The sequence below is a fragment of the Kocuria aegyptia genome (assembly GCF_039530085.1).
Classification (GTDB): Bacteria; Actinomycetota; Actinomycetes; order Actinomycetales; family Micrococcaceae; genus Kocuria; species Kocuria aegyptia.
Map to the genome: position 1 here is coordinate 446,418 of NZ_BAAAOA010000046.1, position 55,951 is coordinate 502,368.

Here is a 55,951-nt window from a genome sequence, read left to right on the forward strand (position 1 = left end):
GCCGGCGGCACCGCCGCCGGCCCGGGGGCCGCGCGAGAGAGGAAGTACTGACATGCCCCAGATCTTCAACCTGCCCGACGTCGGCGAGGGCCTGACCGAGGCCGAGATCCTCGCGTGGAAGGTCGCACCGGGGGAGACCATCACGGTCAACCAGGTGCTCGTCGAGATCGAGACCGCGAAGTCCGTGGTCGAGCTGCCGTCCCCGTACGCCGGCACGGTCCTGGACCTGCTGGCCGCCGAGGGCAGCACGGTCGAGGTCGGCACCCCCATCATCGCCGTGGGCTCCCCGGGCGAGTCGCCCGAACCCGCCCCGGTCTCCGGCGTCCCCGGGGTGCTGGGCGAGGGCGGGGAGCCCGGCGCGGGCCGCCCGCTCGTCGGCTCCGGGCCCAAGGCCGACCCCGTGCGCCGGCGCCGCCGGGCGGCCCCGCAGCCGGCGCCCGAGCAGCCGGGGCCGGCCCGTCCCGCGGGCTGGACGGAGAAGCTCTCCCGCGGCCCCCTGGGGACCGGGCTCGGCGGCGGGATCGGCACGGCGGCCCAGGGCATCGCCGGGCGCGCCGCCCGGCTCGCCGAGGACAGCGGCGTCTGGCGCCGTCCCGGTCGCGGCGACGGGCCCGCGGCCCCGGAGAGCGTCCCGCGCCGCCCGGCGCTGGCGAAGCCTCCCGTCCGGAAGGCCGCACGGGACCTGGGCGTCGACCTCGCGGACGTCCCCGCCACGGGCGCCGCCGGACAGATCACCAAGCAGGACCTGCTGGCCCACGTCGCCCGGCTCGGCGAGCCACGGGACCGGCTCCGCCCCGCCGCCCCGGAGGAGCGGATCGAGCGGATCCCCGTCAAGGGCGTGCGGAAGGCCACCGCGCAGAACATGGTGCGCAGCGCCTTCAGCGCCCCGCACGCCTCGGTCTTCGTGGAGGTCGACGCCACGCGCACCATGGAGTTCGTCCAGCGGCTCAAGGCCGCCCCCGACTACGAAGGGGTCAAGGTCACGCCCCTGCTGGTGCTCGCGAAGGCCGTCCTGTGGGCCGCGGCCCGCAACCCGATGGTCAACGCGACGTGGACGGACGAGGAGATCCTCGTCAAGCACTTCGTCAACCTGGGCATCGCTGCGGCCACACCACGCGGGCTCATGGTCCCGAACGTCAAGGACGCCCAGGAGCTCTCGCTGCGGGAGCTGGCCGTGGCCCTCGACGAACTCTCACGGACCGCCCGGGCGGGACGGACCCAGCCGGCGGACATGCAGGGCGGCACCCTGACGGTCACCAACATCGGGGCCCTCGGCCTCGACACCGGCACGCCGATCATCAATCCCGGGGAGGTGGCGATCGTCGCGTTCGGGAGCATCAAGCAGAAGCCGTGGGTCGTGGACGGCGCCGTGGTACCCCGCTGGGTGACCACGCTGGGCGGGTCCTTCGACCACCGCGTGGTCGACGGGGACCTCGCGGCCCGCTTCACCGCGGACGTCGCCCGGATCCTCGAGGAGCCGGCGCTGCTCCTGGACTGAGCCCGGGCCCGTGCGGCCCCCGGCACGGCAACGGCCCCGCACCGATCGGTGCGGGGCCGTGTGCTGCGTCGTCGACGCGCGCCGCCACGTCTCGCGCTCTCCCCGCCGGGCCGTGGCCCGGCGCCGCACCGACGTGGAACAGGGCGGTTGCTTCCCGTGCCCGGCGTCCCATCTCCTGCGGACCCGTGATTGAAATCCCCCCAGACACAATCACACATCTCATTCACGATGGATCACTCGTGCGACGCCGGCCGCGGTGGCAACCTGCCCGTCGGCCCCCGGCACTGCTGCCGGAGACCTGTCCCCCCACGCCTGGGGCCCCGCCTCAGCGGGAGCTCCTGACGTCCAGGACTGGGACCAGTATTGCGGAGGTCTGGACAAAAGTCTGTCCCCCGAAGTGCACATGGCCAGGCGGGCGGGGTGGGCCATGACGACGGTCGCGCGGGTGGCGGCGGCCGTAGGCTGGGCGCATGCCTGCGCACCTGCCGCCCCGTCCCTCGGCACGCTCGGCGGTGCCACCGTTCCGGGTGATGGAGATCCTCGCCGACGTCGAGCGCCTGCGGGCGGCCGGACGGGACGTCGTCTCCCTCTGCGCGGGAGAGCCCTCCGGGGGCGCCCCGGGCCCCGTGGCGCAGGCGGCCGCCCGGGTGCACGCCCGCAACGAGGGGCTGGGCTACACACCCGCCCTCGGGATCGAGCAGCTGCGCCGGGCGGTCGCCGGCCACTACGCCCGGTGGTACGGACTCGACGTCCGCCCCGAGGACGTCGCGATCACCACGGGGGCCTCCGGGGCGCTCGTGCTCACCTTCCTGGCGGCGTTCGACGCGGGGGACCGGGTGGCGGTGTGCCGCCCGGGCTATCCCGCCTACCGCAACACCCTGGCCGCCCTGGGCGCCGAGGTGGTGGAACTCGACTGCGGGGCGGCGACCCGCTTCCAGCCCACGCCCGGGATGCTCGACGCCGAGGTCGCCGCGCACGGGCCGCTGCAGGGCCTGGTGGTGGCGGGCCCGGCGAACCCGACCGGCACCGTGCTGGAACCCGCGGAGCTGGCGGCGCTGGCCCGGTGGTGCGCCGAGCACGGGACGCGCCTGATCAGCGACGAGATCTACCACGGGATCGTGCACACCGCCCCGGAGGGCGGCGCCGCCCGCGACGGCGAGCCGTACCGGGGCACCAGCGCGTGGGAGCTCGACCGCGACGCCGTGGTGATCTCCTCCTTCTCCAAGTACTGGGGGATGACCGGGTGGCGGCTGGGCTGGGCCCTGCTGCCCCGCGACCTGGCGGCAGCGGTCGACGCGCTGGCCGGCAACCTCAGCCTCTGCCCGCCCGCCGCGGCGCAACAGGCCGCCGTCGAGGCCTTCACCGCGGACGCCTACGCGGAGGCGGACCGGGCCGTCGAGCAGTTCGCGCGCTCCAGGAACCTGCTCCTGGACGCGCTCCCCGCGCTCCGGTGGGGAGAGGTCGCGCCGGCGGACGGGGCGTTCTACCTCTACGCCGATCTGGGGGAGCAGCTCGAGCGGCACGGCAGCTCCCTGGCGTGGTGCCGGCGGCTGCTGGAGGCGGAGGCCGTCGCGGTCGTGCCGGGTCTGGACTTCGACGCCGCGCGCGGTCACCGCGCGGTCCGGCTGTCCTTCGCCGCGGGACCCGACCGGGTGGCGGAGGCCGTCACCCGGATCCTCCGGTTCCAGGCCCGGCCCTGAAGCACCCGGCCAGGTGACCGGGGAGCACGCCGGTGCGGAGCAGGAACCGGTGCGCGGTGGTGCGCCCCACGAACACGAGTCCCCGGTCCCTGAGCCGGGCGGCCAGACGGTCCCCCTCGAGGGAGCGGCGGGACTCCTCCAGCACGGTCAGCGGCGGCTCGGCGGCGGTCGGCGAGAGCTCCTCGACGTGCTCCGCCCAGTCCCCGGGCCCGAACCCGCGGCAGGCGCGGGCGTTGTGCACCACGGCCCCGATCTTGACCCGGTTGCGGATGACCGCGGGATCCAGGAGCAGCGCGTCGACGTCGTCCTCCGTCATCCGGGCGATCTCCTCGGGGTCGAAGCCCCGCAGCGCCCGGCGCAGGCCCTCCCGGCGCTGGGCGATGCTCCAGCGGGCCAGGCCCGCCTGGAAGATCTCCAGGCTGAGGGCCTCGAACCAGACGGTGGGGTCGGCGGGCGGCGTGCCCCAGCGCAGGTCGTGCTCCTCGAGGGCGGCCGGGCCCGTGGGGGCCCAGGGGCAGCGGCGCAGGCCGTCCCCGCAGTGCACGGCGCGGAAGGCGTCGTCGGGGGCGTGGCGGGCGCCGGCCCGGTCGCCGGTGGGGGGAGCAGCGCCGGGGGCGTGGCGGGCGTCGGTGAGGCCGGCAGCGTCGAGGAGGCGGTCGTCGGTCTCGGGAGCGTGCCGGGTGCCGTCACGGACGGCCGTGCCGGAAGCGTGGCCGTCGGGCACGGCGGGGCGGTCGCCGGGAGAGCGGTCGTCGTCGGGGGAGGGGCGGTCGTCGGCGGGGTGCGGGCCGAGCCCGGCGGAAGTGGTGTCCATGGCGCCACGCTAGGAACGCCGGTGCGGCGGCCCGGTGGGCGCGCGGCCCGCTGTGGACGGTGCCGCCCGTGCCCGGGGCGCCGGCGCCCGGGTGCAGTGCGGGCGCCCGCACGGGGTGCGGCGGGGCCGGTCAGAACCGGGAGACCTCACCGGTGCCGTCGGCGATCTCGATGGCCACGGGCTCCTCGTCCCCGGCGTTGCCGTCGTGGACGATGAACACGGCGGCGGGTTCTCCCTCCGGGAAGGCGCGGATGGTCACCGATCCCGAGGTCGCAGCGTTGAGCACCTCCATGGCCTGGCGGGTGGCCGCGCGCAGCACGGCCGTGGGCAGGGGCTTGCCGCGTTCGTCCAGGATGTCGACCAGCACCCCCCGGGCCCGCGCCGCCCGCGTGACCTCGAGCAGGTAGGGAGTGGCGACCGAACGGCCCCGGATGGAGTCCCGCAGCTGCGCCTCGGTCAGCCGGAACTGCTCGATCTCGTACTCGGAGACCGGGGAGGGGTCGTGCGCGATCCGCTCGAGGAGCCCGCCCGCGAGGCGTCGCACCTCGTGCACGCGCTGCACGGAGGCGTTGACCGTGTCCTGCTCGGCCTCGTCGTGGGAGCGCGCCGAGATCACCATGTCCCGCGCCTCCGCGAACGCCGCGGAGGCGCGGTCGTACTCCCGGGCGATGAGCTGGCTCGCGAGCAGCAGGGCCGCCGAGGCCGCGTTCGTCAGCGCCGCGTCCCACAGGCCCAGAGCGGAGCGGGCGCCCCACGTCATGGACACGGCGACCGCGATGACGAGCGTGGCCCAGCCCCACCCGGCGCGGCGCCGGATGCCCAGGACCACGAGGAACCCGTCAAAGCCCAGGGTGAACCACTGACCGCCGAACAGCTCCGCCTGGGGGTCCAGCGCGTCGTAGGAGCGCTGGATCGACACCAGCATGAGGAGCACGCCCAGGGCCGCGGGCAGGTCGGGCAGGCTCCGCTGCCCGTACGGGTACACGACGACGGCCACCGCGATCACGTACGTCACGAGGGCGGCCTGCATGAGGTCCGGCTTGTCCATGCTGGACGTCTGCAGGATCCCGAGCACCACGGGGATCAGGAAGAACACCGCGGCGGCCACCAGGCTCAGGGGGTGGAAGAGCGTCCGGGGGATCACGGCTGCGCGTCCCGGGGCCAGAGGATCGTCACGCGGGTGCCCCGGCCCGGTGCGCTGTCGACGTCCACCGCGCCACCCACGTGGCGCACGTTGCCCAGGATGGACACGCGCACCCCGAGCCGCCTGGAGTCGATGCTGCGGACCTGGAAGCCGCGGCCGCGGTCCACCACCTGGAAACGCAGGAAGAATCCCTCGGGGTTGATGGGGGTGGGCGGGCACACGCCGCCGTCCATGGTCACGAAGGTGACCTCCGTGCCGGCGTGGCGGGCGCTGTTGGAGACCGCCTCGGTGACCGCCTGCACGAGCGCCTGCGCCGTCTCCACGGGAATGAGGGGGCGTGGTTCGCCGGGAGGCCTGATGTAGGGGGTGATGCTGTTGAAGCGCACCCGGTTGCGCCACGGGGACAGCGACTCGAGCAGGTCGTCCAGCAGGGTGTGCACCATGGTGGTGCCCTTGCCCTCGGCGCGGCGCTCCTCGAGGGCGAGGACCTCGAGGGCCCGCTGGGCCAGTTCCCGGGTGCGCCGCTGGACGGGCCCCGGGGCCCGTCCGGCGTCGAGCAGGGCGGCCATGACGTTGTCGTGGATCAGACGGTCCAGCCGTTCCTGCTCCTCCGCCTGGGAGCGGGAGCGGTTCAGCTGGAGCTCCTGCGCGATCGCGGCCGCGTAGACCTGGTCCGCGTTCTGCCCGCCCTTGTAGACCAGGCTGATCAGCACCACGAGGACCACGCCGAAGGCGATCCGGCTCGTGGCGTCGAACAGCACGCCCATCACGTCCGCCGACTCCGTGGTGCGGACCATGACCAGGACGTAGAAGACCGTGACGGACGCCAGGTACGCCACGGCCAGCTCGATGCTCCACGCGACCACGGTGGCCGCGGCCGCGAGCAGGATGAACGGCTCCACCCACGGGTCCTGCGGCGGCGGGGCGCCCGTCCAGGCGAGCGGGAGGGTCAGGACGGCGAGCGTCACGAGCACGGGGGCCGCGAGCACCGGCCACATCCGCACCTGCCGCCTGGCGCTCTGGAGGAGCATGGCGCCACCGTTGACCAGGAGCGCCAGCAGGAACACCAGGTGCCACCGTTCGAAGGCGCGCAGCTGCTCCTCGACGATGGTGAGGGACTCCAGGAACAGCGCGATGACGACCAGCCCGTGGCAGATGTTCGCGAGCAGGTGGATGCGGTAGGAGTTCATCCCCAGCTCCTGCGGCGAGGTCGGCACGAGCAGGCTGCCGCGGCGCCGCCGGGCGGGGACCTTCCGGTAGGCGAGCGGGGGCCGGGGCGTGGCGTCGCTCACTTCAGCGGTGGTCCTCACCGGGGGGAGGGACGGATCACAGATGCTTCTCCGCGGTGGTGATGTCCGCCGTGGGCTCCACGAGACCGTCCTCGATCGCCCGGATGCGCAGGTCGATCTTCGTGGGCGCCGGGCGCCCGACGCGCGCGTACTTCTCCCGGATCCGGTCGATGTTCGTCTTGACCGCGCTCTGCTTGATCCCCATCCGGCGGGCCACCTGGACCTGGGCGAAGCCCGAGGCGTAGAGCCGCAGGGTCTCCTGCTCCCGGGGGGAGAGGCTGGCCCGGGAGAACTCCACGTCCCCGTCGATCGCGGCGGCGAGCTCCTTCGTGATCACGGGCTTGCCCTCGGCGATGTTGCGGGCCTCCTCGATGGCGTGCTCGAGCGGGTCCGACTTGCGCACCAGGCCGAGCGCGCCGGCCCGCAGCGCCTCGCGGATCAGCGCGGCGTTCTCGCCGATGCTGAAGATGAGCACCTTCATGCCGGCGGCGCGCAGCAGCTCCACGTTGGTGGCGGGACGGGACATGTCGTCGAGGGACAGGTCCAGGAGCACGACCTCGCACTCGATCCGCTTGGCGCCCTGGGCGGTGAGGGCGGGGTTCTCGGGGTCCCGGCCCAGCTGGTCGAGGAGGGCGGGGACGCTGGAGGCCGATCCGACGAGCTTCACGTCCGCCTGCGAGGTCATGGAGACGAGGCGGACGCCCTCCCGGACGACCTCGTGGTCATCGACGACGGCGACAAGGGTGGACGGCATGGGTGTTTCCTCCGGGTGCTGCTCGGTGGGCCGGTCCGCAGATTTCCGCGTGGGGGTGACGGATCTCACCGAGGTGCTCCGATTGTCCCCCGTTTTGTGGTCGGATGCGAACCCGACACGGTGCCGACACGCAAAGTTACCGGTCCTGGTCCCCCCAGCCGTCCCCCCAGCGATCGACCCTGCGGTGGTAGCGGACGCCCCACAGCCCGCCGAGCACCGCCGCGAGCAGATCCAGGACGAGCACGGCCAGCAGCGCGAGCAGGCCGGGGACCAGCAGGTCGCCGATCAGCGCCTGGGCCGAGACGCCCACGGGCGCCAGGCCGACGGTGTCGGCCCACACCAGTCCCGCGACGGTGGCCACGGAGCGGCCGAACAGGGACCACAGCCACACGGACACGCCCTGCCGGGCCCCGGAGAAGCGCGCCATCCGGCCGGCCGCGTATCCACCGCCCAGGAACGCGAGGAACTCCACCAGGCCGAGGACGGCGGCGCCCGTCCAGGCCGTCGCGGACCCGGCGGCGAGCTCGTCGACCACGCCGCCCACCCCGTCCACGAGCCGCAGCCCCAGTGCGGCCGCGGCGAGACCCGCCAGCGCGAGCAGCACCCAGGTCAGGGCCATGGCGCTGAGCCAGCCGAAGAAGCCGGGGACCAGCTGGAGGCCTCCGAACTCCTCCCGCTGCCGGGCGAGACGGGTCGCGGCGTCGGCCGGGGCGCCGGCCGGGCCGACGGTCCCGGGCTCGCGGGGTGCTCCGGCGCCCGGCGCGGCGCCGTACCCGGCGGCGGGCGCGGCGCCGGGGACCCCGACCGCAGGGGCCGGGTCCGTGCGCGGCCCCGGGTCCTCCTGCACGGGGCGCTGGGCGGTCACCGCCGGCAGCGGCCGGGTGTGCTGGTCGTCCTCGTCGTCGTACCAGGACCAGTCCTCGGTCCCGTCGTTCCCGTCCGGGGTGTCGTGCGTCGAGCCGCCGCCCGGGGCGGTGAACCGGCTGACCGGGGGCAGCGGCCGGGTGGCGTCGGAGGAGTCGTGCGGACCGGTGTCCGACCAGGGCATCGGATCGTCGGGGGAGGGCGAGCCGGGTGTCGAGGAAGGCGTCATGGCACCGGAGTCTACGGCCGGTCCCCGGGCCGGGCCTGTGGAGCCGTCCCGGGCGGCGGGTGGTGCGCCCGGGCGGGGTGGCCGGCGCTGCCCCGGGCACGGTCGCCTGGCGAGAGCTGCTGGCCGCCGACCCGATCGCCGTGGAGCACCCGCGGCCCACGGCCCACGACCTCGCGCTGCTGCAGTACACCTCCGGCACCACCGGGCTGCCCAAGGGGGCGATGCTCACGCACCGCAACCTCGAGTCCAACGCTCTCATGGGCCGGTACTGGCTCGGCTCCGGCGAGCGCGAGGTGGTGCACGGCGTGCTGCCCCACTTCCACGCCTTCGGCCTGACCCTCGGCGTGACGTTCGCGATGTCCCTCGGGGCGAGGCTCGTGCTCTTCCCGAGCGTGCGCGCGGACCTGGTCCTCGGCGCGATGCAGCGCGCGCGGCCCACGGTGCTGCCCGCCGTGCCACCGGTGTACCAGAAGCTGCTCGACGCCGCGCCGGAGCAGGGCGTCGACCTGCGCGGCATCCCGGTGGCCGTCTCCGGGGCCATGAGCCAGCGGGTCCCGCTCGTGGAGCGGTGGGAACAGGCCACGGGCGGCGTCCTGATCGAGGGCTACGGACTCACCGAGTGCTCCCCGCTCGTGGCGTGCAACCCGCTCAACGACTCCCGCCGGGCCGGGTCCATCGGGATCCCGTTCCCGTCCACGGAGATCCGGCTGGTCGACCCGGAGACCCTCGAGGACGTCGCCCGGGACCGCCCCGGGGAGCTGTGGGTGCGGGGCCCGCAGGTCTTCCAGGGGTACTGGAAGCGCCCCGACGAGACCGCCAGGGCGCTGACGGCGGACGGGTGGCTGCACACCGGCGACGTCGTCACGGTGGACGGCGCAGGATTCCTGCGGGTGGTCGACCGGCTCAAGGAGGTCGTGATCACCGGTGGCTTCAACGTGGCCCCCAGCGAGGTCGAGGCCACGCTGCGCCGGCACGAGACCGTCGAGGACGCCGCGGTGGTGGGTCTCGCGGACCCCCGTGGCGACGAGGTGGTCGTCGCGGCGGTGACCCTGGTGCCGGGCGCCGATCTCGACGAGGCCGTCCTGCGCGAGCACTGCGGTGCGGGCCTCGCCCGCTACAAGGTCCCCCGGTGGATCGTGGCCGTCGATGATCTCCCGCGCACCATGCTCGGCAAGATCCAGCGCCGGGAGGTCCGGGAGCAGCTGCAGCGGACGGGAGTGCGGCTCTGAGCCCAGGAGCTCAGGGCAGGTCCGCCTCCGGGTCGACGTCCCGGTAGGGGGCCCGCCGGACGGAGCGGATCCGCCCGAGCTCACCCCACTCGTCGCGCCCGAGCCGCGCGATCGGCCGCAGCGACCCCACCACGGGGCCCAGCCGGTCCATGGCCTGCTCGTCCACCACCACGTGGGTCACGGCGCCGAGGACGAGGAAGCTGTCGCCCACGGGAATGGGGTCCGCGTGCAGCCGGCACTCGATGGCGGCGGGGGACTCGGCCACGCGGGGAGCGGCCACGGTGAGCGAGCGCTCACGGGTCAGCCCCACGGCGTCGAACTCGCTGAGCTCGGGAGGATAGTCGGTGCCGGTCGCGTTGATCTGCTCGAACAGCCCCGCGGGCGCGAAGTTGACCACGAACTCGCCGGTCTGCCGGATGTTGCGGAGGCTGTCCTTCTCCCCGACCGAGACGAACTGGACGATCGTGGGGCGCTCCGAGGCCACCGTGAAGAACGAGTGCGGGGCCAGGTTGTCGATCCCCGCGGCCGAGAGGGAGCTGACCCACGCGATGGGGCGGGGGACCACGAGGGACTTGACCACCCGGGCGAAGGAGCCGTGCCGGTCGGCGGTGATGTCGGTGCGCATGCGCCCATTGCACCACCGCGCCGCAGCACGGTCACAGGCCACGGCCGCCGGACGCCCGGAGACGATGCTCCATTACAGTGCTTGCATGTCCTAATGAGGCGCTTTTGGTGTACTCTATGGATCAATTCAGGAGGTAGTGGTCGACGACGACCCCTCCGACCGAGCGGAAGGACCAGAATCCACGATGGAGATCCGGCAGCTCAACTACTTCATCGCCGTGGCCGAGGAGCGCCACTTCGGCCGCGCCGCCAAGCGCCTGCACATGGCCCAGCCGCCGCTGTCCCAGCAGATCCGTCAGCTCGAGGAGCAGCTCGGCGTGCGGCTGCTGGACCGGACCACGCGGCGGGTGGACCTCACCGCCGCCGGCCAGGTGCTCCTGGACCGGGGGCGGCTGATCATCAACGAGGTCGAAGCCCTCAAGGCCGACGTCTACCAGGTGGGCCAGGGCGCCACGGGCGTGCTGCGCGTCGGCTTCTCCGGCTCCGCCACCTACGGGGTGATGCCCCGAGTGGTGCGGCGGGCGAAGGAGGCGATGCCGGGGCTGTCCCTGACCCTGCACGGCGAGATGCTGACCCCCGCCATGGAGGAGGGGCTGCGGGACCACACGCTCGACGCCGCCCTCCTGCGCCCGCCCGTGGTCTCCCCGGACGTCGAGTACCGGGTCGTCGCCCGGGAGCCCCTCGTGGTGGCGCTGCCCTCCTTCAGCGCCCTGGCCGTGGACCTGCCCGTGGCGGTGCACGAGCTGCAGGACCAGGAGTTCATCACCTACCCGCCCGACTCCGTGCTCTACCGCACCGCGGCAGACCTCTGCCGCCAGGCCGGCTTCCAGCCCCGGGTCGCCCAGGTGGCGGGGGAGACGTCCACGCTGCTGTCCTTCGTGGCGGCCGGCGGCGGGGTGGCCGTGGTGCCCGCCGGGGTGCGGGCCTTCCAGCTCGAGGGCGTCGTCTACCGCGACATCGAGCACTCGCCGCAGATCGAGCTCGCCGTCGCGTGGCGGCGCGAGGACCGATCCGCCCTGCTGCACAACTTCATCGACCTCGTCGTCGACGCCCAAGCCGCCCTCGGACCCTCCGGCGGCGCGCCCGTCCCGACCGCCCAGGAAAGGCCCGCCCGCCCATGAAGATCGCGACCATCGAGGCGATCCCCTACTCGATCCCCTACGTCCACCCGCTGCACTTCGCCTCGGGCGCCGTCCACGAGGCGGACCACGTGCTCGTGCGGATCACCACCGACGACGGGATCGTCGGCACCGCCGACACCCCGCCGCGGCCGTACACCTACGGCGAGACCCAGAGGTCCGTCGTGGCCGTCGTCGAGGACCTCTTCGCCCCGCAGCTGGTGGGCCTGGACGTCCTCGACCGCGAGAAGGTCCAGGCCGTGCTGGCCCGCACCGTCCACAACCAGACGGCCAAGGGCGCGGTGGACATCGCCCTGTGGGACGTCCTCGGCCAGGCCCTCGGGCAGCCGGTGACCAAGCTGCTGGGCGGCTGGACGGACTCGATGCGGGTCTCGCACATGCTCGGCTTCAAGCCCGCCGCCGAGCTGCTGGACCTGGCGCTGCAGTTCCGCGAGACCTACGGCATCACCACGTTCAAGCTCAAGACCGGCCGCCACCCCGTCGGCCTCGACGTCGAGGCGGCCAGGGTGCTGCGCGAGGGCCTCGGCGAGGACGCCGAGCTGTACCTGGACGCCAACCGCGGCTGGTCCGCCAACGAGGCGATGGAGGTGCTGCGCCGCACCGAGGACCTGGGCCTGCAGTTCCTCGAGGAGCCCGACGACGCCCGCGAGGTGCTCGGCCGGCGCCGGCTGGTGGAGCGGTCGACGATCCCCATCGCCGCCGACGAGTCCGCCCCGAACCTGGGGGAGGCCGCGAAGGAGATCCTCACCGGCGGGGCGAACCTGCTGGCCGTGAAGACCGCCCGCTCGGGGTTCACCGAGGCCGCGAAGATCGTCGGGATGGCCGAGGGCATGGGTGTGGACGTCTACGTGGGCAACCAGATCGACACCCAGGTCGGCACGATCGCCTCCGTGGTCTTCGGCGCGGCCCTGGCCCACACCTCGAAGCGGGCCGGGGAGCTGTCCAACTTCCTGGACATGGCCGACGACCTCCTCGCCGAGCCCGTGGTCATCGCCGGCGGCCGGATCCGCGTGCCGGACGTGCCCGGGGTGGGCACCGCCGTGGACGAGGACAAGCTCGCCCACTACCGCACCGACCGGTAGACCGCCCCCGGGCAGCTCCTGCGCACCGCGCTCCCCGCCCGAGGACCCGCATCCAGAACCCAGCCCGAGAACCCAGCCCGACGGAAGGACGCACCGTGAAGTACCTGGTCCACATGGACATCGACCTCCCCACCGACATGCCGGCCGAGGAGGCCGCGGAGATCAAGGCCACCGAGAAGGCCTACTCCCAGCAGCTGCAGCGGGCCGGGAAGTGGCCGGAGATCTGGCGCGTGGTGGGTGAGTATGCCAACTACTCGGTCTTCGACGTCGACTCCCACGACGAGCTGCACGACATCCTGCAGAACCTGCCGCTGTTCCCCTACATGGACATCACCGTGGTGCCGCTGGCCAAGCACCCCTCCGACGTGAAATAGCGGCGCGCTGCAGCCTCGTGGCGCAGGGCGGACCCGCCCGCGCGGGGTGGCGGCCGACGGCGATCCGGCCACCGGGTGCTGCCGCCACCCCGCGGTCCCGCGGGGGAACGGTCCCTCCGGGGGAGCGGTCCCGCGGGAGAGAGGCCCCTCCGGGGACCGGTCAGTCGGGGGAGCGGTAGCGGGCGGCGAGCTCGCTGCGGGAGCGGATCCCCAGCTTCCCGTAGATGCGCGTCAGGTGGTACTGGACGGTCTTCTCCGCGAGGAACAGGGCCCGCGCGGTCTCCTTGTTGGTGGCCCCGGCCGAGACGAGCTCGGCCACGGCCTGCTCCTGGGCGGTGAGCTGCACGGCGGTGCGGCCCACAGCGGCCAGCACCGGGTCGGAGGGGTCGGGCAGGTTCCCGACGTCGAGCCCGGTCGCCTTGAGCTCGCGGTCGCAGCGCTCCACGTAGGTGGCGGCGCCCAGCGAGTCGTAGAGGTCCCGCGCGGTCCGCAGCACGGTGGACGCCAGGCGGCGCTTGCCCGCGCGGCGCATGCTCTGCCCGAAGGCGAAGCTGATCCGGGCGCGCAGGTACGGGCGGTTGAGCCCGCCGAGGTGGCTCAGGGCCGCCTCGAAGTGCTCCCGCGCTGTGTCGGGATCTCCCTGCGCGGCGAGGATCCGGCCCCGGGCCCAGGACGTGCGGGCCTGGTCGGAGGGGATCCGCCGCTCGCGGCGGACGCGCTCGAACGCGGTGAGGAAGGCGTCCGCCTCCTCCAGCCGGTCGGTCATCACGAGGGCGTTGACGTAGGTGTCCTGCCACGGCCAGAAGGAGACCCGCTCGTCGGTCCACGGATCGAGGTCCGCGAGCGGCTGCAGCACCCCCAGCGCGCTCTCGTAGTCGGCGCGGGCCTCGTGGAAGCGGGCCCGCGCGAGGCTGGCCGGGACCTGCATGGCCCGGTAGGTGCCCGGCTGCACGGCGGCCTGGGAGACGTAGTGGCGGGCCCGGTCCCAGTCCCCGCGCATCGACCAGAGCTCTGCGGCGGTCCAGTACAGCAGCGGGCGGATCAGCGGCATCTGCGAGGTCTCGAGGTGCACCGAGGCGCGGGAGACCGTGGCCGCCGCGGCGTCCCAGTCGCCCAGCACCAGCTGGGTGCGGGCGAGCCAGGCCTCGGCCCACAGGGAGATCCGCAGCGACCCGCCCCGGTGCTCGGTGGGGGCGGCCGCCTGGAAGTTGACGAGGGCCGTCTCGACGTCGTCGGCGCGCAGGGCGAGCCACCCGGCGCCCATCTGGACGCGCTGCTTCTGGGCGTTCTCCGCCGCGTGCTCGAAGGCCCGGTCGTAGGACGCCTCGGCCTCCTGCAGCCGGCCCTGGGCGAAGAGGCCCAGGCCGTAGATCGCCTCGGATTCGATGTGGGCGGGGGTGCCGGGCGAGGTGAGGGACATGGCCCGCTCCGCCCAATGGGTGATGACGGACCCGTCCCAGGAGGCCAGGCCGTGCAGCACGAAGCGCTGGGCGATCTGCGCGGCGGCCGCGGGGTCCCGCTGCCGGTTGCTCGTGCGCCACGCCATCTCGAGTTGCGTCTGCGCGCTGCGGTTCTGCCCCGACACCGTGGAGAGGTAGCCGAGCACCGACGAGCGCAGGGGAGAGGACGGCATGGCGTCCACGGCGGCCGCCCACATGCCGGCCTGGGCGATGTTGCCCGAGCCGACGAGGGCGTCCACGGCCCGCAGCAGGCGGTCGTTGCGGTCGCGGGTGCCGGCGGAGAGCCGGGACGCCGACAACAGCGCGGTGGCGACGTCCTGCCAGGCCCCCACCATCGCCTGCCGCCCGGCGAAGGCCTCGAGCTCCACGGCCAGTGCCTCGTCGGGCCCCGGGGTGGCCGAGACGCGGTGGCCGAGCCGTTCGCCCTCCTCCTGCACGGCGGTCGCGGATCGCCGGTGCAGCTCGATCCGCCGGCTCGGCACGATCAGCCCGTAGACGGCGTCCGCGGCGCCCGGCTCGAGGAACTGCACGACCGAGCGGGCCTGGTCCACGGACAGGTCCAGCAGCCCGGCCCGGTGGCCCTCGTCCAGCGCGTCCATCAGGGCGTCCACCCCGCTGACGCGGGCCACCTCGGCCAGGCCGGCGCTGCGACCGAGCACGGAGACGGCCTCGGCCGTCCGGACGAGGCCGGGGGAGGCGCCGGTCAGGACGCTGTGCACGCGGGCGCGCACCCGGGAGCTCGCCGGCAGGTCCGCGAACCAGGAGTGCCAGGTGTCCTCGGGCAGCTCGCGCAGCAGCTCGAGCACCTGCTGGGGGAGCCCGCCGGTGTGCCGGACGAGCCGGTGCGCAGCGGTGGCGCCGAGGTCGAGGCCGAAATACCGGCGGGCCGCGGCCCGGACCTCCTCCGCACCGAGCGGCTCGAGAGGAACGCGCCGCACCTGGTGGCCGGTGAGGAAGTCGAGCACCCCGGCCGGGACGTGCCGCGCCTGCCCGGGGTCGAGGGTCAGCACGAACATGACGCGCTTGCCGTGCAACCGGCGCATCACGAACACCAGGATCCGCAGGGTCTGCTCGTCCAGCCGGTGGGCGTCGTCGACGGCGACCACCACGCTGCCGCGGACCTGCAGGCTCTCGAGGTGGGTGCTCAGGGTCGCGGCGTAGTTCACGGCCTGCGCGGGGCTCAGGTCCGCGACCGGCGCCGGTGGTGCGGGCTCGCGGTCGAAGCCCTTGGACGAGCGCAGCGGCGGGGCGAGCATCAGCTGGCTGTACCCGGCCAGGGCGAGCTGGGACTCCCACTCGTCGCCGGTGGCGCTGAGCACCCGGACGCCTCGCGCGGCGGAGCGGCAGTGGTCGAGGAACAGCTCGAGCAGGGCCGTCTTGCCCGAGCCCAGCGGGCCGTCGAGCACCACGGTGCGGACATGGCCCTTGCGCACGGTCCGCAGGACCTCGAGGAGCTCCTCCAGGGCGCCGGCCCGTCCGACCAGCGGGAGCTCGTCCCCAGGGTCTCCGTGGTGCAGGCCCGCCGTCATGGCCGCGAGTCTACCCGTGGACGGGGTGTGGCCACGGCGCCGGACGCCTGCCCGGACGCGGCTCAGCCGAGGTCCCCGCCGGCGACCGGCAGGACGCTGCCGGTGACGTAGGAGGCCTCGTCGGAGGCGAGGAACACGATGGGCGCGGCCTGCTCGTCGAGCGTGCCGTAGCGCTTCGCGAACGAGGACTCCACGGTCTGGTCCACGATCACCTGGTACCAGGCCTTTTCCACCGCGCTCTCGGCCTCGGGCCCGCGCGCGACCCTGCGGGGCGGGGCCTCCGTGCCGCCGGGGGCGGTGGCGACCACGCGGATCCCGCGGCCGGCGACCTCCATGGCCAGGGACCGGGTCAGGGCGTTGACCCCGCCCTTCGCCGCGGCGTAGGGCACGCGGTGCATGCCGCGGGTGGCCACCGAGGAGACGTTGACGATCGTGCCCGCGCCCTGCTTCAGCATGGCCGGCAGCGCGGCGCGGCAGGACCACAGGGTGGGGAAGAGCGAGCGGCGGATCTCCTGCTCGATCTTCTCCTCGTCGTACTCCTCGTAGGGCCGGGCCCAGATGGTGCCGCCCACGTTGTTCACGAGGACGTCCACGCGCCCGTGGGCCGTGAGCGCGGCCTCGACGGCCTGCTCGGCCCCGGCCCAGGTCTCGAGGTCGGCGGTCACCGCCGCGGCGGAACCTCCCGCGGCCTCGGCGGCGCGGGTGATGTCCCGCGCGACGTCGTGCACCAGCTCGGAGCGGTCCACGAGGACGACGGCGCCGCCCTCGGCGCCGATCCGCTCGGCCACCTTCTGTCCGATGCCCTGCGCGGAGCCGGTCACGACCGCGACCTTGCCGGCGAAGCGTCCCGGGGTGAGGAACTGGCCCGCGTACGGTGCGCCGGTCACCGGCCGGCCTCCATGGCGTCGATGGCCGCGGACATGGTCTCCTTGGCGTCGCGGGCGTGGGTCGTGATGACCTCGCGGGCGCGCTCCTTGTCGTTCGCCTCGAAGGCCGCGACGACGTCCAGGTGGTCCTGGGCGACCCGGGCGAAGATCTCCGTGCCCCGCTCGAAGGTTGCGGCCATCTGCTCGCGCACGTCGAGCCGGCGGTAGGACTCCAGCAGCGCGGGGTTGTCGCAGACCAGGAAGAGGTACTCGTGGTACTCCTCGTTGGTCCGCACGTACTCCTCGGGGTCCTGGACGGTGCCCGCGCCCACGGAGCGGGTGGTGGCCTCGGCGAGGCGGCGGAACTGCTGGAGCTGCTCGTCGGTCAGCCGGCCCATCATGAGCTCGGTGACGGCCAGCTCCAGGCCCATGCGGGCGTCGAGGTGGGCGAAGCTGTCCTCCTTGCGGAACTCCAGCCGGCCGGTCTCCAGGGAGGAGACGGCTTCGGCCCGGGTCATCCGGTCGCCCTCCTCCTGGACCTTCTCGGCCGGGGCGGGCGCGCCGGTCTCGGCGTCGCCGCCGGTGGACTCCTTCGGGGCGAAGCGCTCGAAGTAGAAGTTGGCGGGCTCGACGCCCTCCGTGTCCAGCCACTGCGAGACGGCGTTGACCATGGGTGGCGGGCCGCACAGGTAGATGTCGACGTCGCCGTCGTTGAGGTGGGACGGCTCGATGATCTGGGTGACGTAGCCGGTGTGGGGTGCGGAGGTGTCCGCCTCGGAGGCGATGTAGTCCCAGGTGAAGTCCGGCAGCTTCGCCTCGTAGGCCCGGATCAGCTCGAGGCCCACGATGTCGGCCTCACGGGTCACCCCGTAGATCAGGTGCACCGGGGTGCTGGGCGGGTTCTCGGAGAGCTTCTCCAGGATGGACAGCAGCGGGGCCAGGCCGGTGCCCCCGGCGAGCAGCAGCAGCGGGCGCTTGGGCTCGCGCAGGAAGAACGAGCCGTAGGGGCCGCTGAACTCGATGGTGTCGCCCACTTGGGCGCGGTCGCGCAGGTACTCGGACATCGCCCCCTGGGGAGTGATGCGCACCATGAAGGCTGCGCCCTCGACCTCGGGGCCGCTGCTGAAGGAGTAGGAGCGCTCGGCGTCGGTGCCGGGCACCTTGATGTTGACGTACTGGCCGGGCAGGAACGCCAGCTCCTCCCGCTTCTCGACGTCGAGAGTGAAGGAGATCGTGGTCTCGGACTGCTTGTCCAGCTCCTGGAGCGTGGAGGTGTAGGTGGCCGCGGAGGTCTTCGCGGACTCCGCGGTCGCGGGGATCTGGATGGCCATGTCGGACTCGGGCACGGCCTGGCAGGTGAGCAGGTAGCCCTTCTCGAGCTCCTCCTCGGTCATGGCGTCGTCGATGAAGTCCCCGGGGTCGAAGGAGCCGGAGTCGCAGAAGGCCTTGCAGGTGCCGCAGGCGCCGTCCCGGCAGTCCGCGGGAATGTTGATGCGCGCCTTGTAGGCGGCGTCGAGGACGGTCTCGTAGTCGCCGACCTTGACGACCTTCGTGACGCCGTCCTCGAAGCTGAGGGCTACCTGGTGGCCCATGATTTCCTCCTGGGTGGGGGGCCGCGTCCTCGCGGCCCGGACAAGTCTGTGGGGTGCTCGGAGAGCACAGGACGGCCCGGCGAGCACGGGGGGCTCGGTGAGCACGGGGGCCTGGCGGCCCGTCGTGGCCGACCCCGGCACGGGGCCGGCCACGACCGGCGTCAGATCATGTAGACGTCGACGACGTGGTGGATGTAGTCGTTCTTCAGGACGACCTTCTTCTTCAGGATCACCGGCTCCTCGCCCGAGAGGTCGAGCGTGTAGAAGCTGGTGCCGAAGTACGTGTCCGTCGTCTGGTAGCGGTAGTAGAGGGTGAACCAGTTGAAACGGACCTGCACCTGGTCGCCGTCGTGGGAGAGGATCTCCACGTCGGTGATGTTGTGCCCGGTGCGGGGATCCGGCAGGGACGTGGCGGAGGAGCGGTCCGTCTTGATGCGGAACACGCGGTCCTCGATGCCTCCGCGGTTGTCGTAGTAGATCAGGGAGATCTCGTTCTGGGGATCCTCGGTCAGCTGGTCGTCGTCGTCCCAGGCGGGCATCCAGAACTCGGAGTCCGGGTGGTAGCACTCGAGCCACTCGTCGAACCGGCGGTCGTCCAGCAGGCGTGCCTCCTTGTAGAGGAAGGAGCGCACGGTCTCGAGGGTCGCGATCTCCTCGGCGGTCTTCAGCGCCGTCACGGGGTTCAGCAGGTTGGCCATGGTGTTCTGCACTCTTTCTGTGGTTCGGGGGAGTCCGGGTCAGGCGGTCGCGGGAGCGGACTGTGCGGCCGCGCGCTCCTCCGCGGCCAGCCCCTTCTCCAAGACGTCCTTCCAGAAGCCGTGCTGGACGGGGTACAGGCCCTCGTCCTCGGTGCGCACGCCGGAGGCGATGACCCCGGTCATGCCGAGGGCCTGGGCCTGCTCGTCCGGGCCCTGGATCTCATGGGCGGAGCCGCGGGACATGTCGTTCCAGGGGGCGGAGGTGGCCCAGTAGGTCTTGTTGCAGGAGCGGAACTCCTCGAGGTCGTCCGGGGTGGCCATGCCGGTCGCGTTGAAGAAGTCCTCGTACTGGCGGATCCGCTTCGAGCGGTTCTCCTGCGACTCGCCCCGGGGAGCGATGCAGTAGATGGTGACCTCGGTCCGGTCCGCGGAGATCGGCCGGAAGTGGCGGATCTGCGAGGAGAACTGGTCCATGATGTAGACGTTCGGGTACAGGCACAGGTTGCGCGAGATGTTGATCATGAAGTTCGCCATCTCCTCGCCGTACTTCTCGACGAGCTCGTCCCGGCGGTCCCACAGCGGGCGGTCCTGCGGGTTGGTCCACTCCTGCCACAGCAGCAGGTGGCCGTGCTCGTAGGAGTAGAACCCGCCCTTGACCTTGCCCCACTTGCCGGCGTCCATGGCCTTGGTCGTGTTGGCGGAGTCGCCGGCGGTGCGGCGGGCGGTGGTCGCGGCGTAGTTCCAGTGCACCGAGGTCACGTGGTAGCCGTCGGCGCCGTTCTCCGCCTGGACCTTCCAGTTGCCGTCGTAGGTGTAGGTCGAGGCGCCGCGGAGCACCTCCAGGCCCTCGGGGGACTGGTCCACGATCGAGTCGATCACCGTGGTGGCGTCGCCCAGGTGCTCCTCGAGGGGCAGCACGTCCGGGTTGAGGGAGCCGAACAGGAAGCCGCGGTAGGACTCGAACCGGGCGACCCTGGTCAGGTCGTGGGAACCGTTCTTGTTGAAGTTCTCCGGGTAGCCGCCGTTGCGGCCGTCCTTGACCTTGAGCAGCTCGCCGGAGTTCTTGAACGTCCAGCCGTGGAAGGGGCAGGTGAAGGTGGTGCGGTTGTCCGTCTTGCGCCGGCACAGCATCGCGCCGCGGTGGGAGCACGCGTTGACGATGCAGTTGAGCTTCTCGTCCTTGTCGCGCGTGATCACGACCGGGGTCCGGCCGATGTAGGTGGTGAAGTAGTCGCCCACGTCGGGGATCTGCGACTCGTGGGCCAGGTACACCCAGTTGCCTTCGAAGATGTACTTCATCTCCAGCTCGAAGATCTCCTGGTCCGTGAAGATCTCCCGCTTGGCCCGCACGAGGCCGTTCTCGCGGTCGTCCACCACGGCGTCGGAGAGGACCTCGCGGACGTGGGTCAGGTTCTCGGTCATGACGTGCTCCTTCTGGTCAGGATGTCCGGGCGGGATGCCTCGTGGGCATGGCGGGGCGGACGTCCGGTCCGGACGTGCGGGACGGGGGCTGCCACCGGCTCCTGCCGGGCGGCACAGAGCCAGTCTGGCGTGCCGTGACTCGGCTCACATCAGGCAAACCCCTAGGAGTAACCCAGGGTGTATTTATGCCGTATTGGGTGCATAAAAAGGGCCTAATCGATATTTGTTGCGTCCTGATTGCCGCCCTAGGCTGAAGAAGGCGCCGACGTGTCGGGTGTCACAACCGGAGGCTCCGAGCTGGGGGCCGCGATCTGTGCCGGGAGCGGCGGGCACGACGGGCGTCCCCCAACATCGCTCAACGAGGAATGTGGAGAACACCATGACGGAGACCCAGGCGGCAATGCGCAAGGAGAACGAGGGCACCGCGGTCGAGGCCGGGTCCAGGGCGACCGAGCGGTTCACCGCCTCGGGCAAGCTCGCGACGCTGGACGTGCCGAAGGAGCGCGTGTCCCTCCTGGCCGGCGCGGCGATCAAGGCGATCAACGACATCGCGGTCGAGCACCAGGTCACCTACGAGGAGTACCATGCCCTGAAGGCGTGGCTGATCAAGGTCGGCACCGACGGGGAGTGGCCGCTGTTCCTGGACGTGTGGCTGGAGCACACCATCGAGGACGTCAACTCGGCCGAGCGCCCGGGTGCGGTGGGCACCATCGAGGGCCCCTACTACGTGCCGGAGGCCCCGGTGCTGCCCACCCCGGCCACGCTCCAGATGCGTGAGGACGAGCCGGGCACCCCGCTGCTGTTCAAGGGCCGGTTCACCGACACCGACGGCAAGGCCCTGCAGGGCGCCCAGGTGGAGATCTGGCACGCCGACGCCCACGGCTTCTACTCCCAGTACGCCCCGGAGCTGCCCGAGTGGCTGTTCCGCGGGACCGTGAAGGCCGACGAGAACGGCTGCTTCGAGATCAACACCAAGCGCCCGGCTCCGTACCAGATCCCCACCGACGGGGCCTGCGGGCAGCTGATCGCCGCGGCCGGCTGGCACGCGTGGCGCCCGGCGCACATCCACATCAAGGTTTCCGCTCCCGGGCACCAGCCGGTCACCCAGCAGCTGTACTTCCCCGGGGACCCGCACAACGAGGACGACATCGCCTCGGCGGTCAAGCCCGAGCTGATGCTCGACCCCAGGCCGCGCACCGACGGCGGCGAGGGCGAGGAGGTCGTCTACGACTACGTCCTCGCCCGGGAGGGGCAGACCAAGTAGCACTTCTTCCCGCGGGTGTGACGCCCGCGTGCGGGAACGCCCCCGCCGGTCGGATCCGGCGGGGGCGTTCCCGTGCGCCGGGCGGGGTCGATCGGGCACGGCGCCGAGCGCTCACCGGACCGTCCTCCGGGGCGCCGGAGCGACAGAGGACAAAAAACGCACCGGCGGCTTGATCATGCAGATCACTGGGTCTAAGGTAAATCTGTCGTCGGTGATGGCCCGGAGGTGATCCCCCATCTGCCTCCGGATGGTTCCTGCCGGCGTCCGGTGTCCCATTCCCCCGATCGGGATGCCCGACAGGCCCTGCCGATCCCCCCATGCGGCAGGGCCTGTCACCTGTCCGGGGGCAGGTGGGAACATGCGCGGCCCTGGGCCGGTGGGTGCTTCAGGGGTCCGGCGTCAGCACAGCCCCAGGTCCTCGAGTCGGGGGAGCGCCTTGGCCGAGACGGAGAGCAGCGCGTCCTTCTCCTCCTGGGTCAGGTGGTCGATGAGCGCCGCCCGCACCAGTTCGAGGTGGCCGGGGGCGGAGGCCTCGATGACCCGTCGCCCCTCCGGGGTGATCCGCACGTCCAGGCCGCGCGCGTCGCTGTCGCACGGCAGCCGCTCGAGCAGTCCGCGCCGTGCCATCCGGGAGAGCAGGTGGGAGAGGCGGCTGCGCTCCCAGCCGAGCTGGTGCAGGAGGTCCCGGGAGCGGATCAGGCCGGTGCTGCTCTCCGATAGCTGGACGAGGACCTCGTACTCGGAGCCGGACAGCGCGCTGTCCCGGGACAGCTGGCGGTCCATCGCGGTCTGCATGCCGCGGCTCAGGGCCAGGAAGCTGCGCCAGACACGCTGCTCCTCGTCCGACAGCCAGTTGACCTGGTCGGTCTCCGGGTGACTCATGCGGCGGTCCTCTCGTGGAGCGGGAAAACCCCCAGCATATATTGACGTGTCAACAAATGTCAACCGCCCGGCGCGTCCTCCGGCGGGATGCCCCGCGGGTCGGGGTGGTCCTCGGTGCCGCCGCCGTGCCGCGCCGGTCGGCGGTGGATCCACTGCGAGTCGTAGTGGTCCCCGGGTCCGCGCCCCGACCCCCGGAGCCGTTCGGCGTAGCCGGTGGGGCGCAGGGGGGAGTCGTCGTCGTCGACCGGCGTGAACGAGGCCATGGCCACGAGGCTGAAGCCCAGGGCGGCGGCGACCACCAGGGTCATCCCCGAGACGACCAGGACGCTGACGTACTCGTCGGCCAGGTGCGCGTCGGCGGTGCCGGCCAGCAGCGGCTGGATCGTGAACACCCCGGCGAGGGGCAGCATGCCCAGCAGCAGCAGGGCCGAGGGGATGAGCCACAGCTTCGAGCGGCTCCGCAGCGGGGGCGCCGAGGGGTCCCGGAGGGCCGGGTGCCGCTGGGACTGGACGACGACGAACCCGGCGAGGCCGGGCAGGACGAGCAGTGCTCCGGCCGCCCAGCCCCACGCGAGGCCCAGGGCCGTGAGCCCGCTGCCGAGCAGGAGGCCCAGCAGCACGAGGGTGAAGGAGAGCCCGCGCGCCATGCGCCGGGCGGCCCGCGGAGGGGCTGAAGGGCCGTGGTCGCCCCGGGGGGCGGTGCGGGGTGGGACGCGCTGCGGAGGGAGGCGCTGGCCGTACTCGGGCTCGTTGCCGTAGGTGCTCATGAGCGGGTGTTCCCTGGTGGGAGGGTGCTGGACGCCTCTACTGTAGACCTCGCCTCCGACGGTACGCCCTGGTGCCCCTGCTGTGATTGACATATCATCAAAACAAGGGGGCGGGAGGTGCGGCCGTCCCGCCGCCGACCGCCGTTCCGGCCGGCGGCGCCCCGTCCCGCCCTACCCCGAGGAGCCACCATGTCACAGCGCAGCACGCAACGGTCCGAGCACAGCACCGCCGGCGCCTACGTGCATCCCGGCGAGGAGTTCACCCGGGACACCGCCTACATCGAGGACAGGATCGTCCGCGACCCGGCGCGCGCCGACGTGCCCGAGGGGGCGCAGGCCTGGCCCGTCGAGGCCGGCCGCTACCGGCTCGTGGCCGCGCGCGCCTGCCCCTGGGCCAACCGCACGCTGATCGTGCGACGGCTCCTCGGGCTCGAGGACGCCCTGCCGGTGGGTCTGCCGGGCCCCGTCCACGACGCCCGCTCGTGGACCTTCGACCTCGACCCGGACGGCAGGGACCCGGTGCTGGGCATCGAGCGGCTCCAGGAGGCGTACTTCGCCCGCTACCCCGACTATCCCCGGGGCATCACCGTGCCGGCGGTCGTGGAGGTCGCGAGCGGCCAGGTCGTGACCAACGACTTCCCCCGGATCACGGAGGACCTCGCCAAGGAGTGGGTCGCCTTCCACCGAGAGGGTGCCCCCGACCTCTGGCCCGCAGAGCTCGAGGACGAGATGCGGGAGGTCATGCAGCGCGTCTACACCGAGGTCAACAACGGGGTCTACCGGTGCGGCTTCGCCGGCTCCCAGGAGGCCTACGAGAAGGCCTACGAGCGGCTGTGGGCCGCCATGGACTGGCTCGAGGACCGCCTCGCGACCCGCCGCTACCTCATGGGGGAGCACATCACCGAGGCCGACGTGCGGCTGTTCACCACCCTGGTGCGCTTCGACCCGGTCTACCACTCGCACTTCAAGTGCTCGCGGCACAAGCTCACCGAGATGCCCCACCTGTGGGGCTACGCCCGGGACCTCTTCCAGACGCCCGGCTTCGGCGACACCGTGGACTTCGAGCAGATCAAGCAGCACTACTTCGTGGTGCACGAGGACATCAACCCGTCCCAGATCGTGCCCGTGGGACCCGACCTGGGCAACTGGGTGTCCGCGCACGGCCGGGAGGCCCTCGGCGGCTCGCCCTTCGGGTCGGGGACCGCGCCGGGGCCCGTCCGGCCGGAGGAGCGGGTTGACGCACGTCACACGCCCCTGAGCGGCTGAGCGTTCCGAGGGGTCGGCGCGCCGCCTAGACTGGACAGCTCCTACGGCCCGGGCCCGCCCGCGGGATCGGGCGCCCAGGTGCCGCCCGTCCCCGCCGCCCTCCTCTCGGAAAGGACCCACCCATGGCCCCCTACCGCAACCAGCGCGCCGCCGCGCTGCCCGCCCGGCTGTCCCGCTCGTGGCTGCTGACCTCGGCCGCCGACCCTTCCGTCTTCCCCACGGCGCTCGCGTCCGAGGCGGACTCCGTCGTGTTCGACATCGAGGACGCCATTCCCGCCGAGGGCAAGGACCAGGCCCGGCAGAACGTCGTCGAGGCCTTCGAGGCCGGGGCGAGCGCGTGGGTGCGGATCAACGACATCACGACCCCGTACTGGGAGCAGGACCTGGCAGCCCTCAGCCGGGTCGGCCACCTGCGCGGGATCATGCTGGCGAAGACCGAGCACCCCGACCACATCACCAAGACGGCCATGATGGCCCCTGCGGGCACCCCTGTCGTGGCGCTCATCGAGTCGGCCGTGGGGATCATGAACGCCAACGACATCGCCCGCGCCCCCGGGGTGTTCCGGCTCGCCTTCGGGGTCGGCGACTTCCGCCGGGACACCGGTGTCAGCGCGGAGCCCATGGCGCTGGCGTTCGCGCGCTCGACCCTCGTCGTGGCCTCCCGGGTCGGGGAGTTGCCCGGTCCCATCGACGGGCCGACCGTGGGCGCCTCGGAGGAGGAGCTCGCCGCGGCGTGCGCCGTGACCCAGTCGATGGGCATGACGGGCAAGCTGTGCCTGGACCCGCAGCAGACGGACGGGATCAACCGCAACCTCGCCCCGAGCGAGCAGGAGATCACCTGGGCGCGCGAGCTCATCACGCAGCACGACTCCGGGCACGTGGTGGGCGACGGCAGCTACCTGCCGCGCCTGGCCCGGGCCCGCAAGGTCTCGGAGCTGGCGCAGACCTACGGGCTCTGGAACCGCTGAGCGCCCCGGGGCCCCGTCGGCCTCCCGCTCAGCCCAGCCAGCGGGCCATGAGCTCCCGGAAGGCGGGGTCCGTCAGCGCCGACGCCCGGTGGTGCGCAGGGACGGGGTCCCCGCCGGGGACCGACGGCACGGCCACGACCACCAGCCCCGCGGCCACGGCCGAGGTCGCGCCCACCACGGAGTCCTCCACGGCCAGGGCCTGGCCCGGCGCGAAGCCCAGCCGCCGCACGGCCTCGGTGTAGATGTCCGGGGCGGGCTTGCCCCGCGGGACGTCCTCGGAGGAGACCCACGTGCTGAGGTGGGGGGCGAAGCCGGCCTGCTCCAGCTTCACCCCGAGGATCGTGCTCGTGGAATTGCTGGCCACGGCCACGGGCAGCCGCTCGGCGAACGCGCGCACCGTCTCAAGCGCGCCGGGCAGGGGCACGATCTGCCCGGTCAGGGTCTCCTCCTCGGTGCGCAGCACGTCGGCGTGGACCGAGGCGCGGTCGGCCTGGGCGGCGTCGGCGATCGCCGTGGCGACGTCCGCCGCGGACCAGCCCATCATCCGGCGCTGCATGGCCTCGGTGAACTCGAGCCCGTAGCTCTCGGAGACGGCCCGCTGGACCCGGGCCCAGTTCGCCTCCGTGTCCATCAGGATTCCGTCGCAGTCGAACACCACGCACGCCGGGGTCCACCCGGGGGCGGGGGCCGCGAGCTCGGCGGAGGGCGTGGGCAGCGACGGCGTGGGGGCCGGGAAAGACGTCATGCTCCCATGGTGCCCCACCCGGCTCCGCCCGGGGCGGGGGTGTGAGCAGGACAACGCCGGGGCGGGCGCCCGGAATAAGGAGCCCGGCCCGGGGTGTTGCCGCCACCGAAGCCCTTCGTGCCATCCCCGACGGAAGAAGCCCAGCCCTTGCCCGCCACGTCCCGCGTCCCACTCTCCGCCCTCGACCTCGTGCCCCTGTCGGAGGGCCGCTCCGCCGCGGACGCCCTCCGGGAGGCGGTGGACCTCGCCCGCCGGCTCGACGCGTCCGGCTACCGGCGGCTGTGGTACGCCGAGCACCACAACACGGAGGCGTTCGCGTCCTCCGCCACGGCGGTGCTCATCGGGCAGGCGCTCGCGGCCACCGAGCGCCTCCGGGTGGGCTCCGGCGGGATCATGCTGCCCAACCACGTGCCGCTGACCGTGGCCGAGGCCTTCGGCACGCTCGCCAACCTCTATCCCGGCCGCGTGGAGCTGGGCCTGGGCCGGGCCCCGGGCACCGACATGCGCACCGCCCTCGAACTGCGCCGGGGCCATGCCGGACACGACACCTTCGAGGCCGACGTGCGCCGTCTGGTGCGGCTGTTCGGCGGCCAGGAGCAGGAGGTCGTCCGGGCGGCCGTGGCCCGGGGGACGGGTGTTCCGCTGTGGATCCTCGGCTCCTCGACGGGCGGCGCGGAGGTCGCCGCCCGGATGGGCCTGCCCTACGCGTTCGCCTCCCACTTCGCCCCGGCGATGATCATGGACGCCATCGCCCTGTACCGGCAGCGCTTCGACGCCGACGCCCCGACCGCCACGGTCGAGCGCCCGCACCTGATGGTGGCGGCGAACGTCCTCGCCGCCGACACCGACGAGGAGGCGCGGCGCCAGTTCAGCACCCACCAGCTGCTGGTGCGCGGGATCGCCCGCAACGACCGCCGACCGCTCCAGCCGCCCGCCGAGCACGTGGAGCTCACCGCGGCGGAGGCAGGCATGGTGCAGGAGCACCTCGCCGTCTCGGCGGTCGGCACGCCCGAACGGGTCGTTGCAGACCTCGAGCAGATCGTCGAGCTGACCCGGGCCGACGAGCTGATGCTCAACAGCTACGCCCACGACCCCGAGGTCCGCGCCCGGTCCTACGAGCTCGTCGCCCAGGCCTGGTGAGCACACCGGCCCGGCGCCGGCCGCACGGCCCCGGACCGTACGGTCCCCGACGGCACGGCCTCGGACCGCACCGTCTCCGGCCGCACGGCCCCGGACCGCACGATCTGCGACTGAACGATCTCCGCCCGCACGATCTCCGCCCGGCGACCTGCGCCGGGATGCATCCGCACCACGACAGGAGCACCGCATGACCACCGTCCCCGCCCTCGAGGCCGTCTCCACCGACTCCGGTTTCCGCCGCACCACGATCGAGCGCCGTCCCGTGGGCCCGGGCGACGTCGAGATCGAGATCGACTTCGCCGGCATCTGTCACTCCGACATCCACGTCGCGCGCGACGAGTGGGGCGGCACGCACTACCCCGTCACCCCGGGGCACGAGATCGTCGGTCGCGTCAGCGCCGTCGGCGAGGCCGTGACCGGCTTCGCGCCCGGCGACACAGTGGGCGTCGGCTGCTTCGTCGACTCCTGCGGCCGGTGCGAGTACTGCACCGACGGCCAGGAGCAGTTCTGCACGGAAGGTGTGACGGCCACCTACAACACGCCCCAGGCCGGCGGTGCCGCCACCAGGGGCGGCTACAGCGGCGCCATCGTGGTCGACGAGCGCTTCGTCCTGCGCGTCCCGGAGGCTCTCGACCCCGCCAGGGCCGCTCCGCTGCTGTGTGCCGGGATCACCACGTACGCCCCGTTCAAGCGCTGGGGCGCCGGGCCGGGCCGGCGGGTCGCCGTCCTGGGCATGGGCGGGCTCGGCCACGTCGCCGTGAAGATCGCCGCCGCCCTGGGCGCCGAGGTCACCGTCCTGAGCCAGAGCCTGTCCAAGCAGGAGGACGGCCTGGCGTTCGGCGCGACCGACTACTGGGCCACGAGCGACCCCGAGACCTTCCAGCGCAACAAGGGCCGCTTCGACCTGATCCTCAACACGGTGTCCGCGGACCTGCCCATCGAGCAGTACCTGTCCCTGCTGCGGGTCGACGGCGTGCTGTGCTCCGTGGGACTGCCCACCGAGCCGTACAGCGTGCGGGCCATGGCTCTGGCCGCACGCCAGCGGGTGCTCACGGGCTCGATGGTCGGGGGGATCCCGCAGACCCAGGAGATGCTCGACTTCTGCGCGGAGCACGGCGTGGAGGCCGAGATCGAGCTGATCGGCGCCGACGACGTCGACGCCGCCTACGACCGGGTGGTCGCCTCGGACGTGCGGTACCGCTTCGTGATCGACGTCGCCCGCACCCTGGCGTAGCCGCGCGGATCGTCAGCACCCTGCGGCTCCGGCCGCGCTGGTGGTTAGAGTGGGGCCATGGCCGACACCACCACCACCACCGACGGCGCGCTGCGCCGGCTCGCCGAGGCCTACCGGGTCTCCACGACCTATTCCGGGTTCGACGGACAGGAGCGGGAGGTCCCGGAGCCGACGCTGCGCGCCGTGCTCGACGCGCTGGGCGCGGACGCCGGCGACGACGCCGCGATCGAGGCGTGCCTCGCCCAGCGGGAGCTGGCGCCCTGGCGACGGGTCCTGCCGCCCGTGGTCGTCGCCGTCGCGGGGAAGCGCACCCGCTTCGCGGTGCACGTCCCGCACGGCTCCACGGTCCGCGTGACCGTCGTGGCGGAGGACGGCGCACGGTCCACCGCCTCCCAGATCGACAACTGGCGCTCCCCGCGGGACGTGGACGGCGTCCTCACCGGCCAGGCCACCTTCGAGGTCCCCGAGAGCCTCGGCGTGGGCTGGTACGAGGTCCGCGCCGAGTGCCCCGAGGTCGACGGCGGACGCGCGGTCACGACACCGCTGGCCGTGACCCCGCGGCACCTGGCCAGCACCGACCGGCTGCACGGCCGGCACCGCTGGGGCTACATGGCGCAGATCTACTCGGTGACCTCAGGGCGGTCGTGGGGCGTGGGCGACGCCTCGGATCTCGCCAGCCTCGCCGCGATCTCGGGGGAGCAGGGGGCGGACTACCTGCTGGTCAACCCGCTGCACGCCGCCGAGCCCGTCCCGCCGGTGGAGCCCTCGCCGTACCTGCCGACCAGCCGCCGCTTCTTCAACCCGCTCTACCTGCGCATCGCCGAGGTCCCCGAGTACGCCTACCTGCGCCCGGCCGACCTCGAGGTGGTCAACACCCTGGCCGCGATCCAGCGCCGGGACAACCTCGACACCAGCACCATCGACCGGGACAAGGCGTACGCGGCCAAGCTGAAGAGCCTTGAGCTGCTGTTCACGGTCCGCCGCTCCCCGCACCGCCAGCAGCAGCTGCGCCGGTTCGTGGCCGAGGGCGGGCAGGGGCTGCAGGACTTCGGCCTGTGGTGCGCGCTGCGGGAGGAGCTCGGCGAGGACGCCCCCGAGTGGGACGACGTCGCGGCGGGCCCCGACGCCCCGTACGCGGTGGAGGCGCGGACCCGGCTCTCCGGCCGGATCGACTTCTACGTGTGGATGCAGTGGCTGCTGGACGAGCAGCTCGAGGCCGCCCAGCGCGCGGCGCACCTGGCCGGGATGGACATCGGCGTGATCCACGACCTCGCCGTGGGCGTGCACAAGCAGGGCGCCGACGCCTGGGCGCTCCAGGACGTGCTGGCCCTGGGCGTCAGCGTGGGCGCGCCCGCGGACATGTACAACCAGAAGGGCCAGAACTGGTCCCAGCCCCCGTGGCACCCCGAGCGCCTGGCCGAGGCCGGCTACCTGCCGTGGCGCGACATGCTGCGCACGATCTTCCGGCACGCCGGAGGCATCCGGGTGGACCACGTCCTGGGCCTGTTCCGGCTGTGGTGGATCCCGGACGGCCAGGAGGCCTCGGAAGGCGCCTACGTCTACTACGACCACGAGGCCATGGTCGGCATCCTCGCGCTCGAGGCGGAGCTCGCCGGGGCGGTGGTGGTCGGGGAGGACCTGGGCACCCTCGAGCCGTGGGTACGGGAGTACCTCGCGGAGCGCGGCGTGCTGGGGACGTCGATCCTGTGGTTCGAGGTGGACGGTGACGAGCCCCTTCCGCCGGCCCAGTACCGGGAGCTGAGCATGGCCTCCGTCAGCACCCACGACTTCCCGCCCACCGCGGGCTTCCTGGAGGGCGTGCAGGTGGACGTGCGCCAGGAGCTGGGCCTGCTGGCCCGGCCCGTGGAGGAGGAGCGGGCCGAGGCCCGGCGGCAGCTCGACACGTTCTTCGCGGCCGTGGCCGCGGACGGGCTCCTCCCCGACGGGGACGCCACGGACGAACAGGGCCTGGTCGAGGCACTGCACCGCTATCTCGCGCAGTCCCCGGCGCTGCTGTTCAACGTCTCCCTCGTGGACGCCGTCGGCGAGCGCCGGATGCAGAACCAGCCGGGCACGGGGGACGAGTACCCCAACTGGCGCGTGCCCCTGGCCGACCACGCGGGCAACCCGGTGCTGATCGAGCAGCTGCCGGACAACCCCCGGGCGAACTCCCTGGTGCGCGCGGTCAACGAGGCGCTCGGCAACCGGTCCCGCCTCCGGTCCGTGGGGGAGCCCGGGCAGCCCCAGCACGCCGACGGCACGGCGCTCTGACCGGGGCCGGCGGCCCCGCCCGCAGCACCCCCGCCCCGACCGACCGGAGAGGACACCGCATGACGGCGCCGCCCCCGACCCGACCGGCCGCCGTGCCCCTGGCACCGCCCGTCCGCTACGTGGCTCTCGGCGACTCGATGACGGAGGGCGTGGGCGATCCCGACCCCGCCCGCCCCAACGGCGTGCGCGGCTGGGCCGACCTCGTGGCCGAGCAGCTGACCGCGGCCCACCCGGACACCCGCTACGCGAACCTCGCCGTCCGGGGACGGCTGCTCCGCGGGATCGTCGAGGAGCAGCTGGAGGCCTGCCTGGCGCTGGAGCCGACCCTGGTCAGCCTCTATGCCGGCGGCAACGACATGCTGCGCCCGCGGGCGGACGTGGACGCCCTCATGAGGGTCTACGAGCAGGCGGTCGCCCGGCTGCGGGGCTCCGGCGCCCAGGTGGTGCTGTTCACGGCCTTCGACCCCGGCCGGGACGCCCCCACGTCCTGGACCCGCCCCCGGCAGGCGCTCTACAACGAGCACGTCCGGGAGATCGCCGACCGGCACGGGTGCCTGGTCCTCGACTACTGGCGGATGCGCACCCTGCAGGACTGGCGCTACTGGGCGGTGGACCGGCTGCACATGTCGAGCGCCGGGCACACGCACGTGGCCGCCCGGGTGCTCGAGCTGCTGGGCGTGGAGCACGCCCTGGAGCTGCCGCCCACCGACCGGCTGCCGGTCACGGCGAGCCCGGGCGTGCTGAAGGAGGACCTCCGCTGGGCCCGCGAGTACCTGCTGCCCTGGATCGGGCGGCGGCTGCGCGGGACCTCCTCCGGGGACACGGTCGCCGCCCGTCACCCCGGGTACACGACGCTGCTCCCGCGCCCGGTGCTGCCCGCCGGTCCCGAGCCCCGCGACGCGGCCCCCGTCCCCGTGCTGGGCGTCTGAGCTCGCTGCGCGCGGTGGACCTCGCCCACGGCGCGGTGCACATCGTCCGCACCCCGCTCATCGTCCCGATCGAGCGGCGCCGCTCGTGGACGGCGATCCGATGCCGGCGGACGGCCCGCCGCGAACCCCGCCTCCGGGCCCACCCCGGTGCGGCCGATCGGGGAGTCCCCCGGTTTGCGGGGGTCCGGGGAGCCGGTAGACTGACCCGAAGCTGGTCACACCTGACGTCAGGTTGCGGGGAAGTCCGTCCGGGCCTAGACTTCAAGGCTGTCGTGTGGTGGAGTCCACCTTCCGGCACCTTGATCTTCACCGTCTTCATCGTGGCGAGGCCTTCGCCGGTTCCGGCCGCGGGCCTTACGAGAGGGCCCGGTTGGCGAACGGTGGCAATTCTGAAGGTGGCGGGACGCCCGTTGCCGCAGCTGAGTGATCATCTGCGGCACCCACTGCGTGCCGTCATTTCGTCAACATTGGAGGAGAACACTATGGCAGCGCACTGCCAGGTGACCGGAGCTCAGCCGGGCTTTGGGCACAGCATTTCGCACTCGCACCGCCGTACCAAGCGCCGGTTCGACCCGAACATCCAGAAGAAGCGGTACTGGGTGCCGTCGCTGCGCCGCAGCGTCACGCTCAACGTCAGCGCCAAGGGCATCAAGGTCATCGACGCCCGTGGCATCGACGCCGTCGTGACCGACATGATCGCACGTGGGGAGAAGATCTAGCATGGCCAAGGACAAGGACGTTCGTCCCATCATCAAGCTGAAGTCCACCGCCGGCACCGGTTTCACCTACGTGACCCGCAAGAACCGCCGCAACGACCCGGACCGCATGGTGCTCAAGAAGTACGACCCGGTCGTCCGCAAGCACGTCGATTTCCGCGAGGAGCGCTGAATCCATGGCCAAGAAGTCCAAGATCGCCAAGAACGAGCAGCGCAAGGTCGTCGTCGAGCGCTACGCCGCGAAGCGTGCCGAGCTCAAGAAGACCCTCGTCGACGAGAACGCCACCGACGAGGCCCGCGAGGAGGCCCGCCTGGGTCTGCAGAAGCTGCCCCGCGACGCCTCCCCGGTCCGGCTGCGCAACCGGGACCAGATCGACGGCCGCCCCCGCGGCACCCTCCAGAAGTTCGGCATCTCCCGCGTCCGGTTCCGCGACATGGCTCACCGCGGCGAACTGCCCGGCATCTCCAAGTCCAGCTGGTAATTTCTGACGCAGGAGCGCGATCGGTTCCCGGTGCCGCGCTTCCCCACGACCCCAAGTCCAGGAGGACATGAATATGGCTAAGAACCGCAGTGAACTCGTCGCAGAGGTCGCCGAGAAGGCCGGAACCACCAACGCCGCTGTCAACGGCGTCCTGGACGCGATGTTCCAGGTCTTCGAGGAGTCCGTCTCCGCCGGTGAGAAGATCACCATCCCGGGCTGGCTGGCCGTCGAGCGCACCGACCGTGCCGCGCGCACCGGTCGCAACCCCCAGACCGGTGAGACCATCGAGATCCCGGCCGGCCACGGCGTCAAGCTGACCGCTGGTTCCAAGCTCAAGGCGGCCGTGTCCAAGAAGTAAGGACACCCGCGGTCCGTTCCGGACCCGTCCCATGGCTTCGTCCGAAGGGGCGGCCCCGCAGAGGGGCCGCCCCTTCGGCGTGCCCGGGCTCCGCGCCGGAGGCACCGCGCCCGGGGTGCGACCGGCAGCGTGGCTCCGCATCCGCATTTGGTCCGGCCCCTGGGGCGGCACGCATAATGGGACGACCGAGCCGAGCGGCCGGGGCGGAGACGGGAGGTGCGGCGTGAGCCCACGTGCACGGCGCCTCGCCCGCGGCTGGGCCGGAGCGTCCATCGCCACCTCCGCCGCCGCGCTCTCCCACGCCGCCGCGGGCGGGCAGTCCCCGCCCGCGGTGCTCGTGCTCCTGTCCCTGGCCCTGTCCGGGCCGCTGTGCATGCTCCTGGCCGGCCGGGTGCTCTCCCGGTCGTCCCTGCTGCTGGGCGTGCTGCTCAGCCAGTCCGTCCTGCACGCCCTGTTCGCGGGCTCCGGCGGCGCCGGCACGGTGGCCCGGGCCACCCACTCCTCCCTGCACCACGCCGCCCAGCACGGTGCCGCCGGCGGCGCGTCCGGGGCCGGTCCCGCCCTCGTGCTGGAGGTCCTCGCCCAGGCCGAGCACGGCGGGGGCGCCATGCTGCTCTCCCACGTGTTGGCCGCGCTGGCCGCCTATGTGCTCATGCGCCACGGTGAGGTCGCGGCCGTGGTCCTGCTGGAGGCGCTCCGGCTGCGCGTGCGCCGGCGGCGGCCGCCCCTGCCGGCTCCCGTGGTCGTCGGCCGGCCGCGCGCCGTGCGGGCCGGGCGCCCGCACGCGCTGACCGACCAGACGCTGCTGCGTGCCGTGCGCTCCCACCGCGGGCCGCCGCGCACCCGCCGTCGCCCCCTGCTGCCGGTCCTCCTCCCGGGACCTGCCACGCTGCCCGCCGGCTGAGCCGGCCGGTCGCGGGGCGCCGCCCGGGCCGCGGACCCCGCCGCGAGGTCCGACGGCCCGTGCACGCCGCCCGGCCGCCCCGGCCCGGCGGCCCCACTCATCACTGCCCGGCCCATCACTGCCCGGCCCGTCACCGCCCGGCCCATCACCGCCCGGCCCACGAGGAGATCCCATGCCCACGCCCACCACCCGACGCACCGCCGCCCTGCTGGCAGCGGGCGCTCTCACCGTCCTGCCCCTGCTGCCCGCCTCCGCGCACGACGAGCTCACCGCCGTCTCGCCCGAGCCCGGCTCCGTCCTGACCACCGCGCCGGAGGAGCTCGAGCTCACCTTCTCCGGGGAGGTGATGGACATCGGCCACCAGGTCCTGGTCACGGACTCCGAGGGGCGCTCCGTGACGGACGGCCCGCTCGAGTCCGAGGGGAACCGGATCGTCCAGCCCCTGACCGGTGCCGGGACGGACGACGAGACCTACCGCGTGGTCTGGCGCGTCGTCTCCGGCGACGGGCACCCCATCGAGGGCACCTTCACCTACGACGTCGGCTCCGGCGTCGAGCCGACGGCGGACCCGAGCGCCCCGGCGGAGGACTCCGCCGAGCGCGCCCAGGGCGCCGCGGACGGCGCCTCGCCCGGCAACGTCCCGCTCTGGCTCGTCGCCGTCGCCGGCGGAGCCGTGGCCCTCGCGGTGCTCGGACTGGTGAGCCTGGTCTCGAGCCGGCGCCGCAAGGGCTGATCCGTCCGGGGCCGGGGCACGGCCACCGGAGGAGCGGCGGAGCCGGGGCGGTGCTCGCGGCGCACTGCTCGGGCCGCGACCGCCGATCCGTCCCGGCCCAGCGCCCTCGACGAGCTCGGCGTGCCCGGGGCGGGGGACCGCGCCGGTCGGCTCCCCGGTCCTCGGCGTGCCGCCGGGCAGCTGCGGGGGAGGGGCCGTGGGGCGTGCCGTTCGAGCACCGGGGCCGGCGCGTGTGGGATCCGGCACACGCGCACGGGCCGGTGCCTGCGGAGGGGGACAATGGAGACGGGCCGCCCCGTCGTCGTGGGGCGGATGAAGGAGACTGACCATGAGTTCGAGGACGGCCGAGCGCGCCGACCACGGCACGGCCGCCCGGCCGGGCGGCCGGGGGATCGACCCCTGGTGGCTCGCGGCGGTGCCCGTCGTGGCCCTCACGGCGCTCGTCCTGGCGATGCTGTGGACCGGGTCCGGCGCGCCCCGGCTCGCCGCCGACCCCGGGGCGCTGGTCCGCTGGGGGCTGCCCGCCGCCGAGCTCGTGCACAACGGCGCGCTGGTGGTCGTCATGGGTGCGTTGCTGTTCGCGGTGGGCATCGTGCCGACCACCCGCGGCGGGCGCCGCCGGGGCGCCCCGGACCGCGCAGCCGCGCCCGAGCACCCGCTGTTCAGCAGCACCGTGCGCCTCGCCGAGGCCGCGGCCGTGGTCTGGACCGTGGCCGCGGTGGCCGTGCTCGTCCTGTCCTACTCCGACATCGCGGGCGTGCCCGTGGGCGGGGACGGGAGCTACACCCAGCAACTGCTGCACTACGCCACGGCCATCCCGACGGGACAGGCCCAGGCGGCGATCGTCGTGGTGGCCGCCGTCGTGACGACCCTGGTCTTCGGGATCCGGGCCCTGCTCGGGCTGCTCCTGACCCTGGCCCTGTCCTGCGCCGCCCTCGTCGCCATGGCCCTCAACGGGCACTCCGCCGGCGGCAACGACCACATGGGCGCCGTCAACTCCCTGGGCCTGCACCTGCTGGGCGCGGGGCTGTGGACGGGAGGGCTGGTGGTGCTCGCCTGGCTCTCCCCGCAGCTGAGCGCCCCGGACGCCGGCACCGGCACGCTGCCCGAGGGTGCCGCCCGGGGCCGCCCGTCGGCCGGTCCGCGGCGGCGCGTGCCCCTCGCGGCGGTGGTCCTGCGCCGCTTCTCCGCGGTGGCCCTCGGCGCCTTCCTCCTCGTCCTGTTCTCCGGCACGGTCAACGCGGCACTGCGCATCGGCTCCTGGGAGCAGCTCGTCAGCGGCTACGGGTGGCTCGTGCTGGTCAAGACCGTCCTGACGCTGGGCCTGGGCCTCGCCGGCCTCACCCACCGCCGGTGGCTGGTGCCCGCGCTCGAGGCCGGCCGGCTCACGGCCCGCCGCGCCGTGTGGCAGCTCGTGCTGGGGGAGCTGCTGCTGATGGGCGCCGTCATGGGCGTCGCGGTGGCCCTGTCCCGGACGGCTCCGCCGGTGCCCGAGGAGGTCGCCCCGGACGCCTCCCCGGCGCAGGTCCTGACCTGGTACGAGCTGCCCCCCGAGCCCACCGCGGCGTCGTGGGTCACCACGTGGCGCGTCGACTGGCTGTGGCTCGCGGTGTGCGTGTTCCTCGCGGCCGTCTACCTGTGGGCCTTCGCGCGAGTGCGCCGGCGCCGGGACTCCTGGTCCGTGCTGCGCACCCTCTCGTGGCTGACCGGGCTCGTGGTGCTGTTCTACATCACCTCGGGCGGGTTCGCCGTCTACGGCCGGGTCCTGTTCTCGGCGCACATGGTCGAGCACATGGCGCTGACCATGGTGGTGCCGATCTTCCTGGTCCTGGGCGCGCCGGTCACCCTGCTGCTCAAGGCCCTGGAATCCCGCCCGGACGGCACCCGCGGGCCCCGCGAGTGGATCCTGCGGCTCGTGCACTCCGGCGTCGGCAAGGTCGTCACGCACCCCATCTTCGCCGCCGTGAACTTCGCCGGCTCCATCGTGCTCTTCTACTTCACCCCGCTGTTCCACTACACGTTGCACTACCACGTGGGCCACGTGTTCATGGTCGTGCACTTCCTGATCACCGGTTACCTGTTCATGCTCGTGCTGATCGGCGTGGACCCCGTCCCGTACCGCCCCGGACACATGATGCGGCTCGTGCTGCTGCTGGCCACGATGGTCTACCACGCCTTCGTGGGCGTCGCGCTCATGGGCTCCGACACCCTGCTGCAGGCCTCCTGGTTCGGCAACACCGGCCGCGACTGGGGGCGCACCGCGATCGAGGACCAGCAGCTCGGCGGGGCCCTCATGTGGGGCATCGGCGAGTTCCCCACCGTCGTCGTCGCCGTCGTCGTCGCGATCATGTGGGCGATGGAGGGCACGAAGGAGAACCGCCGTGCGGACCGCCGGGCCGACCGCACGGACGACGCCGAGCTCAGGGCCTACAACGAGATGATGGCCGGGCTCGCGGAGCGCGACGACCGCGCCGCCCGGCGCTGAGCCCCGACCGCCCCACCTCCCGGGCCGGTCCGCCCCGATCGGTCCTGCCCCGACCGGTCCTGTCCCGACCCACTGCCTGCTCCGCCCCGAAAGGATCCCACCCATGCGCCTCACCTCCCGCGTCCGCGCCTCCGAGCTGCAGGGCCGCGCCTGGCTCAACACCGGCGGCAAGGACCTCGACCTCGCCGCGCTGCGCGGCAAGGTCGTGGTCCTGGACTTCTGGTCCTTCTGCTGCATCAACTGCCTGCACGTGCTCGACGAGCTGCGTCCCCTGGAGGAGCGCTTCGCCGACGTCCTCGTCACGGTGGGCGTGCACTCCCCGAAGTTCGAGCACGAGGCCGACCCCGACGCGCTCGCGGCCGCGGTGGACCGCTACGAGGTCCACCACCCCGTGCTCGACGACCCCGAGCTGACCACCTGGGACGCCTACACGGCCCGCGCGTGGCCCACGCTCGTGGTCGTGGACCCGGAGGGCTACATCGTGGCGCACCTCTCGGGGGAGGGCCACGTCCAGGGCCTCGTTCCGCTGGTGGAGGAGCTCGTGGCCGAGCACGAGGCCCGGGGCACCCTGCACCGCGGCGACGGGCCGTACGTGCCCCGGCCCGCGCCCGAGGGGGACCTCCGGTTCCCGGGCAAGGTGCTGCCGCTGCCCGACGGCTCGTTCCTCGTCTCCGACACGGGCCACCACCGCCTCGTCCAGCTCGACAACGACCTCGAGACCGTCCGGCGGGTGATCGGCGCGGGGAAGGGCCACGCGGACGGCGGCCCGGAGACCGCGCGCTTCACCGAGCCCCAGGGGCTCACCCTGCTGCCCGAGGAGGTGCGCGCGGCGGCCGGCTACGACGTGGTCGTGGCCGACTCCGTCAACCACCGGCTCCGCGGCGTGGACCTCTCCACCGGGCAGGTGCGCACGGTGGCCGGCAACGGGGTGCAGCGGCTGCTCGACGAGGAGCGCGCCCGCGGGGCGGAGCCGAACCACATCGACCCCGACGCCGACCCGCTGGACGTCGCGCTGTCCTCCCCGTGGGACGTCGTCTGGTCCGCGCGGGCCGACCGGCTCGTGGTGGCCATGGCGGGCACCCACCAGCTGTTCTCGTTCGATCCGCGGACCGGCCGGCTCGCCGTGCTGGCGGGCACGGGGGACGAGGGGCTCAAGGACGGGTCCGCCGCCGACGCCTGGTTCGCGCAGTCCTCGGGGCTCGCGGAGGACCACGAGGGCAACGTGTGGATCGCCGACTCGGAGACCTCCGCCCTGCGCGTGCTCCGGTTCGACGACGACGGGGCCGTCGCGGTCGAGACGGCCGTGGGCGAGGGGCTGTTCGACTTCGGCTTCCGCGACGGCGACGCCGGCGCCGCCCGCCTGCAGCACTGCCTCGGCGTGGCCCAGCTGCCCGACGGGTCGGTGGCCGTGGCGGACACCTACAACGGTGCCGTGCGCCACTACGACCCCCGGACCCGGCAGGTCTCCACTCTGGCCCGCGGCCTGGCCGAGCCGTCCGACGTGCTGCTGGACGTCTCGGGGGAGGAGCCGCTGCTCGTCGTCGTCGAGGCCAACGCCCACCGCCTGGTGCGCGTGCCGATCCCCGCCGCCGCCCAGCGCGTCGACGAGGGAGCCTCGCGGACGCAGCGCGCGCGCACGAGGCTCGCCCCGGGCGCGCTCGCGGTCGAGGTGCGCTTCGCGGCGCCGACCGGGCAGAAGCTCGACGACCGGTGGGGCGACCCGACGCAGCTGAAGATCTCGTCCTCGCCCGAGGAGGCGCTGGTCGAGGGCGCCGGCACGGCCCAGGGCCTGCGCCGGCAGCTCGTGCTGGCGGACGGCGTCACCGAGGGCGTCCTGCACATCACCGCGCGCGCCGCCGCGTGCGACGGCGAGCCGGGCGGGGAGATCCCCGACCACGCGGCGTGCCACCTCTACCAGCAGGACTGGGGCATCCCCTTCGTGCTGGACGCCGAGGGGGAGACTGAGCTGGTCCTGGACCTGCGCGGGGTCAACTGAGCAGGGCCGCGCCGGCCGGGCGGCACCGGATGGACAGGCCCGACCGGGCGGCCCCCGCCCCGGCGGGGCGCGCGAACGGCGCCCCGTGCGGCGGGCTCAGCCGCGCGGGGCGACCCGCACCGTCGACCCGTCGATGCTGAGGTCCGCGGCGACCTCGAACGGCACGCTGCGCTCGAGCCGTTCGACGTCCCCGGTGAACAGGTCGAGTGAGTCGAAGGCGATCCGCGCGGTGCCCCGAGCGGGCTCGAGGGCCCAGCCCCCACCGCCCTGGGAGCCCACGACGATCTCCGGGTCCGGATAGGACTCGATCGTCCAGTCCACGTCCCCGGCGACCCGCCCGTCGAACTCGAAGGAGAACGGGCAGCCGGAAGGGAAGAGGCTGCCCTGCTCGACGCAGCCGTCGAGGTGCTCCTTCAGCTGCCGGTCCACCTCCTGCTCGAGGGCCTCGGTCGGCCGGGCCTCCAGGACGATCTCCGCCCGCTGGCCCGGGTCGGTGAGCACCGTGCGCACCGGATCGGCCGCCACGAACTCGGACGTGTAGGAAGCCGTGTAGACGCCCGGGAAGAAGGCTGAGAACTCCGCGGAGGACTCCGGCAGGGCCACGGACATGCCGTTCAGGTCCACCGAGGTCGCCCCCGGCAGGCTGACCGTCACCGTGGGCAGCGGGGTCTCGTCGAACGCCCACACGGTGAAGAAGCCCCACTGGGTGTCCACGGGGTGCAGGGCGAACTCGGAGCTGTGCCGCTCGCCGTCGAGGGCGTAGTCCGCGCGCACCACGGCCCGCTCGCCGTCGTCCGAGACGGTGGAGACCTCGAGGTCCTCGAGGCTCTCGGCGGAGGCCTCCAGCGGGTCGCCGTCGAGCATCGCCGCGTTGGCCTCAGGGACACCGGCGTTGAGCAACCCCAGGGCCTTGCCCCCGTCCCCGTCCCGCAGGTCCTCGAAGTACGCCCGCACGTCCGTCTCCGGGCCGTACATGTACTTGTTGACCAGGGCGATGGTGACGGCGGCGGCGGCCACCCCGAGCAGCACGAGGAACAGCCAGGCCCCGAGGGCCTTCAGCACGCGGACGTTGGACTCCATCCGATCACGCTAACCGATCGGCTCCCGGCCTGCGCGTGCACCGGGCCGGGCGGGCCCGTCCGGACGGCACGGTCCCGCCCGGGCGGGTACGCTACGTGCCGCAGCTTCTTCCCCCGTCCCATCCCCGTCTGGAGCGAACTCCCCATGGCCGACTCCGTCCGTCAGGTCCCCGCGAAGTACGGGACCGTCCGCGCCGTGCTGCGTCCCCGGCTGGGCTCCTACGGCCGGCGTCTGCTCTCCTGCGCCGGCCCGTTGCTGGTGGGCGCGGTGCTCGTGCTGTTCCTGTGGTCGCGGCGGCCGCCCCCCGGCGTCGCGGTGGTGGTGCTCGCGCTGGCGCTCCTCGCGGCCGCCGCGTGCTGGGTCCGGCTGCGTCCCGTGCTGGTCGTCCGCACGGACAGCCACGTGCTGCGCTCCCGCACCGTGGGCTTCGCAGCGACGCCGCTCGCGGAGGTGGAGCACGTCGTCACGGTCGGCGCCCTGCAGGGGCAGTCCGGCGCCCCGCGATCCGCCGCCCGCCCCCACCTGTGGGCGGCGGATCGCTCGGGCCGCCGCGTCCTGGGACTCGACGGCGCGGTGTGGGACGCCCGCGCCCTCGAGGACGTCGCCGTGGCGCTGGGCGCGCCCCGGACCCATCTCGAGCGCGCGACGGCGCGGGAGGCCGCGGCCCGCTGGCCCCGGCTCGTGCCCTGGGGCCTGCGTCACCCACGGCTGCGCGCCGCCGTGTCCTCCGCCGCTCTGCTCGCCGTCCTCGCCCTCGTGGTGTGGTTCTCGCTCGGTCTGCCGGGCACGGGCTGAGCCGTGAGTCCCTGCTGATTCCCCGGGTCCCTGCTGACTTCCCGGGCTCCTGCTGACCTCCCGGGTCCCGGCTGGGCCCTGGGCGTCTGCTCCACCGCTGGGGATCGACCGAGCCCCCTCGACCGGTGCGCAGGTCCGCGCTCCGGCGCAGGCGTCCCTCCGGCGCAGGGGAGTCTTCGGCGCACGGATCCCCGCACGCACGGGAGCCCGCCGCCCCGGGAATCGGGCGGCGGGCTCCTCGAGCTCCGGGCGGAGCGGTGGGTGCTCAGCCGGCGGCGGCCAGCTCCTGGCGGGCGCGCTCGATCTCGGCCTTGCGCTCCTCGACGGCCTCGCGGGTCAGCTCGGCACCGGCCTCCTCGTCCCGGGTCAGGTTCGCGCCGGTCTCGGGGTCGAAGACGTGCATCCGGCGGGTGTCGACCCAGATCCGGCCCTGGGTTCCTCCACGGATACGGGAGGTGGCGTCCAGGGAGACGACGATCTGCGGGTGCATCTCGTCCCCGTCCAGGTCCTGCGCCAGTTCGTCGAGCTTCGCCTTGACCGTGTCGTCCTGCTGGTAGTTGATGTAGCCGTACTGCTCGTTGCCCATCCACTCCGTGTGGGTGAACTCGGTGCTGAAGACGGTGCCGCGGGAGGCGATCGCCTCGTCCACGAACTTGGCGTCGTTGAAGTGCTCGGGACGCAGGCCGAGCAGCACGATCGACCCGTCCGCGGGCAGCTTCCCCACGGCCTGGTCCGGCACCGGGATGTTCCCCAGCGGGGTCTCGAACATGCTGCCCCGCACGTGGGCCGGGAGGAAGTTCATCGACGGGGAGCCGATGAATCCCGCCACGAACAGGTTGGCCGGCTGCTCGTAGAGCTCCCGGGGCGAGGCGATCTGCTGCAGGATGCCCTTCTTGAGCACGGCCACGCGGTCGCCGAGGGTCATGGCCTCGGTCTGGTCGTGGGTCACGTAGACCGAGGTGATGCCCATCCTGCGCTGGAGCTGGGCGATCTCGGTGCGCATCTGACCGCGCAGCTTGGCGTCCAGGTTGGACAGGGGCTCGTCGAACAGGAACGCGTCGGCGTCCCGCACGATGGCACGGCCCATCGCCACGCGCTGTCGCTGACCGCCGGAGAGGTTGGCCGGCTTGCGCTCGAGGTGGTCGTCGAGATCCAGGGTCGACGACGCCGTGCGCACCTTGCGGTCGATCTCCTCGTCGGAGAACTTCCCCTTGGACAGCCGCAGCGGGAAGGCGATGTTCTCGTACACGGTCAGGTGCGGGTAGAGCGCGTAGTTCTGGAACACCATGGACAGGTTGCGCTCGCGGGGCTCCTTCTCGTTGACCCGCTGCCCGTTGATCAGCAGGTCCCCGGAGGTGATGTCCTCGAGACCCACGATCATGCGCAGCAGCGTGGACTTGCCGCAGCCGGAGGGTCCCACGAGGATGAGGAACTCCCCGTCGGCGATGTCGATCGACACGTCGTTGACGGCCGGGAAGCCGTCGCCGTACTTCTTGACGAGGTGGTTGAGGGTGATGGATGCCATCTGGGACTCAGTCCTTCGTTCGGTTCGGAAGATGCGTGCGGCGGGACGGGCTCAGCCCTTGACCGCGCCCTGGGTGAGACCGGAGACGATCTGGCGCTGGAACAGCAGCACCAGCAGCACCACCGGGATGGTGACGATGATGGCCGCGGCGGAGATCGCGCCCGCGGGGTCCTCGAACTGCGAGGCGCCGGTGAAGAACGCGAGCGCCGCCGGGACGGGTCGGGCCGCCTCGGTGGAGGTGAGGCCGATGCCGTAGACGAAGTCGTTCCACGCGATGAAGAACGCGATGATCGCCGTGGTGAACACGCCCGGCAGGGCCAGCGGCACGATGACCTTGCGGAACGCCTGCCACGTGGTGGCCCCGTCCACCTGGGCCGCCCGCTCGAGGTCCCACGGGATCTGCTGGAAGAACGCGGTCAGCGTCCAGATCGAGATCGGCAGGGTGAGCGAGAGGTAGGGGATGATCAGGCCGGGCCAGGTGTCGTACAGCCCGATCTGGCGCCACAGGTTGAACAGCGGGGTCACGATCGAGACCACCGGGAACATGGACACCGCCAGCGCCACCGTCAGGATCATCTTCTTGCCCGGGAAGTCCAGCCGGGCGATCGCGTAGGCACAGAGCGTGGCGAGCACCACGGCGATGGCCGTGGCGATCAGGCAGATGCCGATCGAGTTGCGCAACGACGGGAGGAACAGGTCCCTCGCGGTGCCGACGAAGATCGACGAGTAGTTCTCCCCGACCCACTGCGTGGGCAGGAACTTCCCGGACGACAGGTCCGCCGGCGTCTTGAAGGACGTCATGAGGATCGAGGCGACGGGGAAGAGCGCGTAGAGCAGGACCAGCACCGTGACGACGGCCCAGCCGACCTTCTGCTTGGTGGTCATGGGATTACCTTCCCTTCCCGGCGCCGGCGAGATCGACCTTGAACACCTTGATGGCGAGGAAGGCGATCAGCAGCACGCAGACGAACAGGATCACGGAGATCGCGGAGCCGAGCCCGATCTCCAGTCGGCCGATGGAGGTGCGGTAGGCCAGCAGCGACAGCGTCTCGGTGCCGTACTGGCCCTGGGTCATGATGAAGATGTTGTCGAAGATGCGGAACGCGTCCAGGGCGCGGAACACGACCGCCACCATGATGGCCGCCTTCATGTTGGGCAGGATCACCCGGGACATCCGCTGCCACCACGTGGCGCCGTCCACCCGGGCGGCCTCGGTGTACTCGCTCGGCACCTGGGCCAGGCCGGCGAGGAGCAGGAGCGAGATGAACGGTGTGGTCTTCCAGATCTCGGAGGCCATGATCACGAACAGCGCGGACCAGGTGTTGGAGAACCAGTTGAAGTCCGGGCCGATGCCCGGCACCCAGGAGAACCAGTTGTTGATGTAGCCGGTCGTGATGTCGAACGCGTAGAACCACGCGAAGGCCGAGACCACGGTGATGATGCCGTAGGGCACCAGGATCGCCGTGCGCAGCAGGCCCTTGGTGTTGCGGATCGCATTGTTCATCACCAGTGCCAGGGCGAAGCCCAGCACGAGCTCCACGACCACGGTGACCACGGTGATCAGCACCGTCACACCGAGATCGCGCCAGAAGACACCGTCGGTGAGGACCGTGGCGTAGTTGCTGAGGAAGACGAACTCCCGCTCCCCGGGGGCCGTGAGCCGGAAGGAGAAGAGGGAGTCCCAGAGCGCCTGCAGGATCGGGTACATCGTGACCAGCAGCATCACGATGAAGGCCGGCCCGGCGAGCATCCAGCCGAGCTTGCGCTCCGACCGTGCCCGGTCGGACATCAGCGGCTTCGCGCTGCGGCGCCCCGTCACGGGAGCCGGTGCGACCTCCCGGGGACCGGTGCCCGGAGCGTTGGGGTTGACGACGGTGCTCATAGCAGCCGCTCTCCTCTCAGGACGGACTCGATGAACTCGGCGGTGAGGCGGGGCGTGTCCTCGGTGACGGACGCCGGCGGGGTCCACTGCTGCTGGATGGCCGTGGAGACCTCGTTGTAGTAAGGGGTCTGCGGGCGGGGCGCCGCATTCTCCAGGGACTCACGGATGGTCGCGTACATCGGGAAGGCCTCTCGGACCTCCGGGTCCTCGTAGGCGGCCTCGGACGCCGCCGGGTTGCCGTTGGTCACGAAGTAGTAGGCCTGGTTCTCGGGCTGGACCACGCACTCGACGGCTTCCCACGCCAGGTCCGGGTGCTCGGAGGTGGCGCCGACGCCGAGGTTGACCCCGCCCAGCGGGGGAGCGGAGGGCTCGTCCGGGTTCACCCGCGGCCACAGTCCCCAGCCGATGTCCTCGAACATGGACCGCTCCACCGCCCCTTCCTCCGCGGCCGCGGAGGTGGCCGCGTAGATGAAGGGCCAGTTGACCATGAACGAGCCGCTGTCCGACTGGAACTCGGTCAGGGACGTGGCTTCGGTGGAGGTCGGCAGGCCGGGCCCGCCGAGCCCGTCCCGGCCGATGGTCCCGACGATCTCGGCGGCCCGCATGGCGGCCTCGGAGTCCATCCCGATCTTGATGTCGCTGGCGGGAGCCTCGGGGTTCTCCACGATCGACCCGCCGGCGGACTCGATGAGGCCGTTGACCCACACCGTCATGGACTCGGCCGACGTGCCCTGCACCCCGAGGTACTTGTCCTGCTCCCGGGCGGCGTCCATGATCTGCTCCCAGGTCACGGGCTCGTCCATGTTCAGGCCGGCGGCCTCCGCCACGGACTCCCGGTACCACAGCAGCTGCGTGTTGGCCCAGAACGGCACCGAGACCAGCTCGTCGTTCCACTTGGCCCCCTCGAGCGGCCCCGCCAGGACGTCCTGGGTGGTGGCCTCCTCGACGTCCGCGGGCACGGGCGCCAGGAATCCTGGCTCCGCCAGCTCGGGGACGTAGATGGGGTCGATGCTCATGATGTCCATCGTCGTGTCGCCGGCGGCCAGGCGCCGGGCGAGCTGCTCGCGCTGACCGTCGGCGTCGCGGGGCAGCAGCGCCGTCTCGATGTTGTACCGGCCCCCGGACTCCTCGGAGCACTGCCGGGCCAGTTCCGCCTGACCACCGGCGTCGGGGTTGATGTACCAGGTGAGGGTCGGGGTGCCGCCGGCGTCGGCGTCACCGCATCCCGTCATGAGCAGGGCGCCCACGGCGCCGAGGGCCGCGGCGGCGCTGAGCCGTCGCCTGCCCGGCGCCCTGTGGGGGTGTGAGGTGGTGGTCAACGGTCTGTTCCTCCCCTTCGGCGATGTGGCGGTCCGCGAGGGACGTCGAGGGGATCCTGTGGGACCCGGTCGGCGGGACGGTCGGCGACCGGTGCTGCCGATCGACCACCCCTGCGCGGAACTTCAGTCTATGAGTGCGTTACCTCACAAACCAGTAACCTGTGTGTTTGCAAACGAGCGCCGTCCGTGCTTCCGGCCCGCGGCGCCGCGGCTCAGGAGAGCAGCAGGGCCACGACCGCCATGGTCAGCATCGCGATCACCGTGGTGACGAGCACCGTGTCCCGGCACAGCTGCTCCGCCCGGCCGTAGCGCACGGCCGCCACGTAGATGTTCTGGGCGGTGGGCAGCGCCGCCATCACCACCACGGCGTAGAGCAGGTGGCCGTCCAGATCGAGCACGAACCGGGCGAACAGGAACGCCAGCGCCGGGTGGAGCAGCAGCTTGAGCGTGCTGGCCAGCACCACGTCCCGGCGCGGCCCGGCACCTCGCTGCAGGGGGGAGGCGCCCACCAGGGAGACGCCGAAGGCCATCAGCATGGCCGGGATAGAGGCCCCGGCCACCAGCTCCACGGGCTCGTGCACGACCTCCGGCAGCCGCCAGCCGGTGACGGCGAAGAGGATCCCCAGCCCGGAGCCCACGATCATGGGGTTGGTGACCACGTTGCCCAGGACGCTGCCCGGGCTCGGGCGGCGCCCGTCCGTGAGGGTGTCCATGATCGTCAGGTAGACGGGGGTGTTGAGCGCCAGCTGGAACAGGATGACGGGCACCACCATGGTCGCGTCCCCGAGCACGAAGACGGCGATCGGGATGCCCAGGTTGGCCGAGTTCACCTGGGAGGCGGCCTGGGCGCCCATCAGCGTGGTCGCGGCGTCGCGGCGCAGCACCCACCGGGCGATCGCGGCGTAGACCAGGGTGGTGGCCACGGCGGACACGGCGGCCACCAACAGCGGCGCGGAGAGGATCCGGGCGATGTCCGCCTCGGAGATGGTGAGGAACAGCAGCGGCGGGCTGGCCACGTAGAAGGCGAACTTGCTCAGCACTAGCTGTCCCTGGGGCCCCAGCACATTCCGCCGGCCCACGGCGTAGCCGGTGAGGATGACGGCCCAGACGATGAAGAACCCCGAGAACACTCCGGTCACGGGACCCTCCCTCGCGCTGCTGCGGGTCCGCGTCCGCGGGCCCCTACAGTTCTATCCCATCGCCGGCCCGTCCGGGCTCAGGCCGGGACGGGTCACGCGGTGGGCAGATCGGCGCGGGCGTCGGCCAGCGCCCGGGACCGGGGCGGGCGGGCGACACCGTCGAGCAGGGCTTCGGCGGGATCGGCCCCGAGGCCGACGATCCGGTTGTCCGCGTCCACGTGGACCACGGACGGCACGTGGGCGCGGGCCTCGGCGTCGTCCATCTGTGCGTAGCTGATGAGGATGACGAGGTCTCCCGGGTGCACCAGGTGCGCGGCGGCCCCGTTGATCCCGACCACGCCGGAGCCGCGCTCGCCGGCGATCGTGTAGGTCTCCAGCCGGGCGCCGTTGGTGACGTCCACGATGGAGACGAGCTCGCCGGGGAGGATGTCGGCGGCGTCGAGCAGGTCCTGGTCGACGGTGACCGAGCCGACGTAGTGGAGGTCGGCCTGGGTCACGACGGCACGGTGGATCTTGGCCTTGAACATGGTGCGCAGCATGCCGGGGGATCTGCTCCTCGTGAGCGGGGTGCGGGTGACGGGCGCGGGCCCGGGCGGTCGCCGCCCCGGTGCGGGGAACGGGGCGCGGGAGCATCCTACCGCGCGCCGTTCCCGGCGACGACGAACGCCCCGGCCGGATCGGCTCGGGGCGTTCGGTGCGAGAGCGGCTGACGGGAATCGAACCCGCGTATCAGGCTTGGGAAGCGTGCGCTCTACCATTGAGCTACAGCCGCGCATCCGTGGATCGTCCGGCGCGTGCACCGGACGAGGACACCACACACTCTACACCACCCGCCGGGGGTGGTGGCGGGCACGGGGCGGACCCGCGGCGCGGTCCGGCGCCCGGCCGTGCGATACCTTGGGGACCGTGCTGATCTCTGACCGCGACATCCGCCGGGAGCTCGACGGCGGCCGGGTCGTCCTCGAGCCCTACGACCCCGCCCTGATCCAGCCCGCCAGCATCGACGTGCGGCTGGACCGCTGGTTCCGGCTCTTCGACAACCACAAGTACGCGCACATCGACCCTTCCGTGGAGCAGCCGGAGCTCACGCGGCTCGTGGAGGTCGACCCGCAGGAGGCCTTCGTGCTCCACCCGGGGGAGTTCGTGCTCGGCTCCACCTACGAGAAGGTGACGCTGCCGGACGACATCGCCGCCCGGCTCGAGGGGAAGTCCTCGCTGGGGCGCCTGGGGCTGCTGACCCACTCCACGGCGGGGTTCATCGACCCGGGCTTCTCGGGGCACGTCACGCTCGAGCTGTCCAACATGGCCACCCTGCCCATCAAGCTGTGGCCGGGCTCCAAGGTGGGGCAGCTGTGCTTCTTCCGGCTCTCCTCGCCCGCGGAGCACCCGTACGGGGACGGCGCCTACGCCAACCGGTACCAGGGGCAGCGCGGTCCCACAGCGTCGCGCAGCCACCTGGGGTTCTCCCGCACCCGCATCTGACCCCGCGCCGGCCGCCCGCGGCCCCGGCGCCCAAAGGCCCGGCGCCCGGGATCAGCGCCCGGCGGGTCCGGCGGGCGGCACTGCCGCGGCCGGCTCCGCAGCGGTCCTCGGGTCGCGTGCGCGCAGCAGCAGGAGCAGGCCGGCGCCGATCACCAGGAGGATCCCGAGGATGCCCCAGCGCTGCGCGCCGAGCACGGAGACGAACACGGCGAACAGGGTGGGTGCCAGGAAGCTCACGGCACGGCCCGTGGTGGCGTAGAGGCCGAACAGGGCGCCCTCCTCACCGGTCTGCGTGAGCCGGCCGAGGAACGTGCGGGAGGCGGACTGGGCCGGACCCACGAACAGGCACAGCAGCAGCCCGCAGACCCAGAAAGCGGCCGTGCCCTCGAGGACGAGCAGCGGGGACCCGGCGAGGAGGATGCCCACGAGGGACGCCACGATGACGCGCTTGGGCCCCACCCTGTCGTCGAGCCGTCCCCCCACGAGGGCGCCCACCCCGGCGGCCACGTTGCCGACGATCGCGAAGACGATGACCTCGCTCAGGGTGAAGCCGAACGTCCCGGCCGCGATGACGCCGCCGAAGGTGAACACGGCATTGAGCCCGTCCCGGAACACGGCGGAGGAGAGCAGGAACCACAGCGTCTGCGGGGCATCCCGGTACAGCTCCCGCAGGGTCTGCCACAGCTGGCGGTAGGAGCGGGCCACGGACGGGCGCGGTCCCCGGTGGGCCGGGCGGATCTCGGGCACCACCAGCAGGACGGGGATCGAGAACAGCGCGATCCACAGCCCCGAGAACAGGGCCACGGCCCGCACGTTGAGGGCGTCCTCCTCCGGGATGCCGAGCAGGCCCGGGGTGATGAACCCGAACAGCACGATCGTCAGGGCGACGATCCCGCCGAAGTAGCCCATCGCCCAGCCCTGGCCGCTCACCCGCCCGATGTGCTCGCGGCCTGCGATCCCCGGCAGCATCGCGTTGTAGTTGACCACCGCGAACTCGTCGAAGACGTTGGCCAGCGCCAGCAGGGCCACGCCGAGGTAGAGGTACGGCTGGTCGGGGTAGACCAGGAAGCACAGGGCCGTGAACAGGGCCGTGAGCATGGTGTTGATGCCGAGCCACAGCTTGCGCCGGCCCGCGCCGTCGCTGCGCTGCCCCACCACCGGGGCCAGCAGCGCCACGAGGACGCCGGCGGCGCCGATCCCGTAGCCCAGCACCTCCGAGGCGTGGTCCTCCCCGCCGAAGGGCTCGCCCGTGAGGTAGACCGTGAACACGAACGTGGTCATCACGGCGTTGAAGGCTGCCGATCCGGCGTCCCACAGGCTCCACGCCCACACGTGCGAGCGGCGCGGCACGAAGGGCGTCGCGGAGAGGGCGGGTGAGGGGGCCGGGGGGCCGGGAGGAGTGGCGTCCATGGCAGTCATGCTAGGCCGGAGGTGCCCGGCGGAGGGTGTCAGCCCGGCCGACACCCCGCAGCGGGCTCCTCCGGCCGGGGCGCCGGCCGGGAACGGCAGGGCCTGGGCAGCGTCCGCGGGCATGCGAGCACGCGGGGCGGCAGCACCGCTTTGATAGGCTGGATTCCCCGGGTGCGCCCCGGCCACCCCGTGCTCGCACAGGTCCTCCGTGCCCGCGTCCGGGCTCCACGACGCCCGCCCGCCGTTCCCTTCCCCGACCCCCGGAGGCGCCTGATGACCGCTGTGCTCCTGCTCCACGCAGCGGTGGCCGCGGTCGCGCCCCTGCTGTTCGCGCGGATGGGACGCAGCGCCTTCTACCTCCTGGCGGCGGTTCCGCTCGCCGGCTTCCTGTGGCTGCTGGCCTCCGCCCCGCGGGTGTACGGACCCGAGCGCGGCTGGACCGAGGGCGGTGAGTGGATCCCGTCCCTGCACCTGGACCTGGTCCTGCGGATGGACGCCCTCGCGTGGACGATGTCCCTGCTCGTGCTCGGCGTGGGCTCGCTGGTGCTGTTCTACTGCGCCCGCTACTTCAAGTCCGGGGCGAGCGGCATCGGCGGCTTCGGCGCGCAGCTGCTCGCCTTCGCGGGTGCCATGTTCGGACTGGTGACCGCCGACGACATGCTGGTGCTGTTCGTCTTCTGGGAGATCACCACCGTCCTGTCGTTCCTGCTCATCAGCTACAGCCGCACCCGCCTGTCCGCCCGGCGGGCGGCCCTGCAGGCCCTGGTGCTCACCACCGCCGGTGGTCTGGCCATGCTGGTCGGCATCGTGATGCTAGGCCAGACCGCGGGCACCTACCGCATCTCCGAGGTGCTCGCGGCGGCCCCCGAGCTGGCCCAGCGCGGCACCGTGGTGGACGTGGCGGTGCTCCTGCTCCTCGTGGGGGCCGTGACGAAGTCCGCGCTGATCCCCCTGCACTTCTGGCTGCCGGCCGCGATGGCCGCGCCCACCCCGGTGTCCGCGTACCTGCACGCCGCCGCGATGGTCAAGGCCGGTGTCTACCTGGTGGCCCGCTTCGCCCCCGGCTTCGCCGAGACGGCGCTGTGGCAGCCGACCGTCACGGTGCTGGGACTGGGCACCATGCTCTTCGGCGGCTGGGCGGCCCTGAAGCAGTACGACCTGAAGCTGATCCTCGCCTACGGCACCGTCAGCCAGCTCGGCTTCCTCGTGGTGATCGTGGGCCGCGGCTCGGCGGACACGGCGCAGGCGGGCCTGGCCATGCTCCTCGCGCACGGGCTGTTCAAGGCGACGCTGTTCCTCGTGGTCGGGATCATCGATCACCGGGCGGGCACCCGCGACATCCGCCGCCTGTCGGGGCTCGCCGGCCGCGTGCCGGTGCTGTTCGCCGTCTCGCTCGTGGCCGCGGCGTCCATGGCGGGCCTGCCGCCGCTGGCCGGGTTCGTGGCCAAGGAGTCCGTGCTGACCGCGTTCGCCCACGACGTGGACAGCACGGCCGGGATGACGGTGCTGGCCGGGCTCGTCGTCGGCTCCGTCCTGACCTTCGCCTACAGCGCCCGGTTCGTGTGGGGCGGGTTCGCCCAGAAGTCCGCCGGGTTCTCCGAGCTCGACGCCGGGGTCGGCGGCAAGGCCGTGATCAGCGACATGCAGCGCGTCGAGCCCGCGTTCCTCGCCGCGCCCCTCGCGCTCTCCGTGCTCACCGTGGTCTTCGGCCTGTGGCCCCAGCCGGTCAATGCCATGCTGCAGCCCTACGTCGAGCAGTTCCCGGTCACGGAGGAGCACGAGTTCTACCTGGCGCTGTGGCACGGTCCCACCCCCGCCCTCGGCCTCTCCGCCGTGATCATCGCGGGCGGGCTCCTGATCCACCTCGGGCGCCGCCGCGTCGCCGGCCTGCAGCGGGCCCTGCCGTCCCTGCCCGCGGGTGAGCTCCTCTACCGGCGGGCCGTCAACGTCCTGGACCTCGCCGCCGTGTGGATCACCGGCCGCACCCAGCGTGGCTCGCTGATGTTCTACCTCTCGGTCATCCTGATCACGGCGATCGTCGTGCCGCTCGTGGCGCTGGTCATGGAGGAGACCCCGCCCCTGGGCACGCTGCGGGTCTCCGACGGCCCGGCCCAGCTCATCGCGGGCGCGGCCATGGTGGTGGCGGCCCTGCTGGTGCCGCTGGCCACCAAGCGCTTCCTCGCGGTGCTGCTCGTGTCGGTCACCGGGTACGGGCTGGCGCTCATCTTCGCCCTGCAGGGCGCGCCCGACCTGGCCCTGACGCAGACGCTCGTGGAGACCGTGCTGCTCGTGGCGTTCGTGCTCGCCCTGCGCTCGCTGCCGGCCCCGCTGTGGCACCGCAACCCGGCCGGGCGCCGTCTGCTGCGCGGCACCATCGCGGTGACCTTCGGGCTGTTCATGATGGCGCTCGCGGCGTTCAGCATCTCCTCCCGCACGGCCGACCCGACCTCCCTGGAGCTGCCGCGGATGGCCTACGAGCTCGGCGACGGCCAGAACGTGGTCAACGTGATCCTCGTGGACATCCGCGCGTGGGACACGTTCGGGGAGATCTCCGTGCTCGTGCTGGCCGCCACCGGCGTGGCCTCCCTGATCTTTGTCACGGGCCGCGGCGACCGCATCGTCCGCTCCGGGGACGATCCCACGACCGACCAACTGCGGGTGATCAGGCGGCGCAACGCCGCGGCCGTCTCGCCCGGCGGCCAGCCCCTGGAGGCCGGTCTCGCGCGCCGCGACGACGACCTGGAGGACCCCTACCTGCTCGCCGGCAGGACACTGGCCCCCGAGCGCCGCTCGATCGTCTTCGAGGTGGTCACCCGACTGCTGTTCCACACGTTCATGATGGTCTCGCTCTACCTGCTGGTCGCCGGGCACAACGACCCCGGCGGCGGGTTCGCGGGCGGCCTCATGGCGGGTCTCGCCCTGACCGTGCGCTACCTGGCGGGCGGGCGGTACGAGCTCGAGCTGGCCACCCCGATCAACGCGGGCACGATGCTGGGGACCGGCCTGGCGCTCGCCGCGCTCTACGCCGTCACCCCGGTGTTCTTCGGCGGATCGGTGATGCAGAGCTACACCTTCGAGGCCGAGCTGCCGGTCTTCGGGGCCGAGAAGTTCGTGACCGCCCTGGTCTTCGACATCGCGGTCTACCTCATCGTGGTGGGGCTCATCCTCGACATCCTGCGCTCGCTCGGCGGGCGCATCGACGAGCGGATCGAGGAGGACGCGGTCCGGCGGCGGCGGCGCGCCCCGGGGCGCGGCACGCGCATCCGTGTCACGCGGCAGCGGAAGGTCGCCGCCGGCTCCCCCGCGGGAGCGACCGCGGTCTCGTCCGCGACGTCGCCGACCCCGGCCTTCCGGACCGCCCCCGACGGAGGGAACGAGCACCGATGACCGTGAACCTGACCCTGCTGGTCGTGATGGGCGTGCTCTACGCCGTGGGCGTGTACCTGCTGCTCGAGCGCTCGCTCACCCGCGTGCTGCTCGGGCTGATGCTGCTGACCAACGGCACGAACCTGCTGATCCTGCACGCCGGCGGGGCCGCCGGGCTCGCCCCCCTGTACGACGGGTCGATCGCCGCGGAGGAGTACAGCGATCCGCTGCCCCAGGCCCTCATCCTCACCGCCATCGTGATCTCCCTCGCGGTCACCGCGTTCCTCCTGGGCATGATCTACCGCTCCTGGGTGCTCGGGCGCCGGGACGAGATCCAGGACGACGTCGAGGACCGGCGCGTGGCACGGCAGTCCTCCTACGACGTGGAGGACGACGCCGAGGTCCCCGCCGACACCACCGAGTTCGACGAGGCGCCCCGCCGCTGGGACCCGGAGGAGTCCCTCGAGGCCCCGGGTGTGCGCGGCATCGAGGAGTGGGGCGGGAGACGATGACCGTCAACTTCGCCCAGCTCGCCCCGCTGGCCGTCATCATCCCGTTCCTCGGCGCGGCCCTGAGCCTCCTGCTGCTGCGGCGCAACGCCCTCCAGCGGACCGTGGCGATCGGCTCGCTCGTGCTCACCCTCGTGGTCGAGGTCCTCGTGCTCGGGACCACGTGGAACCTCGGTCCGCAGGCCGTCCACCTCGGCGGCTGGGAGGCGCCCTGGGGCATCGTCATGGTCGTGGACCAGCTCTCGTCGCTGATGCTCGTGGTCTCCACGGTCGTCTCGCTCGCCGTGCTCGTCTACGCCAGCGGGCAGGGCGTGGCCGACGGCGACGAGGAGGGGCCGATCTCGATCTTCCACCCCTCCTTCCTGATCCTTGTGGCGGGGGTGTCGAACGCCTTCCTCGCCGGGGACCTCTTCAACCTCTACGTGGGCTTCGAGATCCTGCTGACCGCGTCCTACGTGCTCATGACGATGGGCGGGACCGTCCAGCGGATCCGCACCGGCGTGACGTACGTGGTGGTCTCGGTGATCTCCTCCGTGCTGTTCCTGATCACCATCGCGATGATCTACGCGGCCACGGGCACCATCAACATGGCCGACCTCTCGGTCAAGCTCGAGGGGCTGCCGGTGGGCACCCAGATGCAGCTGCACCTGATGCTGCTCATCGCGTTCGGCATCAAGGCCGCCGTCTTCCCGCTGTCCTTCTGGCTCCCGGACTCCTACCCGACCGCCTCCGCGCCCGTCACCGCCGTGTTCGCCGGCCTGCTGACCAAGGTGGGCGTGTACTCGATCATCCGCACCGAGACCGTGCTCTTCCCCGGGGACCGGCTCGACGGCCTCCTGATGTGGGTGGCGCTGCTCACCATGGTGGTCGGCATCCTGGGCGCGCTCGCGCAGATCGACATCAAGCGCATGCTCTCCTTCACCCTGATCAGCCACATCGGGTACATGATCTTCGGCGTGGCCGTGGGCACCCAGGAGGCGCTCTCCGCCACGGTCTACTACGTGGCCCACCACATCGTGATCCAGACGAGCCTGTTCCTCGTGGCGGGGCTGATCGAGCGCCGCGGCGGTTCCACCAACGTGGACCGGCTGGCGGGGATGGCCAAGATCTCCCCGCTGCTCGCGCTGCTGTACCTCGTGCCCGCGCTCAACCTCGGGGGGATCCCGCCGTTCTCCGGATTCCTGGGCAAGACCGGTCTGCTGCAAGCCGGCGTCAACCAGGGGGACGGGCTGGCCTACGCCCTCGTCGCGGGGTCCGTGGCGGTGTCCCTCCTGACCCTGCTCGCCATGATCCGGGTGTGGAACCGCGTGTTCCTGCGCGCGCCGGAGGACGCGGAGTACCCGGACCCGATCCTGCTGGCCCCGGTGCCCGCCGGCTCCCGGTTCCTGCTCACCTCGGGCGCCGTCGACCACCAGGCGGGCCGGTTCGCGGGCAAGGGCGACGTGCGCCTGATGTCCCCCTCGATGCTCGGTGGGGCCTCGGCCCTCGTCGCCGCGGGGGTGGCCCTGACCGTCTTCGCCGGACCGCTGTTCCAGCTCGCGGACAACGCCGCGGAGAACCTCGTCCGCCCGGAGCGCTACGTCGAGGCCGTGCTGGACCCCGCGTCCGAGCCGCGGCCCGTCGTGGAGGAGGCACCGTGACCCGGCCCAAGAACTCCCTGCTCGTCGAGCTCCCGCTGCTGGTGTGGCTCGTCGTCGTGTGGGGCGCCCTCTGGGGCGACTTCGGCCCCGGCAACCTCCTGGTCGGACTGGTCCTTGCCCTGCTCGTGACATGGGTGCTGTACCTGCCGTCCGTGCAGCTGTCCGGCCGGTTCAACCTGCTCCGGTTCGCCGTCTTCGCCGTGACCTTCGTGTGGCAGGTCGCCAAGGCGAGCGTCGAGGTGATGCTCATCGCGATCCTCGTCGGGCCTCGTGCGCGCAACGCCGTGGTCGGCGTCCAGCTGCGCACCCGGTCCGACCTGCTCCTGACGGCCACCGGCCACACCATGACCCTGATCC

At 72.7% G+C, this 55,951-nt stretch carries 48 protein-coding genes, 1 tRNA gene and 1 pseudogene (1 of these 50 running past the window's edge); 27 read left to right on the forward strand and 23 right to left on the reverse strand.

The annotated features are described in order from the left end of the window. Positions 1-52 precede the first annotated feature (52 nt). A complete protein-coding gene (locus tag ABD220_RS16360; protein ID WP_344124394.1) occupies positions 53-1,498 on the forward strand; it encodes a dihydrolipoamide acetyltransferase family protein in 1,446 nt (481 codons plus the stop codon). A gap of 470 nt (positions 1,499-1,968) precedes the next feature. Further along, positions 1,969-3,198, forward strand: a complete 1,230-nt coding sequence (locus tag ABD220_RS16365) for an aminotransferase class I/II-fold pyridoxal phosphate-dependent enzyme (RefSeq protein ID WP_344124396.1) — start codon at positions 1,969-1,971, stop codon at positions 3,196-3,198. Here ABD220_RS16365 and ABD220_RS16370 read toward each other — a convergent pair. The 5 genes from ABD220_RS16370 to ABD220_RS16390 form a co-directional block, all read right to left on the reverse strand. Next, positions 3,164-4,012 (reverse strand): DNA-3-methyladenine glycosylase I, encoded by an 849-nt coding sequence (locus ABD220_RS16370; protein WP_344124398.1) that lies wholly within the window; start codon positions 4,010-4,012, stop codon positions 3,164-3,166. The two genes, ABD220_RS16365 and ABD220_RS16370, sit on opposite strands and share 35 nt — an antisense overlap. 130 nt (positions 4,013-4,142) lie before the next feature. Beyond that, positions 4,143-5,156 (reverse strand): hypothetical protein, encoded by a 1,014-nt coding sequence (locus ABD220_RS16375; protein ID WP_344124400.1) that lies wholly within the window; start codon positions 5,154-5,156, stop codon positions 4,143-4,145. Beyond that, positions 5,153-6,448, reverse strand: coding sequence for a sensor histidine kinase (locus tag ABD220_RS16380; RefSeq protein WP_344124402.1), 1,296 nt, complete (start codon positions 6,446-6,448; stop codon positions 5,153-5,155). The genes ABD220_RS16375 and ABD220_RS16380 overlap by 4 nt, the downstream gene beginning before the upstream one ends. Positions 6,449-6,482: 34 nt before the next feature. After that, complete coding sequence (locus tag ABD220_RS16385) at positions 6,483-7,199, reverse strand: LuxR C-terminal-related transcriptional regulator (protein ID WP_058873970.1); 717 nt, start codon at positions 7,197-7,199, stop codon at positions 6,483-6,485. Positions 7,200-7,335: 136 nt separating this feature from the next. After that, positions 7,336-8,247, reverse strand: coding sequence for a hypothetical protein (locus ABD220_RS16390; RefSeq protein WP_344124406.1), 912 nt, complete (start codon positions 8,245-8,247; stop codon positions 7,336-7,338). Between the two features lie 122 nt (positions 8,248-8,369). On the opposite strand from ABD220_RS16390, the pseudogene ABD220_RS16395 reads away from it, so the two are divergent. Beyond that, a pseudogene (locus tag ABD220_RS16395) lies at positions 8,370-9,521 on the forward strand (AMP-binding protein); the annotation flags it as partial. Between the two features lie 10 nt (positions 9,522-9,531). Here ABD220_RS16395 and ABD220_RS16400 read toward each other — a convergent pair. Continuing rightward, on the reverse strand, positions 9,532-10,146 hold the full coding sequence (locus tag ABD220_RS16400; RefSeq protein ID WP_344124408.1) for a flavin reductase family protein: 615 nt from the start codon (positions 10,144-10,146) through the stop codon (positions 9,532-9,534). Positions 10,147-10,330: 184 nt separating this feature from the next. On the opposite strand from ABD220_RS16400, the gene ABD220_RS16405 reads away from it, so the two are divergent. The 3 genes from ABD220_RS16405 (at position 10,331) to catC (ending at position 12,740) form a co-directional block, all read left to right on the forward strand. Further along, positions 10,331-11,266 carry a LysR substrate-binding domain-containing protein gene (locus tag ABD220_RS16405; RefSeq protein WP_344124410.1) on the forward strand — a complete coding sequence of 312 codons (936 nt, stop codon included), beginning with the start codon at positions 10,331-10,333 and terminating at the stop codon, positions 11,264-11,266. Then, positions 11,263-12,366 carry a mandelate racemase/muconate lactonizing enzyme family protein gene (locus ABD220_RS16410; protein ID WP_344124412.1) on the forward strand — a complete coding sequence of 368 codons (1,104 nt, stop codon included), beginning with the start codon at positions 11,263-11,265 and terminating at the stop codon, positions 12,364-12,366. The genes ABD220_RS16405 and ABD220_RS16410 overlap by 4 nt, the downstream gene beginning before the upstream one ends. 95 nt (positions 12,367-12,461) lie before the next feature. After that, complete coding sequence (catC, locus tag ABD220_RS16415; protein WP_344124413.1) at positions 12,462-12,740, forward strand: muconolactone Delta-isomerase; 279 nt, start codon at positions 12,462-12,464, stop codon at positions 12,738-12,740. Between the two features lie 160 nt (positions 12,741-12,900). Here the strand turns inward: catC and ABD220_RS16420 are convergent, their stop codons facing one another. From ABD220_RS16420 to benA, 5 genes are all read right to left on the reverse strand, one after another. Then, on the reverse strand, positions 12,901-15,729 hold the full coding sequence (locus ABD220_RS16420; protein WP_344124415.1) for an AAA family ATPase: 2,829 nt from the start codon (positions 15,727-15,729) through the stop codon (positions 12,901-12,903). A gap of 62 nt (positions 15,730-15,791) precedes the next feature. After that, positions 15,792-16,616: a 1,6-dihydroxycyclohexa-2,4-diene-1-carboxylate dehydrogenase gene (locus ABD220_RS16425; protein ID WP_344124417.1), complete on the reverse strand. Its 825-nt coding sequence runs from the start codon at positions 16,614-16,616 to the stop codon at positions 15,792-15,794. Beyond that, the gene (gene benC, locus ABD220_RS16430) at positions 16,613-18,187 is read right to left on the reverse strand and encodes a benzoate 1,2-dioxygenase electron transfer component BenC (RefSeq protein WP_344124418.1); all 1,575 of its coding nucleotides are present in this window, start codon (positions 18,185-18,187) and stop codon (positions 16,613-16,615) included. The genes ABD220_RS16425 and benC overlap by 4 nt, the downstream gene beginning before the upstream one ends. Before the next feature lie 161 nt (positions 18,188-18,348). Then, complete coding sequence (benB, locus tag ABD220_RS16435; RefSeq protein ID WP_344124420.1) at positions 18,349-18,885, reverse strand: benzoate 1,2-dioxygenase small subunit; 537 nt, start codon at positions 18,883-18,885, stop codon at positions 18,349-18,351. Between the two features lie 39 nt (positions 18,886-18,924). Beyond that, complete coding sequence (gene benA / locus ABD220_RS16440; RefSeq protein WP_344124422.1) at positions 18,925-20,307, reverse strand: benzoate 1,2-dioxygenase large subunit; 1,383 nt, start codon at positions 20,305-20,307, stop codon at positions 18,925-18,927. 379 nt (positions 20,308-20,686) lie between these two features. Here benA and catA point away from each other — a divergent pair, with 379 nt between their 5' ends. Next, complete coding sequence (catA, locus tag ABD220_RS16445; protein WP_344124424.1) at positions 20,687-21,571, forward strand: catechol 1,2-dioxygenase; 885 nt, start codon at positions 20,687-20,689, stop codon at positions 21,569-21,571. Between the two features lie 399 nt (positions 21,572-21,970). On the opposite strand, the gene ABD220_RS16450 is transcribed toward catA, so the two are convergent. Next, on the reverse strand, positions 21,971-22,453 hold the full coding sequence (locus ABD220_RS16450) for a MarR family winged helix-turn-helix transcriptional regulator (protein ID WP_344124426.1): 483 nt from the start codon (positions 22,451-22,453) through the stop codon (positions 21,971-21,973). A gap of 59 nt (positions 22,454-22,512) precedes the next feature. Beyond that, complete coding sequence (locus ABD220_RS16455) at positions 22,513-23,220, reverse strand: hypothetical protein (RefSeq protein ID WP_344124428.1); 708 nt, start codon at positions 23,218-23,220, stop codon at positions 22,513-22,515. A 189-nt stretch (positions 23,221-23,409) separates the two neighbouring features. Between ABD220_RS16455 and ABD220_RS16460 the strand changes: the two genes are divergently transcribed. Beyond that, complete coding sequence (locus ABD220_RS16460) at positions 23,410-24,486, forward strand: glutathione S-transferase family protein (RefSeq protein WP_344124430.1); 1,077 nt, start codon at positions 23,410-23,412, stop codon at positions 24,484-24,486. Between the two features lie 122 nt (positions 24,487-24,608). Continuing rightward, on the forward strand, positions 24,609-25,454 hold the full coding sequence (locus tag ABD220_RS16465; protein WP_344124432.1) for an HpcH/HpaI aldolase/citrate lyase family protein: 846 nt from the start codon (positions 24,609-24,611) through the stop codon (positions 25,452-25,454). A gap of 28 nt (positions 25,455-25,482) precedes the next feature. On the opposite strand, the gene ABD220_RS16470 is transcribed toward ABD220_RS16465, so the two are convergent. Further along, the gene (locus ABD220_RS16470; protein WP_344124435.1) at positions 25,483-26,199 is read right to left on the reverse strand and encodes an HAD family hydrolase; all 717 of its coding nucleotides are present in this window, start codon (positions 26,197-26,199) and stop codon (positions 25,483-25,485) included. A gap of 147 nt (positions 26,200-26,346) precedes the next feature. Here ABD220_RS16470 and ABD220_RS16475 point away from each other — a divergent pair, with 147 nt between their 5' ends. The 12 genes from ABD220_RS16475 (at position 26,347) to ABD220_RS16530 (ending at position 39,447) form a co-directional block, all read left to right on the forward strand. After that, complete coding sequence (locus tag ABD220_RS16475) at positions 26,347-27,339, forward strand: LLM class flavin-dependent oxidoreductase (protein WP_344124438.1); 993 nt, start codon at positions 26,347-26,349, stop codon at positions 27,337-27,339. Between the two features lie 187 nt (positions 27,340-27,526). Continuing rightward, complete coding sequence (locus ABD220_RS16480) at positions 27,527-28,573, forward strand: NAD(P)-dependent alcohol dehydrogenase (RefSeq protein WP_344124440.1); 1,047 nt, start codon at positions 27,527-27,529, stop codon at positions 28,571-28,573. Between the two features lie 57 nt (positions 28,574-28,630). Then, positions 28,631-30,844, forward strand: coding sequence for a 4-alpha-glucanotransferase (malQ, locus tag ABD220_RS16485; RefSeq protein ID WP_344124442.1), 2,214 nt, complete (start codon positions 28,631-28,633; stop codon positions 30,842-30,844). 59 nt (positions 30,845-30,903) lie between these two features. Continuing rightward, positions 30,904-31,773: an SGNH/GDSL hydrolase family protein gene (locus tag ABD220_RS16490; RefSeq protein ID WP_344124444.1), complete on the forward strand. Its 870-nt coding sequence runs from the start codon at positions 30,904-30,906 to the stop codon at positions 31,771-31,773. Positions 31,774-32,255: 482 nt separating this feature from the next. Next, a complete protein-coding gene (gene rpmB / locus ABD220_RS16495) occupies positions 32,256-32,492 on the forward strand; it encodes a 50S ribosomal protein L28 (protein ID WP_047804470.1) in 237 nt (78 codons plus the stop codon). 1 nt (position 32,493) lies between these two features. Next, entirely contained in the window at positions 32,494-32,661 is a 168-nt protein-coding gene (gene rpmG / locus ABD220_RS16500) for a 50S ribosomal protein L33 (protein ID WP_017832642.1), read from the forward strand. 4 nt (positions 32,662-32,665) lie between these two features. Continuing rightward, positions 32,666-32,971 carry a 30S ribosomal protein S14 gene (rpsN, locus tag ABD220_RS16505; RefSeq protein WP_058873832.1) on the forward strand — a complete coding sequence of 102 codons (306 nt, stop codon included), beginning with the start codon at positions 32,666-32,668 and terminating at the stop codon, positions 32,969-32,971. Between the two features lie 73 nt (positions 32,972-33,044). Then, positions 33,045-33,329, forward strand: coding sequence for an HU family DNA-binding protein (locus tag ABD220_RS16510; protein ID WP_031282576.1), 285 nt, complete (start codon positions 33,045-33,047; stop codon positions 33,327-33,329). 223 nt (positions 33,330-33,552) lie between these two features. After that, positions 33,553-34,233, forward strand: coding sequence for a hypothetical protein (locus ABD220_RS16515; RefSeq protein ID WP_344124455.1), 681 nt, complete (start codon positions 33,553-33,555; stop codon positions 34,231-34,233). 172 nt (positions 34,234-34,405) lie between these two features. Further along, entirely contained in the window at positions 34,406-34,966 is a 561-nt protein-coding gene (locus ABD220_RS16520; RefSeq protein WP_344124457.1) for a copper resistance CopC family protein, read from the forward strand. 328 nt (positions 34,967-35,294) lie between these two features. Beyond that, positions 35,295-37,451, forward strand: a complete 2,157-nt coding sequence (locus ABD220_RS16525) for a bifunctional copper resistance protein CopD/cytochrome c oxidase assembly protein (protein ID WP_344124458.1) — start codon at positions 35,295-35,297, stop codon at positions 37,449-37,451. Positions 37,452-37,554: 103 nt separating this feature from the next. Next, positions 37,555-39,447: an NHL domain-containing thioredoxin family protein gene (locus tag ABD220_RS16530; RefSeq protein ID WP_344124460.1), complete on the forward strand. Its 1,893-nt coding sequence runs from the start codon at positions 37,555-37,557 to the stop codon at positions 39,445-39,447. Between the two features lie 96 nt (positions 39,448-39,543). Here the strand turns inward: ABD220_RS16530 and ABD220_RS16535 are convergent, their stop codons facing one another. After that, complete coding sequence (locus tag ABD220_RS16535) at positions 39,544-40,527, reverse strand: zinc ribbon domain-containing protein (RefSeq protein WP_344124462.1); 984 nt, start codon at positions 40,525-40,527, stop codon at positions 39,544-39,546. A 144-nt stretch (positions 40,528-40,671) separates the two neighbouring features. On the opposite strand from ABD220_RS16535, the gene ABD220_RS16540 reads away from it, so the two are divergent. Next, complete coding sequence (locus tag ABD220_RS16540; protein ID WP_344124464.1) at positions 40,672-41,322, forward strand: hypothetical protein; 651 nt, start codon at positions 40,672-40,674, stop codon at positions 41,320-41,322. A 265-nt stretch (positions 41,323-41,587) separates the two neighbouring features. Here ABD220_RS16540 and ABD220_RS16545 read toward each other — a convergent pair whose 3' ends face one another. From ABD220_RS16545 to ABD220_RS16575, 7 genes are all read right to left on the reverse strand, one after another. Then, complete coding sequence (locus ABD220_RS16545) at positions 41,588-42,847, reverse strand: ABC transporter ATP-binding protein (RefSeq protein ID WP_344124466.1); 1,260 nt, start codon at positions 42,845-42,847, stop codon at positions 41,588-41,590. 51 nt (positions 42,848-42,898) lie between these two features. Further along, on the reverse strand, positions 42,899-43,732 hold the full coding sequence (locus tag ABD220_RS16550) for a carbohydrate ABC transporter permease (protein WP_344124467.1): 834 nt from the start codon (positions 43,730-43,732) through the stop codon (positions 42,899-42,901). 4 nt (positions 43,733-43,736) lie between these two features. Beyond that, entirely contained in the window at positions 43,737-44,729 is a 993-nt protein-coding gene (locus ABD220_RS16555) for a carbohydrate ABC transporter permease (protein WP_425552577.1), read from the reverse strand. Next, on the reverse strand, positions 44,726-46,048 hold the full coding sequence (locus ABD220_RS16560) for an extracellular solute-binding protein (protein ID WP_344124468.1): 1,323 nt from the start codon (positions 46,046-46,048) through the stop codon (positions 44,726-44,728). Before ABD220_RS16560 ends, ABD220_RS16555 begins: the two co-directional genes overlap by 4 nt. 212 nt (positions 46,049-46,260) lie before the next feature. After that, a complete protein-coding gene (locus tag ABD220_RS16565) occupies positions 46,261-47,187 on the reverse strand; it encodes an AEC family transporter (RefSeq protein ID WP_344124470.1) in 927 nt (308 codons plus the stop codon). A 92-nt stretch (positions 47,188-47,279) separates the two neighbouring features. Continuing rightward, positions 47,280-47,726, reverse strand: coding sequence for an aspartate 1-decarboxylase (gene panD / locus ABD220_RS16570; RefSeq protein ID WP_344124472.1), 447 nt, complete (start codon positions 47,724-47,726; stop codon positions 47,280-47,282). A gap of 162 nt (positions 47,727-47,888) precedes the next feature. Continuing rightward, positions 47,889-47,959, reverse strand: a tRNA-Gly gene (locus ABD220_RS16575). 134 nt (positions 47,960-48,093) lie between these two features. Between ABD220_RS16575 and dcd the strand changes: the two genes are divergently transcribed. Next, entirely contained in the window at positions 48,094-48,669 is a 576-nt protein-coding gene (gene dcd / locus ABD220_RS16580; RefSeq protein ID WP_344124474.1) for a dCTP deaminase, read from the forward strand. A gap of 51 nt (positions 48,670-48,720) precedes the next feature. Here dcd and ABD220_RS16585 read toward each other — a convergent pair whose 3' ends face one another. Next, positions 48,721-50,079, reverse strand: coding sequence for an MFS transporter (locus ABD220_RS16585; protein WP_344124476.1), 1,359 nt, complete (start codon positions 50,077-50,079; stop codon positions 48,721-48,723). 273 nt (positions 50,080-50,352) lie between these two features. On the opposite strand from ABD220_RS16585, the gene ABD220_RS16590 reads away from it, so the two are divergent. The 4 genes in view from ABD220_RS16590 to ABD220_RS16605 are tightly spaced (each overlapping or abutting the next) and all read left to right on the forward strand, a layout consistent with a single transcriptional unit that may run on beyond the window. Further along, entirely contained in the window at positions 50,353-53,466 is a 3,114-nt protein-coding gene (locus ABD220_RS16590; RefSeq protein WP_344124478.1) for a Na+/H+ antiporter subunit A, read from the forward strand. Further along, a complete protein-coding gene (locus ABD220_RS16595; RefSeq protein WP_344124480.1) occupies positions 53,463-53,957 on the forward strand; it encodes a Na(+)/H(+) antiporter subunit C in 495 nt (164 codons plus the stop codon). Before ABD220_RS16590 ends, ABD220_RS16595 begins: the two co-directional genes overlap by 4 nt. Continuing rightward, a complete protein-coding gene (locus ABD220_RS16600; protein ID WP_344124482.1) occupies positions 53,954-55,594 on the forward strand; it encodes a Na+/H+ antiporter subunit D in 1,641 nt (546 codons plus the stop codon). The genes ABD220_RS16595 and ABD220_RS16600 overlap by 4 nt, the downstream gene beginning before the upstream one ends. Further along, positions 55,591-55,951, forward strand: the beginning of a protein-coding gene (locus ABD220_RS16605) for a Na+/H+ antiporter subunit E (RefSeq protein WP_344124484.1). It continues 371 nt past the right edge of the window; the window shows 361 of its 732 coding nt (coding positions 1-361); its start codon is at positions 55,591-55,593; the stop codon falls past the right edge of the window. The genes ABD220_RS16600 and ABD220_RS16605 overlap by 4 nt, the downstream gene beginning before the upstream one ends.

What these genes read in the sequence shown, in the direction of transcription:
- ABD220_RS16360 (WP_344124394.1), top strand. Translation starts at nt 53, where the DNA reads ATGCCCCAGATCTTCAACCTGCCCGACGTCGGCGAGGGCCTGACCGAG.
- ABD220_RS16365 (WP_344124396.1), top strand. Translation starts at nt 1,969, where the DNA reads ATGCCTGCGCACCTGCCGCCCCGTCCCTCGGCACGCTCGGCGGTGCCA.
- ABD220_RS16370 (WP_344124398.1), bottom strand. Translation starts at nt 4,012, where the DNA reads ATGGACACCACTTCCGCCGGGCTCGGCCCGCACCCCGCCGACGACCGC.
- ABD220_RS16385 (WP_058873970.1), bottom strand. Translation starts at nt 7,199, where the DNA reads ATGCCGTCCACCCTTGTCGCCGTCGTCGATGACCACGAGGTCGTCCGG.
- ABD220_RS16390 (WP_344124406.1), bottom strand. Translation starts at nt 8,247, where the DNA reads ATGCCCTGGTCGGACACCGGTCCGCACGACTCCTCCGACGCCACCCGG.
- ABD220_RS16400 (WP_344124408.1), bottom strand. Translation starts at nt 10,146, where the DNA reads ATGCGCACCGACATCACCGCCGACCGGCACGGCTCCTTCGCCCGGGTG.
- ABD220_RS16405 (WP_344124410.1), top strand. Translation starts at nt 10,331, where the DNA reads ATGGAGATCCGGCAGCTCAACTACTTCATCGCCGTGGCCGAGGAGCGC.
- ABD220_RS16410 (WP_344124412.1), top strand. Translation starts at nt 11,263, where the DNA reads ATGAAGATCGCGACCATCGAGGCGATCCCCTACTCGATCCCCTACGTC.
- ABD220_RS16420 (WP_344124415.1), bottom strand. Translation starts at nt 15,729, where the DNA reads ATGACGGCGGGCCTGCACCACGGAGACCCTGGGGACGAGCTCCCGCTG.
- benC (WP_344124418.1), bottom strand. Translation starts at nt 18,187, where the DNA reads ATGGGCCACCAGGTAGCCCTCAGCTTCGAGGACGGCGTCACGAAGGTC.
- benB (WP_344124420.1), bottom strand. Translation starts at nt 18,885, where the DNA reads ATGGCCAACCTGCTGAACCCCGTGACGGCGCTGAAGACCGCCGAGGAG.
- benA (WP_344124422.1), bottom strand. Translation starts at nt 20,307, where the DNA reads ATGACCGAGAACCTGACCCACGTCCGCGAGGTCCTCTCCGACGCCGTG.
- catA (WP_344124424.1), top strand. Translation starts at nt 20,687, where the DNA reads ATGACGGAGACCCAGGCGGCAATGCGCAAGGAGAACGAGGGCACCGCG.
- ABD220_RS16450 (WP_344124426.1), bottom strand. Translation starts at nt 22,453, where the DNA reads ATGAGTCACCCGGAGACCGACCAGGTCAACTGGCTGTCGGACGAGGAG.
- ABD220_RS16455 (WP_344124428.1), bottom strand. Translation starts at nt 23,220, where the DNA reads ATGAGCACCTACGGCAACGAGCCCGAGTACGGCCAGCGCCTCCCTCCG.
- ABD220_RS16460 (WP_344124430.1), top strand. Translation starts at nt 23,410, where the DNA reads ATGTCACAGCGCAGCACGCAACGGTCCGAGCACAGCACCGCCGGCGCC.
- ABD220_RS16465 (WP_344124432.1), top strand. Translation starts at nt 24,609, where the DNA reads ATGGCCCCCTACCGCAACCAGCGCGCCGCCGCGCTGCCCGCCCGGCTG.
- ABD220_RS16470 (WP_344124435.1), bottom strand. Translation starts at nt 26,199, where the DNA reads ATGACGTCTTTCCCGGCCCCCACGCCGTCGCTGCCCACGCCCTCCGCC.
- ABD220_RS16480 (WP_344124440.1), top strand. Translation starts at nt 27,527, where the DNA reads ATGACCACCGTCCCCGCCCTCGAGGCCGTCTCCACCGACTCCGGTTTC.
- malQ (WP_344124442.1), top strand. Translation starts at nt 28,631, where the DNA reads ATGGCCGACACCACCACCACCACCGACGGCGCGCTGCGCCGGCTCGCC.
- ABD220_RS16490 (WP_344124444.1), top strand. Translation starts at nt 30,904, where the DNA reads ATGACGGCGCCGCCCCCGACCCGACCGGCCGCCGTGCCCCTGGCACCG.
- rpmB (WP_047804470.1), top strand. Translation starts at nt 32,256, where the DNA reads ATGGCAGCGCACTGCCAGGTGACCGGAGCTCAGCCGGGCTTTGGGCAC.
- rpmG (WP_017832642.1), top strand. Translation starts at nt 32,494, where the DNA reads ATGGCCAAGGACAAGGACGTTCGTCCCATCATCAAGCTGAAGTCCACC.
- rpsN (WP_058873832.1), top strand. Translation starts at nt 32,666, where the DNA reads ATGGCCAAGAAGTCCAAGATCGCCAAGAACGAGCAGCGCAAGGTCGTC.
- ABD220_RS16510 (WP_031282576.1), top strand. Translation starts at nt 33,045, where the DNA reads ATGGCTAAGAACCGCAGTGAACTCGTCGCAGAGGTCGCCGAGAAGGCC.
- ABD220_RS16520 (WP_344124457.1), top strand. Translation starts at nt 34,406, where the DNA reads ATGCCCACGCCCACCACCCGACGCACCGCCGCCCTGCTGGCAGCGGGC.
- ABD220_RS16525 (WP_344124458.1), top strand. Translation starts at nt 35,295, where the DNA reads ATGAGTTCGAGGACGGCCGAGCGCGCCGACCACGGCACGGCCGCCCGG.
- ABD220_RS16530 (WP_344124460.1), top strand. Translation starts at nt 37,555, where the DNA reads ATGCGCCTCACCTCCCGCGTCCGCGCCTCCGAGCTGCAGGGCCGCGCC.
- ABD220_RS16535 (WP_344124462.1), bottom strand. Translation starts at nt 40,527, where the DNA reads ATGGAGTCCAACGTCCGCGTGCTGAAGGCCCTCGGGGCCTGGCTGTTC.
- ABD220_RS16540 (WP_344124464.1), top strand. Translation starts at nt 40,672, where the DNA reads ATGGCCGACTCCGTCCGTCAGGTCCCCGCGAAGTACGGGACCGTCCGC.
- ABD220_RS16545 (WP_344124466.1), bottom strand. Translation starts at nt 42,847, where the DNA reads ATGGCATCCATCACCCTCAACCACCTCGTCAAGAAGTACGGCGACGGC.
- ABD220_RS16550 (WP_344124467.1), bottom strand. Translation starts at nt 43,732, where the DNA reads ATGACCACCAAGCAGAAGGTCGGCTGGGCCGTCGTCACGGTGCTGGTC.
- ABD220_RS16555 (WP_425552577.1), bottom strand. Translation starts at nt 44,729, where the DNA reads ATGAGCACCGTCGTCAACCCCAACGCTCCGGGCACCGGTCCCCGGGAG.
- panD (WP_344124472.1), bottom strand. Translation starts at nt 47,726, where the DNA reads ATGCTGCGCACCATGTTCAAGGCCAAGATCCACCGTGCCGTCGTGACC.
- ABD220_RS16585 (WP_344124476.1), bottom strand. Translation starts at nt 50,079, where the DNA reads ATGGACGCCACTCCTCCCGGCCCCCCGGCCCCCTCACCCGCCCTCTCC.
- ABD220_RS16590 (WP_344124478.1), top strand. Translation starts at nt 50,353, where the DNA reads ATGACCGCTGTGCTCCTGCTCCACGCAGCGGTGGCCGCGGTCGCGCCC.
- ABD220_RS16595 (WP_344124480.1), top strand. Translation starts at nt 53,463, where the DNA reads ATGACCGTGAACCTGACCCTGCTGGTCGTGATGGGCGTGCTCTACGCC.
- ABD220_RS16600 (WP_344124482.1), top strand. Translation starts at nt 53,954, where the DNA reads ATGACCGTCAACTTCGCCCAGCTCGCCCCGCTGGCCGTCATCATCCCG.